At 48.0% G+C, this 57,140-nt stretch carries 55 protein-coding genes and 1 other RNA gene (2 of these 56 only partly in view); 36 read left to right on the plus strand and 20 right to left on the minus strand.

Annotated elements, in window-relative coordinates; translation table 11 throughout:
• The 7 genes from B5P39_RS00995 to B5P39_RS01025 form a co-directional block, all read left to right on the plus strand.
• On the plus strand, window positions 1-698 hold the 3' end of the coding sequence (locus B5P39_RS00995; RefSeq protein ID WP_088210392.1) for an alkaline phosphatase. 799 nt of this gene lie to the left of the window's left edge; only the last 698 of its 1,497 coding nucleotides appear in the window; its start codon lies off the left edge, out of view; its stop codon occupies window positions 696-698.
• A 42-nt stretch (window positions 699-740) separates the two neighbouring features.
• Entirely contained in the window at window positions 741-2,381 is a 1,641-nt protein-coding gene (locus tag B5P39_RS01000; RefSeq protein ID WP_088210132.1) for an alkaline phosphatase, read from the plus strand.
• A gap of 108 nt (window positions 2,382-2,489) precedes the next feature.
• Window positions 2,490-3,236 carry a hypothetical protein gene (locus tag B5P39_RS01005; RefSeq protein WP_088210133.1) on the plus strand — a complete coding sequence of 249 codons (747 nt, stop codon included), beginning with the start codon at window positions 2,490-2,492 and terminating at the stop codon, window positions 3,234-3,236.
• 153 nt (window positions 3,237-3,389) lie between these two features.
• Window positions 3,390-4,220, plus strand: coding sequence for an AraC family transcriptional regulator (locus B5P39_RS01010; protein WP_088210134.1), 831 nt, complete (start codon window positions 3,390-3,392; stop codon window positions 4,218-4,220).
• Window positions 4,221-4,332: 112 nt separating this feature from the next.
• Window positions 4,333-5,037 carry a LysE family translocator gene (locus B5P39_RS01015; RefSeq protein ID WP_088210135.1) on the plus strand — a complete coding sequence of 235 codons (705 nt, stop codon included), beginning with the start codon at window positions 4,333-4,335 and terminating at the stop codon, window positions 5,035-5,037.
• Window positions 5,038-5,170: 133 nt separating this feature from the next.
• Entirely contained in the window at window positions 5,171-5,980 is an 810-nt protein-coding gene (locus B5P39_RS01020) for a hypothetical protein (RefSeq protein WP_088210136.1), read from the plus strand.
• A gap of 93 nt (window positions 5,981-6,073) precedes the next feature.
• The gene (locus B5P39_RS01025) at window positions 6,074-6,808 is read left to right on the plus strand and encodes a DUF1566 domain-containing protein (protein ID WP_088210137.1); all 735 of its coding nucleotides are present in this window, start codon (window positions 6,074-6,076) and stop codon (window positions 6,806-6,808) included.
• 36 nt (window positions 6,809-6,844) lie between these two features.
• Here B5P39_RS01025 and B5P39_RS01030 read toward each other — a convergent pair whose 3' ends face one another.
• The gene (locus B5P39_RS01030; RefSeq protein ID WP_088210138.1) at window positions 6,845-7,387 is read right to left on the minus strand and encodes a hydrolase; all 543 of its coding nucleotides are present in this window, start codon (window positions 7,385-7,387) and stop codon (window positions 6,845-6,847) included.
• Between the two features lie 309 nt (window positions 7,388-7,696).
• Here B5P39_RS01030 and B5P39_RS01035 point away from each other — a divergent pair, with 309 nt between their 5' ends.
• The 5 genes from B5P39_RS01035 (at window position 7,697) to aroG (ending at window position 12,432) form a co-directional block, all read left to right on the plus strand.
• Complete coding sequence (locus B5P39_RS01035; protein WP_011624095.1) at window positions 7,697-8,035, plus strand: P-II family nitrogen regulator; 339 nt, start codon at window positions 7,697-7,699, stop codon at window positions 8,033-8,035.
• Window positions 8,036-8,045: 10 nt separating this feature from the next.
• The gene (locus tag B5P39_RS01040) at window positions 8,046-9,296 is read left to right on the plus strand and encodes an ammonium transporter (protein ID WP_011718316.1); all 1,251 of its coding nucleotides are present in this window, start codon (window positions 8,046-8,048) and stop codon (window positions 9,294-9,296) included.
• Between the two features lie 116 nt (window positions 9,297-9,412).
• On the plus strand, window positions 9,413-9,760 hold the full coding sequence (locus B5P39_RS01045) for a hypothetical protein (RefSeq protein WP_088210139.1): 348 nt from the start codon (window positions 9,413-9,415) through the stop codon (window positions 9,758-9,760).
• A gap of 118 nt (window positions 9,761-9,878) precedes the next feature.
• Window positions 9,879-11,066 (plus strand): tetratricopeptide repeat protein, encoded by a 1,188-nt coding sequence (locus B5P39_RS01050; protein ID WP_088210140.1) that lies wholly within the window; start codon window positions 9,879-9,881, stop codon window positions 11,064-11,066.
• A 307-nt stretch (window positions 11,067-11,373) separates the two neighbouring features.
• The gene (gene aroG / locus B5P39_RS01055) at window positions 11,374-12,432 is read left to right on the plus strand and encodes a 3-deoxy-7-phosphoheptulonate synthase AroG (RefSeq protein ID WP_088210141.1); all 1,059 of its coding nucleotides are present in this window, start codon (window positions 11,374-11,376) and stop codon (window positions 12,430-12,432) included.
• Between the two features lie 50 nt (window positions 12,433-12,482).
• Here the strand turns inward: aroG and B5P39_RS01060 are convergent, their stop codons facing one another.
• Entirely contained in the window at window positions 12,483-12,659 is a 177-nt protein-coding gene (locus B5P39_RS01060) for a hypothetical protein (RefSeq protein ID WP_011624090.1), read from the minus strand.
• 449 nt (window positions 12,660-13,108) lie between these two features.
• On the opposite strand from B5P39_RS01060, the gene B5P39_RS01065 reads away from it, so the two are divergent.
• Window positions 13,109-14,905, plus strand: coding sequence for an ABCB family ABC transporter ATP-binding protein/permease (locus tag B5P39_RS01065; protein WP_088210142.1), 1,797 nt, complete (start codon window positions 13,109-13,111; stop codon window positions 14,903-14,905).
• A gap of 82 nt (window positions 14,906-14,987) precedes the next feature.
• Window positions 14,988-15,245, plus strand: a complete 258-nt coding sequence (locus B5P39_RS01070) for a hypothetical protein (protein ID WP_088210143.1) — start codon at window positions 14,988-14,990, stop codon at window positions 15,243-15,245.
• A gap of 34 nt (window positions 15,246-15,279) precedes the next feature.
• Here the strand turns inward: B5P39_RS01070 and B5P39_RS01075 are convergent, their stop codons facing one another.
• The 3 genes from B5P39_RS01075 to B5P39_RS01085 form a co-directional block, all read right to left on the minus strand.
• Complete coding sequence (locus tag B5P39_RS01075) at window positions 15,280-15,486, minus strand: hypothetical protein (RefSeq protein WP_011718310.1); 207 nt, start codon at window positions 15,484-15,486, stop codon at window positions 15,280-15,282.
• A 144-nt stretch (window positions 15,487-15,630) separates the two neighbouring features.
• Window positions 15,631-17,121 (minus strand): FMN-binding glutamate synthase family protein, encoded by a 1,491-nt coding sequence (locus B5P39_RS01080; protein WP_088210144.1) that lies wholly within the window; start codon window positions 17,119-17,121, stop codon window positions 15,631-15,633.
• A gap of 11 nt (window positions 17,122-17,132) precedes the next feature.
• Entirely contained in the window at window positions 17,133-17,726 is a 594-nt protein-coding gene (locus B5P39_RS01085) for a histidine phosphatase family protein (protein ID WP_088210145.1), read from the minus strand.
• Window positions 17,727-17,896: 170 nt separating this feature from the next.
• Between B5P39_RS01085 and B5P39_RS01090 the strand changes: the two genes are divergently transcribed.
• The 3 genes from B5P39_RS01090 to B5P39_RS01100 all read left to right on the plus strand — a co-directional run bounded on the left by B5P39_RS01090 (window position 17,897) and on the right by B5P39_RS01100 (window position 20,050).
• The gene (locus B5P39_RS01090; protein ID WP_088210146.1) at window positions 17,897-18,505 is read left to right on the plus strand and encodes a DUF5610 domain-containing protein; all 609 of its coding nucleotides are present in this window, start codon (window positions 17,897-17,899) and stop codon (window positions 18,503-18,505) included.
• A gap of 129 nt (window positions 18,506-18,634) precedes the next feature.
• On the plus strand, window positions 18,635-19,384 hold the full coding sequence (locus B5P39_RS01095; RefSeq protein WP_088210147.1) for a ferredoxin--NADP reductase: 750 nt from the start codon (window positions 18,635-18,637) through the stop codon (window positions 19,382-19,384).
• Window positions 19,385-19,453: 69 nt separating this feature from the next.
• Window positions 19,454-20,050, plus strand: a complete 597-nt coding sequence (locus B5P39_RS01100) for a glutathione S-transferase (protein ID WP_011718305.1) — start codon at window positions 19,454-19,456, stop codon at window positions 20,048-20,050.
• 6 nt (window positions 20,051-20,056) lie between these two features.
• On the opposite strand, the gene B5P39_RS01105 is transcribed toward B5P39_RS01100, so the two are convergent.
• Window positions 20,057-20,479, minus strand: coding sequence for a hypothetical protein (locus B5P39_RS01105; protein WP_011718304.1), 423 nt, complete (start codon window positions 20,477-20,479; stop codon window positions 20,057-20,059).
• 218 nt (window positions 20,480-20,697) lie between these two features.
• Here B5P39_RS01105 and B5P39_RS01110 point away from each other — a divergent pair, with 218 nt between their 5' ends.
• The 5 genes from B5P39_RS01110 to B5P39_RS01130 all read left to right on the plus strand — a co-directional run bounded on the left by B5P39_RS01110 (window position 20,698) and on the right by B5P39_RS01130 (window position 27,463).
• Window positions 20,698-21,705, plus strand: a complete 1,008-nt coding sequence (locus B5P39_RS01110; RefSeq protein ID WP_088210148.1) for a Fe(3+) ABC transporter substrate-binding protein — start codon at window positions 20,698-20,700, stop codon at window positions 21,703-21,705.
• A 77-nt stretch (window positions 21,706-21,782) separates the two neighbouring features.
• Window positions 21,783-23,417, plus strand: a complete 1,635-nt coding sequence (locus tag B5P39_RS01115) for an ABC transporter permease (protein ID WP_088210149.1) — start codon at window positions 21,783-21,785, stop codon at window positions 23,415-23,417.
• On the plus strand, window positions 23,414-24,463 hold the full coding sequence (locus B5P39_RS01120) for an ABC transporter ATP-binding protein (protein WP_055647977.1): 1,050 nt from the start codon (window positions 23,414-23,416) through the stop codon (window positions 24,461-24,463). Before B5P39_RS01115 ends, B5P39_RS01120 begins: the two co-directional genes overlap by 4 nt.
• A 142-nt stretch (window positions 24,464-24,605) precedes the next feature.
• Window positions 24,606-26,318 (plus strand): gamma-glutamyltransferase, encoded by a 1,713-nt coding sequence (gene ggt / locus B5P39_RS01125; protein WP_055647976.1) that lies wholly within the window; start codon window positions 24,606-24,608, stop codon window positions 26,316-26,318.
• A gap of 203 nt (window positions 26,319-26,521) precedes the next feature.
• Window positions 26,522-27,463, plus strand: a complete 942-nt coding sequence (locus B5P39_RS01130; RefSeq protein ID WP_037414323.1) for a Dyp-type peroxidase — start codon at window positions 26,522-26,524, stop codon at window positions 27,461-27,463.
• Between the two features lie 64 nt (window positions 27,464-27,527).
• On the opposite strand, the gene B5P39_RS01135 is transcribed toward B5P39_RS01130, so the two are convergent.
• Window positions 27,528-28,430, minus strand: coding sequence for a LysR family transcriptional regulator (locus B5P39_RS01135; protein ID WP_088210150.1), 903 nt, complete (start codon window positions 28,428-28,430; stop codon window positions 27,528-27,530).
• 119 nt (window positions 28,431-28,549) lie between these two features.
• Here B5P39_RS01135 and B5P39_RS01140 point away from each other — a divergent pair, with 119 nt between their 5' ends.
• The gene (locus B5P39_RS01140; protein ID WP_088210151.1) at window positions 28,550-29,182 is read left to right on the plus strand and encodes an NAD(P)-dependent oxidoreductase; all 633 of its coding nucleotides are present in this window, start codon (window positions 28,550-28,552) and stop codon (window positions 29,180-29,182) included.
• A gap of 121 nt (window positions 29,183-29,303) precedes the next feature.
• Here the strand turns inward: B5P39_RS01140 and argR are convergent, their stop codons facing one another.
• The gene (argR, locus tag B5P39_RS01145; protein WP_011071072.1) at window positions 29,304-29,774 is read right to left on the minus strand and encodes a transcriptional regulator ArgR; all 471 of its coding nucleotides are present in this window, start codon (window positions 29,772-29,774) and stop codon (window positions 29,304-29,306) included.
• Between the two features lie 289 nt (window positions 29,775-30,063).
• Here argR and mdh point away from each other — a divergent pair, with 289 nt between their 5' ends.
• Window positions 30,064-30,999: a malate dehydrogenase gene (mdh, locus tag B5P39_RS01150; protein ID WP_037414331.1), complete on the plus strand. Its 936-nt coding sequence runs from the start codon at window positions 30,064-30,066 to the stop codon at window positions 30,997-30,999.
• Between the two features lie 95 nt (window positions 31,000-31,094).
• On the opposite strand, the gene B5P39_RS01155 is transcribed toward mdh, so the two are convergent.
• The gene (locus B5P39_RS01155; RefSeq protein WP_088210152.1) at window positions 31,095-31,484 is read right to left on the minus strand and encodes a thiol-disulfide oxidoreductase DCC family protein; all 390 of its coding nucleotides are present in this window, start codon (window positions 31,482-31,484) and stop codon (window positions 31,095-31,097) included.
• Between the two features lie 211 nt (window positions 31,485-31,695).
• Between B5P39_RS01155 and folM the strand changes: the two genes are divergently transcribed.
• Window positions 31,696-32,415, plus strand: a complete 720-nt coding sequence (folM, locus tag B5P39_RS01160; protein WP_055647994.1) for a dihydromonapterin reductase — start codon at window positions 31,696-31,698, stop codon at window positions 32,413-32,415.
• A gap of 140 nt (window positions 32,416-32,555) precedes the next feature.
• On the opposite strand, the gene B5P39_RS01165 is transcribed toward folM, so the two are convergent.
• The 3 genes from B5P39_RS01165 to B5P39_RS01175 all read right to left on the minus strand — a co-directional run bounded on the left by B5P39_RS01165 (window position 32,556) and on the right by B5P39_RS01175 (window position 33,848).
• On the minus strand, window positions 32,556-33,242 hold the full coding sequence (locus tag B5P39_RS01165; RefSeq protein WP_088210153.1) for a 5-formyltetrahydrofolate cyclo-ligase: 687 nt from the start codon (window positions 33,240-33,242) through the stop codon (window positions 32,556-32,558).
• 7 nt (window positions 33,243-33,249) lie between these two features.
• Window positions 33,250-33,430: non-coding RNA, 6S RNA (gene ssrS, locus B5P39_RS01170), on the minus strand.
• Between the two features lie 115 nt (window positions 33,431-33,545).
• Window positions 33,546-33,848, minus strand: coding sequence for a cell division protein ZapA (locus B5P39_RS01175; protein WP_011718292.1), 303 nt, complete (start codon window positions 33,846-33,848; stop codon window positions 33,546-33,548).
• Window positions 33,849-34,073: 225 nt separating this feature from the next.
• On the opposite strand from B5P39_RS01175, the gene B5P39_RS01180 reads away from it, so the two are divergent.
• From B5P39_RS01180 to gcvP, 6 genes are all read left to right on the plus strand, one after another.
• Window positions 34,074-34,649, plus strand: a complete 576-nt coding sequence (locus tag B5P39_RS01180) for a UPF0149 family protein (RefSeq protein WP_088210154.1) — start codon at window positions 34,074-34,076, stop codon at window positions 34,647-34,649.
• 105 nt (window positions 34,650-34,754) lie between these two features.
• Entirely contained in the window at window positions 34,755-35,978 is a 1,224-nt protein-coding gene (gene ubiH, locus B5P39_RS01185) for a 2-octaprenyl-6-methoxyphenyl hydroxylase (protein ID WP_088210155.1), read from the plus strand.
• A gap of 36 nt (window positions 35,979-36,014) precedes the next feature.
• Window positions 36,015-37,238 carry an FAD-dependent oxidoreductase gene (locus B5P39_RS01190; RefSeq protein ID WP_088210156.1) on the plus strand — a complete coding sequence of 408 codons (1,224 nt, stop codon included), beginning with the start codon at window positions 36,015-36,017 and terminating at the stop codon, window positions 37,236-37,238.
• A gap of 400 nt (window positions 37,239-37,638) precedes the next feature.
• Complete coding sequence (gcvT, locus tag B5P39_RS01195) at window positions 37,639-38,733, plus strand: glycine cleavage system aminomethyltransferase GcvT (RefSeq protein WP_088210157.1); 1,095 nt, start codon at window positions 37,639-37,641, stop codon at window positions 38,731-38,733.
• Between the two features lie 25 nt (window positions 38,734-38,758).
• Window positions 38,759-39,148 carry a glycine cleavage system protein GcvH gene (gene gcvH, locus B5P39_RS01200; RefSeq protein WP_011071083.1) on the plus strand — a complete coding sequence of 130 codons (390 nt, stop codon included), beginning with the start codon at window positions 38,759-38,761 and terminating at the stop codon, window positions 39,146-39,148.
• A gap of 122 nt (window positions 39,149-39,270) precedes the next feature.
• Window positions 39,271-42,159: an aminomethyl-transferring glycine dehydrogenase gene (gene gcvP, locus B5P39_RS01205; protein WP_088210158.1), complete on the plus strand. Its 2,889-nt coding sequence runs from the start codon at window positions 39,271-39,273 to the stop codon at window positions 42,157-42,159.
• Between the two features lie 404 nt (window positions 42,160-42,563).
• Here gcvP and B5P39_RS01210 read toward each other — a convergent pair whose 3' ends face one another.
• The 4 genes from B5P39_RS01210 to B5P39_RS01225 all read right to left on the minus strand — a co-directional run bounded on the left by B5P39_RS01210 (window position 42,564) and on the right by B5P39_RS01225 (window position 46,747).
• On the minus strand, window positions 42,564-44,171 hold the full coding sequence (locus B5P39_RS01210) for a hypothetical protein (RefSeq protein ID WP_088210159.1): 1,608 nt from the start codon (window positions 44,169-44,171) through the stop codon (window positions 42,564-42,566).
• Window positions 44,161-45,180: a hypothetical protein gene (locus tag B5P39_RS01215; RefSeq protein ID WP_088210160.1), complete on the minus strand. Its 1,020-nt coding sequence runs from the start codon at window positions 45,178-45,180 to the stop codon at window positions 44,161-44,163. The genes B5P39_RS01210 and B5P39_RS01215 overlap by 11 nt, the downstream gene beginning before the upstream one ends.
• Window positions 45,181-45,223: 43 nt before the next feature.
• Window positions 45,224-46,138, minus strand: coding sequence for a nuclease-related domain-containing protein (locus tag B5P39_RS24645; protein WP_176399833.1), 915 nt, complete (start codon window positions 46,136-46,138; stop codon window positions 45,224-45,226).
• Between the two features lie 363 nt (window positions 46,139-46,501).
• Complete coding sequence (locus tag B5P39_RS01225) at window positions 46,502-46,747, minus strand: DUF3297 family protein (protein ID WP_011624059.1); 246 nt, start codon at window positions 46,745-46,747, stop codon at window positions 46,502-46,504.
• Window positions 46,748-47,039: 292 nt separating this feature from the next.
• Here B5P39_RS01225 and B5P39_RS01230 point away from each other — a divergent pair, with 292 nt between their 5' ends.
• Entirely contained in the window at window positions 47,040-47,429 is a 390-nt protein-coding gene (locus B5P39_RS01230) for a ribosome recycling factor family protein (protein WP_088210161.1), read from the plus strand.
• Between the two features lie 180 nt (window positions 47,430-47,609).
• Here B5P39_RS01230 and B5P39_RS01235 read toward each other — a convergent pair whose 3' ends face one another.
• Window positions 47,610-49,274 (minus strand): methyl-accepting chemotaxis protein, encoded by a 1,665-nt coding sequence (locus tag B5P39_RS01235; RefSeq protein ID WP_088210162.1) that lies wholly within the window; start codon window positions 49,272-49,274, stop codon window positions 47,610-47,612.
• Between the two features lie 290 nt (window positions 49,275-49,564).
• Here B5P39_RS01235 and B5P39_RS01240 point away from each other — a divergent pair, with 290 nt between their 5' ends.
• Together B5P39_RS01240 and B5P39_RS01245 are read left to right on the plus strand one after the other, a co-directional pair.
• Complete coding sequence (locus B5P39_RS01240) at window positions 49,565-49,807, plus strand: hypothetical protein (RefSeq protein WP_088210163.1); 243 nt, start codon at window positions 49,565-49,567, stop codon at window positions 49,805-49,807.
• Window positions 49,808-50,024: 217 nt separating this feature from the next.
• Window positions 50,025-52,211 (plus strand): OsmC domain/YcaO domain-containing protein, encoded by a 2,187-nt coding sequence (locus B5P39_RS01245; protein WP_088210164.1) that lies wholly within the window; start codon window positions 50,025-50,027, stop codon window positions 52,209-52,211.
• An 84-nt stretch (window positions 52,212-52,295) separates the two neighbouring features.
• Here B5P39_RS01245 and B5P39_RS01250 read toward each other — a convergent pair whose 3' ends face one another.
• Entirely contained in the window at window positions 52,296-53,204 is a 909-nt protein-coding gene (locus tag B5P39_RS01250) for a GGDEF domain-containing protein (protein WP_011718277.1), read from the minus strand.
• A 246-nt stretch (window positions 53,205-53,450) separates the two neighbouring features.
• On the opposite strand from B5P39_RS01250, the gene B5P39_RS01255 reads away from it, so the two are divergent.
• Window positions 53,451-53,933 carry a cupin domain-containing protein gene (locus B5P39_RS01255; protein WP_088210165.1) on the plus strand — a complete coding sequence of 161 codons (483 nt, stop codon included), beginning with the start codon at window positions 53,451-53,453 and terminating at the stop codon, window positions 53,931-53,933.
• A 93-nt stretch (window positions 53,934-54,026) separates the two neighbouring features.
• On the opposite strand, the gene B5P39_RS01260 is transcribed toward B5P39_RS01255, so the two are convergent.
• Entirely contained in the window at window positions 54,027-54,941 is a 915-nt protein-coding gene (locus tag B5P39_RS01260; protein ID WP_088210166.1) for an alpha/beta hydrolase, read from the minus strand.
• A 327-nt stretch (window positions 54,942-55,268) separates the two neighbouring features.
• On the opposite strand from B5P39_RS01260, the gene B5P39_RS01265 reads away from it, so the two are divergent.
• Window positions 55,269-56,630, plus strand: a complete 1,362-nt coding sequence (locus tag B5P39_RS01265; protein WP_088210167.1) for an MATE family efflux transporter — start codon at window positions 55,269-55,271, stop codon at window positions 56,628-56,630.
• Between the two features lie 31 nt (window positions 56,631-56,661).
• Here the strand turns inward: B5P39_RS01265 and B5P39_RS01270 are convergent, their stop codons facing one another.
• Window positions 56,662-57,140, minus strand: the 3' portion of a protein-coding gene (locus B5P39_RS01270) for a DUF4274 domain-containing protein (RefSeq protein WP_088210168.1). 127 nt of this gene lie beyond the right edge of the window; 479 of the gene's 606 nt are visible here — the last part of the coding sequence; its start codon lies off the right edge, out of view; the stop codon is at window positions 56,662-56,664.

The following is a 57,140-nucleotide window of genomic DNA, read 5'->3' on the forward strand; positions in this document are numbered from 1 at the left end:
TGTGGGACAAAAAAGGCTTCGATGCTATCGATGCCGCCAATACCGATCACTTACTTGGCCTCTTTAACCCATCCCATATGGAATACGAAGCGGATCGTGCCGATGACGTTGGTGGTGAGCCATCACTTTCTGAAATGACCGCGAAATCCCTCGAGATTTTAAAGAAAAACGATAAGGGCTTCCTGCTGATCGTGGAATCGGGTCGTATCGATCATGGTCACCATGCGGGCAATGCTAGCCGCGCCTTGACCGATGCGGTTGAGTTATCTAACGCCGTGAAAGCCGCAGTGGATGCAACCAGCAGCGATGACACCCTGATCATGGTAACAGCTGACCACAGCCATGTATTTACCATTGCAGGCTACCCAAAACGCGGTAACCCGATTTTAGGTTTAGTCCACGATGTGGATGGTTCGTTAGCCCTCGCTAACGACGGCAAGCCTTACACCACGCTGGCCTACACTAACGGCCCAGGCGCTGTGGTTGGCGTGCGTGACGACTTAACCTCAGTCGATACTCAAGATAAAGACTTCATGCAACAAGCACTTATCCCAATGGAAAGTGAGACACACGCCGGTGAAGACATCAGCTTACACGCAATGGGCCCAGGTTCGAATCTGGTACAGGGCGTGATTGAGCAGAACGTGATCTTCCACATTATCAACCAAGCCCAGCAGCTTGGCGGCACTAAGTACTAGTAGGTCGGTTGCGACCTACTGTTCTCACTTTTGGAGTTAAAAATGAATAAGAAATTACTGGTACTCGCAATCTCTGCCATGCTGGGTTTAGCCGCATGCGGTAGCGATGGTGACAACGGCGCAGCAGGTACGCCGGGTTCGAATGGTTCTAACGGTTCCAATGGCAGCGACGGTAAAGACTGGACCGCAGTCAACCAATGGTATGTCGATGCACAGGCACGTGTGACTAAGGCCGATGGCCTGAGCGTTAACAACGATGTGGGCGCGGCGAAAAACGTGATCCTGTTTGTCGGCGACGGCATGGGGGTTTCGACTATCACTGCGGCGCGTATTTTAGAAGGTCAATTAAAGGGCAAGACGGGTGAAGAAAACTCTTTATCCTTCGAAACCTTGCCTTACGTCGGTTTATCTAAGACCTATAACGTCGATGGTCAAACACCAGATTCTGCGGGCACTATGTCGGCGATGATGACTGGGGTGAAAACCGATGTGGGCGTGATTTCACAGGCCGAAGGCGTAGTGCGTGCTAACTGCGCATCGACTAAAGATCAAAACTTAGTGACATCACTGGAACTGGCCGCCATGGCGGGCATGTCTACTGGTGTGGTGACTACGGCGCGTTTAACCCACGCAACGCCTGCGGCAAGCTATGCCCACGTGCCTGAGCGTGACTGGGAAGCCGACTCAAACCTGCCAGCCGAAGCCGTGACCAATGGTTGTAAAGATATCGCCGCGCAAATGCTCGACTTTAACTATGGCAATGGCTTAAACGTGATGATGGGCGGTGGTCGCCGCAGCTTTATCCCCAAAACCTTGATTGATCCAGAAGGTAAAGCGGGTAAGCGTAACGATGGTCGCGATCTGACTGCCGAATGGTTAGCTAAGTACACTAATGCTGCCTACGTTCAGGATAGAGACGGCTTCCTCAATGTGGATGTGAAGAGCACTGACCATTTATTGGGTCTGTTCAACTCATCCCATATGGAATACGACTACGACCGTACCGAAGCGGGCGTAACGGGTGAGCCATCGCTCGCAGAAATGACTGCTAAGTCGATTGATATTCTTAAGAAAAACACCAAAGGTTATGTGCTGATCGTCGAAGCGGGTCGTATCGACCATGCGCACCACGCGGGTAACGCCGCTCGTGCCCTGTACGACACAGTTGCGCTTTCAGAAGCAGTCCGTGTTGCGATGGAAAAAACCTCGGCAAACGACACTCTGTTAATGGTGACGGCTGACCACAGCCATGTGTTCACCATCGCAGGTTATCCGACCCGTGGTAACCCAATCCTAGGTCTGGTGAAGAGTAACGATGCGAACGGTATCGCCGAAGTGACTAACTCAACCGATGCTAACGGTTTACCTTACACGACAGTAGGTTATGCCAACGGTATGGGTTATGCGTCATTAGCGACGGGTGGCGATGAGCGTTATAACTTCCCAGTGGATTCAGGCCGTAAAGACTTGAACTTTGTGGATACGCAAAGTGCTGGTTTCCATCAAGAAGCGTTAGTGCCATTAAGCGATGAAACCCATGCGGGTGAAGACGTGGCGATTTTTGCCCGTGGCCCCAGCTCGGATCTGGTCCAAGGTACGGTTGAACAAAACCATATCTTCCACGTGATGAACCGTGCGGCAGACTTAGTCGCGAAAGCGGAAGCTGCAATGGCAGCGAAGTAAACCAAATGCCGATGGCGGGCTGTCCTGCCATCGGCATTTATCTAACTGTCTGTAAAGACATTAGTCAGTAATGCGAGTTATAAAATTAGCGTGTAAGTGAGAAATAACATGAATAAACTCCTCTTAGTCACTCTGGTATCGACGTTAGCCTCCCCTGTGATGGCCTTAGCCACTCCCGTTAGCGCTGCTTCTGCCAATCAGGCCAATGCACAATGCGCAACACTTGAGGCCAGCCATTTAAAAGCCCAGTACCAAGTCACCAATGCTAAGGGGCAAAGCTGGCAGATGACCCTGCTAAGAGACGGACAAGATTTTATTATTCAACGGGATAACACCACATTTGAACAATGGGCACCCAATGGCGAATATGTGCGTTATTTCCCCGTTGAAAAACGCTCAGTCACCTATCGCAAGGGCGACTTAAGGGCGCTAAATATTCAGCACGACCGCGAGCAGTTGTACCATGTAGTGTCTCCTGCATTGCCTGCTAACTTGGCAAAAACTGAGCTAAAACAATTGCCTTGTTTTGCGGCTCAAGGCTTCGAAGGTAAGGTGAATGGCATGGACAGCCAGCTCGACTGGATTGCCAGCATTGAGCTGCCACAGCAATTTAATTTAGGTGAAGTTTTAAGTTATCAGTTGCTCAAGGTTGAGCCTTACAGCCACGAAGCATTTGCTGCTTTAACCCAGAATTATCAAGACATTGATTTTGCCGATGTGGGCGACAGTGAGTCCGACCCCTTTATCGCTAAGATGATCAACCAAGGCTTTATCGAACACGGTAGCAGTGGTTTTTATAACAGCGAAGGCCATGCCATTGAGGCGCAAGGCGGCCACGGCAGTCATTCGCACTAATCCAGCATGTTGGTTTTCACAAAACGCCCGCATTCGGGCGTTTTGTATTTTTGGGCCGGGCGCTGCAATAATTTACTATTCGAGCCAAGATCTCGGCGGCTAGAATGAGTAGTATCTAAAGTTGTCTTTGCCGAGTGAGATTAAGCTTGCCCTATGAGCCGTGTGACTCCCGTTGAAAATATCAATTACTGGCGCCATCCCAGCCTCTCGGGCATTGAACTGAGTCAGGCGGAATTTACGCATTTCAGTTTTGATAAACACGTGCATCTGGATTATCACTTAGGCGTGGTGACTCAAGGGGCGCAGCAATTTATCAATAAAGGCAGTCGTTATCAGCTCGGGCAACATGGGTTATCGACCCTCAATCCCGATGAAACCCACGACGGACAAAGCCGCGACGCCGAAGGTTATCGGGTTAAGGTGATGTCGATCCCCGTGGAGTATATGAACAGCATTAGCCAAGAGATGGGGCTCAAGGCCCATTTCTTTAATGCGCCCATGGTGGATGATCCCGCGTTATATCAATACTTTATCCAGCTACATGATGTGCTTATCCAAGGTCAATGTTCTGAGCTTGCGGCCGAGTCGCACCTACTGAACTTTATGCAGCTGTTATTGACGCGCCACCCCACGGGAATGCTGAATTTAAGGCAGGATAGGGGCTTATCATGGCAACAGCTAAATCGCATCAAACAGAAAATTCACGATGAGCCGTGGCAAAACACCCAGCTCGAGGCGTTGGCCGATGAGGTTAACTTGAGTAAGTTCCAGTTTTTACGCCAATTTAAACTGGCGACTGGGATGACACCCCATGCCTACCTGAAGCGAGTGCGATTAGAGTTAGCGAAAAAGTCCTTAACCCATGGCGCCTTAGTGGTAGATGTGGCGCAGCAGTTAGGCTTTTTCGACCAGAGTCATTTAAATAAGGCGTTTAAGCAGGCCTTTTTACTCTCACCCGTCCAATTCCAGCGGCGCATGCTTTAATACCATTGGTATAATTTGTCTCGGTAAATTAGCCGCGTGCAATTTCTTACAATGCAGTTGCAGCAGGCTTGGGCATACTGGCGTTCTTATCTGTTTTTGCGGAGCCCTATTGATGGATGTATCCCTGTTAGTCACCTTAGCCGTTATTCACTGCGTAGCCTTAGTCAGCCCTGGGCCGGATTTTGCCATTATGGTGAAGATTGCTACGTCGCAGCCGCGAAACACCGCAATTGCCACGGCGGCGGGAATATCGGTGGCGATTTTAGCCCATACCATTTTGAGTTTAACTGGCGTCAGCTTAGTGATTAAAAGCTCCCATACTTTGTATCTGTTAGTGCAATTGCTGGGTGCTTCGTATTTGGCGTGGATGGGATTTGGCGCGCTTAAGGCTGCGGTGTCTTTTTTCAGTAAACCCAAAACCGTATTGAACGGCGAGGGCGCAGATCCCTCTGGATTTGAAACAACATCGGAAACCAGCTTTGATATGCCCACTGCGGGCGCGGTAAACGCCTTATCACCCAAACAGGGTTTTATGAGGGGGCTTTATACCAATTTATTGAATCCTAAAGCCTTAGTGTTTTTCTTAACCTTGTTTTCCGCCTTGATCACCCCGAGCGTGACACCCGTGACTAAATTCGCTGCCGCGTTAATGTTATTTGTGTTGTCACTGCTCTGGTTTGGCTTTCTGGCGCTGATGCTCTCTAAAGCTAAGGTGCAGCAAAAGCTGCAACGACTCACGCCTATCATCGATGGGGTGATTGGGGTGATCTTTATGTCGGTGGCGGTGGCGATAGTCTCGAGTTTGCTGTTGGCTTAAGGTGCTGCGAGCGAGGCTATGATTCGACTCACAGCACATCAGCATGGGGGGATTGTGTGTGTTTATCCCTCCTTAGCTATGGTATCCTTGCTAAGTCTTAATTTGGATGTTTTTGACTTTAAAGGAATAAATCATGTCTTGTCGCCCGTTTTATCAAGGTTTTTCAGCGGTTAATCGACTCTCGCGTTTAGGGCTTTATACGGGCTTGCTGCTAGGGAGTCTTAGCACTGCACCCCAGGCTCTGGCTGCCTTAGAGGCGGAATACGTGCCGCAGGTGCAAGCTTTGATTGATGCGGCCAAGGCGGGTGATCGTCAGGCGATTGCCGAGCAAATTTCTTATCCCCTCCAGCGGGAATATCCGCTCCCCGATGTGCAAAATCCACAGCAATTGCTGACGAGATTTCAGCAAGTCTTTGATAGCAAGTTGCTGAGTCAAATCGCCAATTCGACCACAGAGAACAACTGGGAGACTATGGGCTGGCGCGGCATTATGCTCGATCACGGCAGTGTCTGGTTGGATTTTGATGGCAAAATCTCGGGCATTAACTACCAAAGCCCAGAGGAAGCCAAGTTAAGGGATGAGCTGATCGCGCAGCAAAAAGCGATGCTACACGAGAGTGTGCGCGAGTTTGCTAGCCCAGAGCTGGCGTGGGAAACCGCGCGATTCATCATTCGTGTCGATGCTCTCGACCGTCAGCAATACCGTTATGCCGCCTGGGCAAAGGGCAAATCCATGAGCGAGAAACCTGATTTAGTCCTCAAAAAGGGGAAGTTAGTTCTCGATGGTAACGGCGGCAATCATTCCTTCCAGTTTAAAAGCGGCCCCTATCTCTATGTCTGCGATGTGATAGTGCTGAGCGCCGAAGAAAGACCCATAGGTGAGCTGTTGGTTTATAAGAACGACCAACTGCTGGTGCAGGAAGCCGTGGTTAAAGCGCTATAGCCTAATGGAGCCAATCATTTAAGGCTGATCCGGGAGGGAATTCTGGATTAGCTGTACTGTCTTTTTATCAACACTGGATTAAGGTTTGTTGTGATGATTAATCCCACTAAAATCGCCATTATCAGCAGTGCCATAGTGCTGCTGTTTTTACTGACAGAATGTCGCCCAAAAGAACACATTCCCCTGTGCGGCCACGTCGAAGGTACGCCAATCGATACCAGCTTTGATGGCGGCCTCGATAATAACGACCGTACTCTGGCATCAACCAATTGCTTAAAAATCAAAGCGCTTTACGATAAAAGTGATCGCCAGACGAAATGGTTTAGCAGTTCGCCTTCCATCGCGGTGATGAACGCCTTGGGTTATCTTAAACAAGATGATGCCAACAACAGTGGCGATAGCTATGCGATGACGTTTAACGTGCAGGAGGAGTTTGTATTTGGCCCGAGCCGAGGCGAATACGCCCTGTTCCGTCAGGACGGTAAGGGCGTCATCTTACCCGGCACCAAAGCGGCAAAGGGTAATGAGGCTAAGGTTGGCGTTGACGGTCAGTTTGACCGCTGGTGCCAAAAATTGGCTTCACTCGAGTTTGCCGATAAAGATAATTGGCGCAGGCCAACGGAGCAAGAGTTAAATACTCTCTATGGGTACGGCGAGAGTCGCGCCGCCTATCAACGTGCGCAGTGGAGCTCGACGATTGACTCTTGGTCTAGTACTGTCAATGAGACCGAATTCTTGGCTGGCATTATCTCTGTCGCCCCCAGCGGCTATAGTTCTCGCAGCTATGCTAATAGTGCCAACTATGCCGTTTGTGTTGCCGCATTTTGAATACTAAAGAGAGCTTGAACAAGCTCTCTTCTCACCTTATTTAATCAATTTAATCAGCGCCTTAAATCTATCTCCCTGAGCTTCATGTTGCAGTTCAAATAACAGTGACTCCACATTGGTGAGGGTTGCTCCCTTGGCGGTCATCATTTGAATGCCCAACTGCTTATTGTCAACACTGCGGGAAGACACCGCATCGGCGACAAGGTGCACTGAGTAGTGCTGGTCGAGCAGATCGCGGCAAGTTTGATACACGCAAACATGGGTTTCTATCCCCGCCAGCAGCACCTGTTTGCGTCGAGTTTGGGTTAATGCATTGGCAAATTCATCACAATACCAACCGCTAAAATGTTGCTTGGCAATGGACGAGCCAGTTCTTTCGAGCAAGGTTTTTAGCTCTTCGGTGGTCGAGCCAAGTTTGGCGGGTAATTGCTCGAGCCAGAGGATGGGGATTTCAAACAGCTGTGCGCCTTGGATAAGCGTACTCAACTGCTGATGAAGCTTGGCTGAGTTATCCATGATCTGAGCGAGCTTTCCCTGCACATCGACGATAACGAGTACACATTCTTCAGGTTTTAACATCGGGCGTTCCTTCTGCGCGGGTGGAATAAAGGCATCGTTTAGCGATTGCTCTGCTTGTTTTCTGCACTGTCAGTAAACCCTAATTGGGCAGCCTCACCAATAGGGCAAAGGTCGAATATGGCGTGCACTTAAATTGCTCACTAAAAGAGTGCGTCGCCCTCATGCTTGCACAAGTCTGGTGCATTTTTAATCGGTTAATTCAGGTGTATTCTTTATTATTTATTTAAAATCAATGGATTAAAATTCTGGCCTAATGATTGAATTATCTTGGCTACAAGTTAATAACAATCGCGTTTTTTGGAGGTCAGGATGAAACTAGTCAGCGCTATCATCAAGCCATTTAAATTGGATGATGTCCGTGAAGCTATCGCCGGTATTGGTATTGAGGGGATGACGGTGACCGAGGTTAAAGGTTTTGGCCGTCAAAAGGGGCACACAGAGTTGTATCGTGGCGCCGAGTATCAGGTGGATTTTTTGCCAAAAGTAAAACTAGAAATTGCCACTAAAGCAGAAAATCTCGACATGCTGATTGAGGCGATTACCAGTGCGGCTCATACGGGAAAAATTGGTGACGGAAAGATTTTCGTTATCGACTTAGAACATGCCATCCGTATTCGTACGGGTGAACTCGACACTGAAGCGCTATAGGGGGCGGAAGATGGAAGAACTAACAAAATTAGGCGTGACAGTCTCTGAACTGCGCTTTGCACTCGACACCTTTTATTTTTTGATTTCAGGCGCTTTGGTTATGTGGATGGCTGCGGGTTTTGCCATGCTCGAAGCTGGCCTAGTGCGCTCTAAAAATACCACCGAAATTTTAACTAAAAACGTGGTGTTATACGCGATTGCCTGTGTGATGTACCTATTGATTGGCTACAACATTATGTACGTCGACAATGCCGAAGGCGGTTGGTTGCCTTCACTCGGTACGCTGATTGGCTCACAAGCCGACGATGCAAACCATGCCTTGGAATCTGACTTCTTCTTCCAAGTGGTGTTTGTGGCAACGGCGATGTCGATTGTCTCTGGCGCCGTGGCGGAGCGGATGAAGTTATGGGCTTTCCTGTTCTTCTCCGTGGTGATGACAGGCATTATCTACCCAGTTGAAGGCTACTGGACTTGGGGGAAAGGTTTTATCTCTAGCTTAGGCTTTGTGGACTTTGCGGGTAGCGGTATTGTGCACATGACAGGTGCCGCTGCGGCTATCGCTGGGGTGTTACTGCTCGGTGCTCGTAAGGGGAAATATGGCCCTAACGGCCAAGTCAACCCAATCCCAGGCTCTAACCTGCCAATGGCGACCTTAGGGATGTTTATCCTGTGGATGGGCTGGTTTGGTTTCAACGGTGGCTCACAATTAATGGTTTCAGATGCGGCCAACGCTAGCTCTGTCGCTAAAGTCTTCGTAAACACTAATACCGCAGCCGCTTTTGGTGCTATCTCTGCCCTAGTTGTGTGCAAAATGATTTGGGGTAAAGCGGACTTAACCATGATCTTGAACGGCATACTGGCGGGCTTAGTGGCGATTACTGCGGATCCACTGTCGCCTTCGCTGCTGATGGCAGGGGTGATTGGTGTGGTGGCTGGTGGTTTAGTGGTGTTCTCTATCGTGGGTCTGGACAGAATCAAGATTGACGACCCTGTGGGCGCGATTTCTGTGCACGGTGTTGCGGGTTTCCTCGGTTTGATGTGTGTCCCCTTATCGAATGCCGACGCGACTATCACAGCGCAATTAACTGGCGCAGCGATTATCTTCGCATGGGTATTTAGCGCGTCGTTTGCGGTGTGGTTTGTACTCAAGATGACCATGGGCATCCGTGTTACAGAGGAAGAAGAATATAACGGTATGGATGCGTCTGACTGTGGAATCGACGCTTACCCTGAGTTTGTGACTGTCAAAAGTGCAGGCTAACAGGTGTTGATATGACTTGATGCCTCTAAGGGATAAGAGGATAGTAAAGCAGAGCCAAGTGCTCTGCTTTTTTTATGGGTCTTCGACTGCCACGCTGATACCACAAGGAGCGAATGATGCGCTTAATCTCTTATCTCACAGTGAAAATCAGACGTACCTGCTTGCTTGGGGGCATTCTGAGTGCACTCTTAGCCTTGCCCGCTTTTGCGGGGCAAGTCGTAGTGACTCGCTCGGATGAGCCTTTCGATGCCTTTGCCGTGCGCGACCAAGTGCTAAAAGATTATGAATGGCAGGAATCCTTGAGAAGACAGGAGCAAATTCAAATTCTGCAGGCCTTGCCACTCGGTTGTATTGCGCAGGTAAAGCCTTACCCTTACTTTACCTGTGGTCAGGATAACTACCGCCCCTATCGTTATCAGCAGCAGGATGTGTATATCAAGGTTGACCCTCCGGCGCAGCGTTAACCCTCAAGTTGCCGCAATCCTTTGGGGCAGGCCGTTATTTTTTGTAACCATTTTATGACGTCTTTTTGGCCAAGTGTAATAAGCTCAAATAGGAGCCTTATGGTCTGGGGGACATCTCATGATACAACTGCGCACCATCTCTAGCGGCATAATCTGCTCATTATTACTTTTACTCTTATGGGGGTGCAGCTCGACAGCCCCAAAACCTAGTGATGATGAAATCGATGCCTTATTTGCAGATTCGTTGTTTAAATCTGTCAGTAATATTCCTAGCGTCGAGGATATTTTCAGTCTTCCACCTTCTGTGGCAGCCGATGTTAGGCGAGCCTACGACCGTTACAGCTTATCGACGAAAAACCCTATCGCGGTGCATGAATGGTTAGCCAGTTATATCAATGCCAATCAGCTCGGTGGCCACAGTGATTTTCACTATCAAGATAATTTGACTCAAACCGCCAGCGAAACCTATGCCCAGCGTGCGGGGAATTGTATGTCGTTGGTCGTGATGACATCGGCCTTAGCGGATGTGTTTAAAATTGGCACTGAGTTTCAAGATATTGCGATTGAACCCGTGTGGGACAAACAGGGCGAGTTTTATCTGATCAACGGCCATGTCAATCTACGCTTGTTACCCGCCGAGAGCGTGCACACTGTGTATGTGTCGGCCCATGCAATTCTGGTCGACTTTATGCCTGAGCGCGCCCTGCGAGGCTACAACAAAGTACAAATTAATCGCCAGACCTTAACCAGCATGTTTTATAACAATATGGCCGCCGAATCCTTGGTTGAAGGGGATTTAGACCGCGCCTATGCGCTGATTAAAGCGGGCTTAAAATCTGGACACTTTATTCCTGCGCTCAACACCTTAGCCGTGATTTATCGCCACAAGGGCGATGAAAAGCGGGCCGAGCAAGTCTATCGCTATGCACTCAAATACGATGCCGATGATATGACGACGCTTTATAACTTGGCGGTGATTTTAGGTGATCAGGGCCGTTTAGAAGAGTGGGCGCAGGTCAATAAAGTGTTGGAGTTAGCACGTATTCGTAACCCTTATTACTACTACGACATGGGTGAACAGGCCTATGACGAACACCAATACAGCGAGGCGCTCGCTTGGTATCAAAGAGCCGTGGATAAAGCCGATTATCGACATGAGTTTTTCTTTGGCCTGTCACGCACCTATTGGGCGCTGGGCGATGAAAAACGTGCCAAACTCAATATGGAAAAAGCGATGGCTCTGAGCCGAGAAGCCACAGATAAACATCGCTATCAGGCAAAACTGCAGGCCATGCAGCAACATTAATCCTTTACTCAACCTCCTTTGTTTGCGTCTGATTACTGGCAAAGGAGGTTTTTTATTTCCGCTCTCAGTATCGTTTGCTTCCTACCCAAACATTCGCTTGGCTTTAGTTTGCATATCATATTGAAATATTTGAATTTGTATTTTTTAAAAATATGTTAAAACAAGACGTTATAGCTGATTTTTTGAAATGGAGACAACTTGGTTGCATTAACGGCGCAGACTGGATAAATTGAACTCAGTATTGCAGTTGAGATCCCCTATTGCAGCGATAAAAATAGCCTAAACACGAGAGTTGGAGCAGTAAATTATGTATTACCAAAATGATGACGTTCGCATTAATGAAGTCAAAGAGTTACTTCCACCGATTGCGATTCTAGAACGATTTCCTGCTTCCGAAAACGCTGCTGCAACTGTGTTTAATGCCCGCCAAAGCATCCATAACATTCTCGCCCGCCAAGATGATCGTTTGTTAGTCGTCATTGGTCCTTGCTCAATCCATGATCCTAAGGCCGCATTGGAATACGGCCAGAGACTGGTTGCGCTAAGAGAACGTTATCAAGATCAGCTCGAAGTGGTGATGCGTGTTTATTTTGAAAAGCCGCGTACTACCGTGGGTTGGAAGGGACTCATCAACGATCCTTATATGGATAATAGCTTCAAACTGAACGATGGTTTGCGTACCGCGCGTAAACTCTTGGTCGATTTGAATGACTCTGGCATGCCTACCGCGGGTGAATTCCTCGATATGATCACCCCGCAATATGTGGCGGATATGATGTGCTGGGGCGCCATCGGCGCGCGCACCACAGAATCGCAGGTACACCGCGAATTGGCTTCTGGGCTGTCTTGCCCTGTAGGCTTTAAAAATGGTACCGACGGCACTATTAAGGTGGCAATCGATGCTATTGGCGCCGCGAATGCGCCGCACCACTTCTTATCGGTAACCAAATTTGGCCATTCGGCTATTGTGTCGACCAAAGGTAATCCCGATTGCCATATCATTCTGCGTGGCGGCCGTGAGCCTAATTACAGTGCCAGCCATGTGGCGCAGATCAGCGAACAACTGAAAAAGGCCAAGCTGGTCGACAACATAATGATCGATTTCAGCCATGCCAACAGCAGTAAACAATATCAACGCCAAATGGAAGTCGCAAACGATGTGGCCGAACAATTGGCTGCGGGTAATAAGGCGATTTTCGGTGTAATGGTCGAAAGCCACTTAGTGGAAGGTCGTCAGGATCTGATTGAAGGCCAGGCGTTATGCTACGGTCAGAGTATCACGGATGCCTGTATTGGTTGGGACGATACCGAGCGTTTACTCGCAGTGTTAAATCAGAGTGTTATCGAACGTCGTCAGCGGGTTTAATCGGGTTTAAGACCAAAAATAAAGGCGCTATCCCGGCGCCTTTATTTTTATTATTTCTTGCTCATTTCGGCTAAGTATTCGTTAGCTTTGGCCAAGCTACCAAAAGCAGCAATCAGGTTATTTCTGCCTTTGTCCTGAATTTCTGGATTGCCTGATTCGATCATCATCCACACCCAAGTTTGGATCAGTGGTAATGGCGGGTATTGAACTTTAGCTGAATCCAACATAAAGCATCCTTTGATCTTGATTTATTTGAGTTATCTTTAATGTTATCGCAGAACGAGTGCGGAACTTGTTTGTACACACGGATCTGCGGCCAGATGTTTGCAAATCCTGCTGCTTGAAATCTTTAGTCCGAGGGACATTTTGGGTAAAACCGACAAAATAATCAACAGTCGAACCCTTGATGTTCTGGCCTATTTTAACGGTTACTGTTCTGATAAAGCCAAGCTTGTTTCAGAATTTTTTCACCTTAATATTCGCTTTGCGAACTCTTTGAGCGTAAGTCGTTAGCATGACATTTTTATTTCGGTAAGCCAGAGATATTTTGCCAAGCGGGCCGCTTTTTGTCTGTCAGAAAAATCTGATTGATTTTATTCAAACTTTCCCTGTTTGGTTTCGCCTTAACGTGCGCCATGCTGCTACAATTGAGCGACTTTGGCAAAGGTTTAGACATATGCGCCCAACACTGTATTTTGAAGGTCCCATCGATAAGCTCAATTGGCACGTAGTTAAGTTGCTCTGGCCTTATTTGCTCGAATACAAGGGGCGGGTGGCGCTAGCCATGTCTTGCCTTATCGTCGCTAAGCTTGCCAGCGTGGGTTTACCTTTTATTCTGAAAGACTTAGTCGATACTTTGGATGCCAATAAAACCGCGCAGGCCTTGAGTGTGCCTATCGGATTAGTTTTAGCCTACGGCGCAGTGCGGCTGTTAACAGTGATCACGGGTGAAATCCGCGACACCTTATTTGGCCGTGTCACAGAGCGGGCAATTCGCCGATTGGGCCTCGCGGTGTTCGACCACCTGCATCGACTCGATTTGGATTTTCACCTAGAGCGGCGCACGGGCGGCTTGTCGAGGGATATTGAGCGCGGCACCAGTGGCGTGAGCTTCTTGATGCGCTTTATGGTGTTTAACATAGTGCCGACCCTACTCGAAATCGCCATGGTTATTGGTATTTTCTTTTTTAATTATGGCATTGCCTTTGCCGCTATCACTTTTACCTCTGTGATGGCCTACATTTGGTTTTCGGTGGTGGCGACTGAGTGGCGCACCGAATACGTCCGCGATGCGGCTAAGGCCGACTCCCTCTCCAACACCCGCGCTATCGACAGCCTGCTCAACTATGAAACCGTGAAGTATTTTAATAATGAGAAATATGAATCGGACCGTTATGACCAAGCCTTAGACCAATGGGAAGTGGCTAAACGTAAGAATCGTTTATCACTATTTGCCCTCAACGGTGGCCAAGCGCTGATTATCGCGTTGGCGATGACGGCGATGATGGCGTTAGCCGCCTATAAAGTGACCAATAATGAGATGACCTTAGGTGACTTTGTACTGATCAATGCCTTTATGATGCAGCTCTTTATGCCGCTAAACTTTTTGGGATTTGTCTACCGTGAAATCCGCGGAGCCCTAGCCAATATTGAGCGGATGTTCAGTTTGCTCGATAAGCACCCTCGCATAGTGGATAAACCCGATGCCTTAGACTTTGAGCCTAAGCGCGGCGAGCTTAGTTTTGAGCATGTGAGTTTCAGCTACGATGACAGACCGATACTGCGCAACGTCAGCTTTAAGGTGGCGGCTGGGAAAAAGGTTGCGGTGGTTGGGGATAGCGGCGCAGGTAAATCTACGCTCATCAAATTGCTGTTCCGTTTTTACGATGTGGAGCAAGGGCGCATTTTGATTGATGGGCAAGATATTCGCCAATTAACCCAAGATGCACTGCGCCGCGCCATTGCCATAGTGCCGCAGGATACAGTGTTATTTAATGATTCCTTAGTGGAGAACATTCGTTATGGCCGTCCCGATGCGACGGATGAAGAAGTGCGCCATGCCATCAAACTCGCACATTTAGAGCATTTTATTGCGTCGCTCTCCCAAGGTTGGGATACCAAAGTGGGTGAGCGGGGATTAAAGCTCTCGGGTGGGGAGAAGCAACGCGTGGCCATTGCGCGGGCGATTTTAAAAGGCTCTCCGGTGTTAGTGTTTGATGAGGCTACATCCTCCCTCGACAGCCGTTCGGAACAGGCGATTCTGTCGGCACTGCGCGAGGTCGCCAAAGGGCATACCAGTTTAGTGGTGGCGCATCGGTTATCGACCATAGTCGACGCCGACCAAATCGTGGTCTTAAGCCAAGGGGAAATTGTCGAGCAGGGGAATCATCAGTCTTTACTGGCTCAGGATGGTCTCTACGCTAAGTTGTGGCGCATACAAAATGAGCAACAACAGCTTTCGGTAGAAGTGTAACAGCGTTGGGACAATTCAGTTTTTATTCAGGTTCGGCTCTCTATACTCGAATCCAAGCAAATAACGATAAGAGGTGCTTGGCATGGAAAATATGGCATTAAGAGTCAATATTGAAGGCAGAGAAGAGAAAGTAAGCACAGATTGGTTTGCGATTATGGCAACCCTTAAAAAGCGCGGTGTGGATTATGATTCGCTACAACGCATTCACGCAGAGTTAAACGCAGGCCTTAAAGTGACCACAAGACGTTTAACGCTGGCAAAAATGAATCAAGAACTTGAATTGGCAGGGATTATTCGTAGAACTAATGAATATAATGCGGATGTTCGTGGTCTGAATTAAGCGATGAGACAAACGAAATAGGGAATATAAGAAATTATATTCCCTTTGGTTTTCCAGCCTTCCAACCTTCACATAACAGATTGAATTTGGTGGTCGATTCGTCAATTTTAGTGAGTCGAATCACTTGGCCTTCACGAAAACACACTAATTCGCCTTCGATCTCAGTCAAGCGATTACAGCTCTTACAGCTTGTGCTGGCAGTTTTACTGTCTGGCATATGGCTTACAAAGCTTGCTTTCACAGTGTTTCCTTAACTTAATATGCAGTTGTTTAATCTCAAGCGTGTATCACGGATCTTACCCCTTTTGTGATACGCGTTCAAATTACCTTTTGCTAAATTAACTTTAGACGAAAGTCGTACAAAATGCATGCAGTGTTAAGTTAACTATTGATTGATATGGGAATAGTACTTATCCAGCGAAACCGACAAGCCACTCTCGAGCACAATCCTCACATGGGACGGCTTGAGTTGCCTTGGCTCTGTCACGCCACAGGAGTGGGCGATCAGGGCTAAATCGTGGTGTAGGTTATGATTATAATTAGCGACCCGCGTCGATTTGTCTCTAGGATCAAGACCTTGCTGGAGTTTCTTATTATGGGTCGTGATACCCGTCGGACAGGTATCCTTGTTGCATTGCAGCGCTTGAATACATCCGAGGGCAAACATATTGCCACGGGCCGAGGCGATAAAGTCCGCACCCAAGGCGAGCGCCCAAGCAACCCTCGATGGCACTATGAGTTTGCCTGAGGCGATCACTTTAATGCGTTTACGCAGCCCTCGCTGAATTAAGATATTGACTAATATGGGTAAACTCTCTTTAAGGGGCAAGCCCACATAATCCATTAAGGGTTGAGGGGCGGCGCCCGTGCCGCCGTCAGCACTGTCTAAGGTAAAAAAGTCGGGGGCAGAGGCTTCGCCACGGCGCTCAATTTCATCGCAAAAATCTTCGAGCCACTGCACGTCCCCAAGTACGGCTTTAATGCCTGTGGGTTTACCCGTGACCTCACGTACTCTGGCAATCATATCCAGAATATCGCCCACATTTTTAAACTCGATATGACCATTGGGGCTAATTGAATCATGGCCCTGCGGGATACCGCGAATTAGGGCTATCTCCTCGGTGACTTTTATCCCCGGCAAGATACCGCCCTTGCCTGGTTTGGCTCCTTGGCTCATTTTGATTTCAAACATTTTAACTTCGGGGTGTGCGGCGATTTCTTTAAGCTTGTCATCGTCTAAATGGCCGTGCTCATTACGTACACCGTATTTAGCGGTACCAATTTGAAAGACTAAGTCGCAGCCGCCTTTTAAATGGTAAGGGCTTAAGCCACCTTCTCCGGTATTTAACCAACATCCCGCCTGTGCTGCGCCGTGGGATAAGGCTGTGACGGCAGGGCGTGACAGGGCGCCGAAGCTCATGGCGGAGATGTGGCAAATGGCCTTAGTGGTGTAGGGCTCACGGCAATAGGGGCCAATGGTTTGAGGCAGAATTGGCGTGATATCTTCATCTTGTGTGGGAAAGGCGGTATTCATAAACATGATGGCGCCCGTGCTGTCTAGCGGGCGTGTCGAGCCAAAGGCGATGGTTCTGTCGACGTTTTTCGCGGCTCGATATACCCAGCTCCGTTCGGCGCGGTTAAAGGGCAATTCTTCCCTGTCCTGTGCGAAAAAGTATTGTCTAAAAAATTCGCCTTGTTTCTCAAATAAATACCTAAAGCGACCTATCACAGGGTAGTTGTGGCGCACGGCCTGTTTGGTTTGTAGCTTGTCGGCGATATACATATACACAATCGCCAGAACGACAAAGCCTACTAGGATTAAAAACAGCCCTGAGAAGAGATCCAGTCCCCATATAAACCAATTGAGTTCTTGCATCTTGTTATCCTTTATTCGTGTCCATAACGGGTGGAGATAAGGCTTGCTGGCTGTCCATCATGGATGGAGAGTAAAAACAGCTGACTGTAATCATCTTCAGCTATGGTGGGGATTTCTGGGCCGCCAAGGGCCTTGATGATCAGTGGGACGGTATTGGAATGCCCCGCGATTAAGCTGTTACCTTTCACGGCATGTACTTGTTCAACGATTTGCTGAATATGGGCTGCGAGTGGTTTTTCAGCGGCGACCACGGTAATAGGTAAATGCCGATCCGTAGACATAGGCAACAAGGTTTGCTGGGTTCTTTGATATTGGGTCGCGATCAGTTGCGAGATCTGCGTCCTTTGCAATGCGCTAACCAGCGCGAGGGCACGTGCATGACCATCATCGGAAAGGGACGGATCGCCTGCTGGTGCGTCGGCTTTTTCGGCATGCCTTACCAAAATAATCAATCGATTATCGGCAAAAGCTTGATTGATGGGGCTGAGTCCTATGCTGGTAAAGAGTAACAGGCCTAACAGTAGAGTGTGTGATAGCCGAAGCTTATTTAAGCGGATGGTTCGCAAGGAGTGAGTAACCACTGCTAGCCATTGGGGAGTTGCCATGCCGTATATCCTTATCTGATGAGCGCATGCAAGTGCGACGCTGAGGCGAATAGATTCATTATGGGTATCATTGCCTTAGATTGTGATGGTACTGCAATTGAGAAAAATACTAAAGTTGCTCAAATTTTGGTCGATAATAGAGTCACCCCAAATTGAATGGATTTTGTATCATGGAAATCAATAGCCCTGCGCAGGTACAGAACGCTTCTTCGTCCCACCGCAAGTATGCCGAAAACGTGCCTGCCAATGCCGAAAAGACGAAAAATGTGGAAGCAGCTTCTAAGCAAACTACACAACAAACCAGTAAGCAGTTAATGAATCAGGCGATTCTGTCGGCGCAGGAAGATGTGAGTTTAAAATCCGGTGATCAATCCATGGCGTTACTATATCGCGCGGCCATCGAAGCGATAAACAAAGAGTTAGCCCCTTCGATGGGCGAAAATGCCATTCAAACCGCCTATGACAATAACGTCGATACCTCCCCCGAAGCGACTGCCGATCGGATTGTGAGTTTTGCGACGCAATTCTTTAGCATTCACCAACAGCAAAATTCGAATATGAGTTTGGACGAGCAGCTCGACAGTTTTATGAACATCATAGGCGGCGCTATCGACAATGGTTTTAAGGAGGCTCGAGATATTTTGTCCGGCCTTAAAGTGTTGCAAGGGGATATCGCCGATGGTGTCGATAAAACCTATTGCTTAGTACAAGAAGGATTGCAGGCCTTTAGGGATAGCTTTAATAAGAAACCTGATGAGGCGCAAACGGCTAGCGCATAATGTCCCGTACTTAGCACTGTATGTTATTGCGATTTCCCTTGTTTTAAGCCCCTTACAATAAGGGGTTTTTGTTGCGCAGATAACAGTCTATGCTAGGGATCTATTTAACGTTTTGCTTGAGGGCGAGTTATGTGGACTAGGGGACGTGTTATCGAACGTATTGATTGGAGTGATAAATTATTTTCGCTGCGGATAGCGGCCGAACTGGCGCCCTTTATCCCAGGCCAATTTATTAAACTCAGCCAAGTGCAAGATGATAAGCGTGTCGCCAGAGCCTATTCCCTAGTGAATTCCCCTGATAAACCCTATGCTGAAATCTTGGCTGTCGCCGTAGAAGAAGGGCAGTTATCCCCGCAATTACAAAATCTTGCCATAGGGGATGAAATCGAGATTACCCCAACCGCCACAGGCTTTATGACCTTGGATGAGATCCCTAAGGGCGCACGGCAAGGTCGGCACTTATGGTTGTTAGCCACGGGGACGGCCGTGGGGCCATTCTTATCTATGCTCGATACGCCAGAGCCTTGGCAGCGTTTCGAAAAAGTCGTGCTTATCTATGGTGTCCGCGAAGCTAAAGATTTAGTTTACCTTGATAAATTAAAGGCTTATGCAGTGCAATATCCTGATCAGTTTATCCTGTGTTTAACCGTCACCCGTGAAAAGGTCGGCGATGCACTGCAATGCCGTATTCCCGATGGTCTCGTCTCGGGCGAAATTGAGCGTAAAGTGGGGTTAACTATCAATGCTGCGGATTCGCAGGTGATGATTTGTGGTAATCCGGGGATGATCAGCGGCGCGCAGGCTGCGTTGCTCGACAAGGGATTAGCTAAAAACCTACGCCGCGCACCGGGACAAATTACCGTCGAGAAATATTGGTAGTGTATTGAGTGTTTGTGATAAATAATTTTTATTAATCGTTTTAATGTCAGTCATATAGAAGGATTTTTGATGAAGTTGCTCTGCTCCCTCGCTTCACCCTATGCTCGCTGTGTTCGCACATTAATCCGTTATTTAGGGATTAAGGATATCGAAGAAGTCTTAGTCAACCCGATGGAAAACACCGCCGAGCTGCTCGATGTTAATCCGCTTGGACAGATCCCTTGCCTCATCACCAACGATGGCGTACCTATCTTCGATAGCGAAGTGATTATGCGCTATTTAGACGCCGAATTAGGTGAGCAGCAGATGTTTGGCGGCCAAGTGAATAACTGGGTATTGCAATGCCAATATTCGATGATCAAAGGCCTGATCGATAGCGCGGTAAAATTGCGCCAAGAACAAATGCGTGAAGAAGAAGGGGTCAGATCGGCCTTTTGGACATCACGTTTTGAGCAAGCGCTGCTGCGCGGTTTGATGCAAATGGAACATCAGAGTGTGATTACTCAGGCAACGATTCAGGCACCGCAATTAGCCTTAATCTGCTTATTAGATTATGTGGATTTCAGACATCCAGAGCTCGATTGGCGTAAAGTGGCTCCAGCGACCTCGCTCTGGTTTAGTGAGATGCGCGATCTCCCCGCGTTTGTGGAAACTCGCCCAGCGTAAAAGGCACTAGTGGTCTGTTGAGCGGCGGCCTCTATGGGTCTCACGGCGATTATGTTCACCAAACGCGCCGTAGAGATCCTTTGTTATGCCGTAATCGACTCTGCGATCGTTACCCGTTTGGCGTCTATCATCATAGTGTTGATAGCGGCACTGACAATTGGCCATAGTGCATTCTTCCATCGGGAGTTCAGGGGCTTCCTTTGACAGAAAACGTTTCCCTTTGAGCTCATCTACCTGATCACAACAACTGCCATCATTTTCGATGCTGACGCAATGGAAGCGCCTTTCTTGCCCTGCAAGCCGTTGATTTTTCTTTTTCGCGTTATCCATGAGTTTGACAAAATGCTTGCGCTTTTTAGGCCCCCGTTTGAGCACCATAAACGCGAGTAGCGCTATCACGACGACAAGCAGCAGTAACGCGCCTAACATAACGCCTCCTCATGTATTTTAAGCGAATTAAGGTTCAGTTTAGTTTGGTTTGAGATAATCTCCAGTTTTAAGTTTAATTTCATTAAAAACAAAAAGTTAATCAATCTATTGCCCTAGTTCATTTGATCTATTACTCTTGCGCAACTGATAACTATTATCATTAATAGTCTTGAGAATTGACTCACGCTTGCTGTCATCATTTTGAGGAGAAATCGCTAATGAAATGGGTAACTTGTGCCGCTTTACTTGGGTTAATGTCGGTTGCGCAGTCTGCACATGCGGATGAAAAATTAACGGTTTATTCCTATCGCCAAGCGTTTTTGGTTGAGCCTATTCTGAAGCGCTTCACCGATGAAACCGGCATTGCTGTGAATGTGGTATTTGCGAAAGACGGTATTGCCGAGCGGATCGCCCGTGAAGGACGCTTATCCCCTGCGGATTTAGTGTTAACTTCGGATTTCTCTCGCTTGGTCGAATTAGTCGACAAAGACCTGACTTCTCCCGTGAAAAGTGAGCAGCTCAATAGCAATATCCCCGCGCAATACCGCGATCCCGATGGACAATGGTATGCCTTAACGATGCGTGTGCGTAATCTCTATACGGCAAAAGATCGCCTCGGCCCACAAGCCATCAGCTACGAAGAACTGGCCGATCCTAAGTACAAAGGCAAGATCTGTACGCGCAGTGGTAAGCATCCTTACAACATCGCCTTAGTCGCGTCTATGATCGCCCACCACGGTGAGGCCGACACTAAGACTTGGTTGCAAGGTGTGAAAACCAACTTAGCACGCAAGCCTCAAGGTAACGATAGGGCGCAGGTGAAGGCGGTTAAAGAAGGCTTGTGTGATATCGCCATCGGCAATAGCTACTACTACGGCAATATGTTGCAAGATCCAGAGCAAAAGAGCTGGGCAGAGGCTGTGGCGATTAACTTCCCGAATCAAGCCGATCGCGGTGCCCATGTGAACGTGTCTGGTATGGTGCTGACTCGCCATGCGCCGAATAAAGACAATGCCATCAAGTTGATGGAGTTCTTGTCTGCGGATGTGGCACAAAAAGCCTATGCCGAAGTGAATATGGAATATCCTGTCAAAGCCGATGTCGCGCCTTCAACCTTGGTTGCCTCGTGGGGCGAGTTTAAATCCGACCAATTACCGATTTTCAAGCTGGCGGAATACCACCAAGCGGCGGTGAAATTGTTAGATGAAGTTCAGTTCGATCTCTAGTTGAGCGGTTATAGCGACTAGAAATAGTAAAAGTGAAAAGTGCGCCTTAAATGGCGCACTTAGGTTAAAGGATCCACATGATTTTAGGATTAGCCAGAAGCTGGTCGCTTACTGGTTATGCCATAGCCGCGCTACTGGTGTTACCCCTCTTTGCGTTAATTCTTCAGGCGGCGCAGCCCGATGAGGCCGTCTTTGGTCATCTGCTCTCCACTGTACTACCCACCTATATCTCCAACAGCCTATGGTTGATCCTGTGGGTGAGTATTGGCTCACTCTTGCTGGCACTGCCCTGCGCTTGGTTGATGGCGCGCTGTGAGTTTGTCGCTAGGCGTTATCTGCAATGGGCCTTATTGCTGCCCTTGGCCATGCCCGCCTACATAGTCGCCTACGTGTATACCGATTTACTCGATTACGCAGGCCCTGTGCAAACCTGGCTTCGCTCAGTGTTTGGTTGGAGTTCGCCGCAGGATTACTTTTTCCCCGATATCCGTACCTTAGGTGGCGCGGCGTGTGTGTTGTCGCTGGTGCTCTTTCCCTATATTTATCTGTTGGCGCGCACCGCGTTTATGGAGCAATCCCTAAGCTTGGCCCACGCTTCGAGGATTATGGGCTGCTCGCCGTGGCAGAGTTTTTGGCGTTTATCCTTACCTATGGCAAGGCCCGCTTTGGCCGTGGGCGTGGCCTTAGTGGCGATGGAGACCGCGGCGGATTTTGCCACAGTCAACTACTTTGCCGTACCCACCCTGACCACAGCCGTGTACGACACTTGGTTGGGTTATGGCAATTTGACGGCGGCGGCTAAGCTCTCGGCCATTATCCTTTTGGTCGTGTTTAGCTTGATTGGGGTAGAGCGTTTTGCTCGCCGTAAGCAGCAGTTATTCCAAAAGCAGTCCCGCATTCAAGCGAGCGATTTATATCGGCTCTCACCGATGCAAACCCTGCTTGCCCTCGGTTATTGCATCAGCTTGTTACTGCTGGCCTTTATACTACCAAGCGGGATTTTGCTCTCCTATGCAATCGATTATTTTGAGCAGAGCTGGGATCCGATTTTCTGGCAATTGAGCGTGAACAGCTTGAGTCTTGCACTTATGAGTAGCTTAGTGTGCTGCGCGATTGCGTTGATATTGATGTTTATCCGCCGCGTGAGCCCAAGGTCGAGCGATGCGCTGCCATCACGCTTGGCCTCGACTGGCTATGCCTTGCCTGGCACAGTGCTGGCGATTGGCGTGCTGGTGCCGTTAACCCTGCTCGATTTTGCGATTAACGACATCGCCGATTGGTTGGGAATGACAGGCCCAGGGCTCCTGCTTACGGGCAGTACGGCCGCACTGGTTTTTGCCTTTTGTGTGCGCTTTGTGGCTATCGCTATCGGCAGTGTTGAGACCAGCTATAAACGCATTTCGCCGTCACTGGATATGGTGAGCCTAACACTTGGGCAAAGCCCTCGACGTTTGCTCCAAAGAGTGCATTTACCGCTACTCACCAAAGGCTTATTTGCAGGGGCGTTGTTGGTATTTATCGAAAGCATGAAAGAATTACCGGCGGCATTGTTGCTGCGGCCCATAGGATTTGAGAATCTTGCGACCCATGTCTTCCAGTTTGTCTCAGACGAAAAGCTTGAACATGGTGCCTTGCCCGCTATTGTGATTGTGCTCGTGGGTTTAGTCCCACTGATTTATTTAAACCGTTCTTTGGAGCAAGATAGTCGATGACCAGTACGCTCAATCTTCATCAAGTTCATAGCGATTATCAGGGCCAACAGGTACTCAAAGGCTTAGATTTAACCCTGGCACAAGGAGAAATCCTTGCGCTGCTCGGCCCAAGTGGCTGCGGCAAAACGACTTTGCTCAGGGCGGTGGCAGGATTGCAGGCGATTAGCCAAGGTGAGATCCAAATCAATGGCAAGACGGTCAGCGGCGCAGGGCAATTTGTGCCGAGTGAGCAACGGGGCATAGGGATGATTTTCCAAGACTATGCTTTGTTCCCCCATTTGACCGTCGCCGAGAATATTCTCTTTGGTGTGGCAAAATTAACGCCAGCGCAGCGCAAGGTGCGGTTAGATGACATGCTCGCCCTGGTAAAACTTGAAGGCTTAGCCAAGCGTTATCCCCATGAGTTGTCAGGTGGTCAGCAGCAGCGGGTGTCGATTGCCCGCGCATTAGCCTATGAGCCGCAATTACTGTTACTCGACGAGCCTTTTTCGAATATCGATGCACAGGTGCGCCACAGCATGATGGCGGAGATCCGCAGCATTCTAAAGCAGCGTAATGTTAGTGCGGTTTTTGTTACCCATAGCAAAGATGAGGCCTTTGTGTTTGCCGATACCTTGGCCATTTTTAACCAAGGTGTGATAGTACAACATGGCCGAGCTGAGGACTTATATGCCGCACCAAATAGCCGCTATGTAGCTGATTTTCTGGGAAGTGGCAACTATTTACCCGCAGAGGTCGTTGATGGCCACCGTGTTGTCACTCCCATTGGTGAGCTGCGAAGCCTCACGCCCTTGTCAAAGTCTAATGCATTTAATGGCCAAGTGTTTTTGCGGCCACAGCAATTGGCGCTCAGTGCCGATGATGCGGGCGTAGGGACAATTACCGAGCGGCGCTTCCTTGGCGCATTTTGTCATTATTGGGTAAAAGTCGAGGCGGCATCCCACGCCCATTATGTCGAAGTGCGTAGCCAAATTATGCAGTTCAATGTTGGTCAGCGAGTGGGCTTAAATACTGAGCCACATTCCCTAGTGCTATTTGAGTCTTAATGCCTAGACCGCACTCGATATGCCAGTGTCTCAGCTGAAAGCATGACATTTTTGCTTACGTTTAACTTGGGTAAAAAACACCTAGATTGCTGATATTTTCAGCCTTCCTTGTTACCTTAATTCCTCCAGAGTGGGAGGAATTATGATAAAAACAATAAAATCAATTTGTACCCTAGTCACAGTGGCGACAGCAATGTCGTCATCGGGAGTGTTAGCCATGGATAGGATCACGGGTAAAGCCTTTGCGACGCGCTCAGAAGTGTATGCCACCCATGGGATGGCTGCGACCAGCCAACCGCTGGCGACACAGGTGGCGATTGATGTATTAAAACAGGGTGGCAGTGCCGTGGATGCAGCGATTGCGGCCAATGCCATGCTGGGCTTAGTCGAGCCTACTGGTGCCGGTGTTGGCGGCGATTTATTTGCCATTGTCTGGAGCGCTAAAGATAAAAAGCTCTATGGCCTTAATGCCTCCGGTCGCAGTCCCAAATCCTTAACGCTAGAGAAGCTAAAATCCCTCGGATTAGACTACTTGCCTCCTTTGGGGCCGCTACCCGTATCGGTTCCTGGTGCGGTGGATGGATGGTTCGAATTGCACAACAAGTTCGGCAAACTGCCAATGGCCGATAACTTAGCCCCAGCGATTCGTTATGCTCGCGAAGGTTTCCCTGTCTCCGAGTTGATTGCCTATTACCTTGAGGGCAGCGGTAAAAAGCTCGCTCAATTCCCCGGTTTTAAAGAAACCTATATGCCCAATGGCAAGATGCCTGCGGTAGGAGAAATCTTTAAAAATCCCGCATTAGCAAACACCTATGAGAAAATTGCTAAAGGCGGCCGCGATGCCTTCTACAAGGGTGACATTGCCAAAAGTATTGATAAATACATCAAGGCTCAAGGTGGCTATTTAAGTTATGAAGACTTAGCCAGCCATACCAGTGACTGGATTGAACCCGTATCGGTCAACTACCGTGGTTACGATGTGTGGGAGTTGCCGCCAAATGGGCAGGGGATTGCCGCGCTACAGATCTTAAAGACCATGGAACCCTTCGATGTCGCCGCCATGGGCTTTAATAGTCCCGAATATGTGCACTTATTTGTAGAGGCCAAAAAACTCGCCTTTGCCGATCGCGCGAAATTTTATGCCGATATGGCCTTTAACAAAGTGCCTGTAAAAGAGTTGATCTCGCAGCAGTATAATTACGATCGCGCCAAGTTAATTGATTTAAACAAGGCGGCTAAGAGTGTCGATGCGGGCAATCCTGCGCTGCAACATGGGGATACTGTGTACCTCACTACCGCGGATAAAGACGGCAACATGGTGTCGCTGATCCAGAGTAACTACCGCGGCATGGGCTCAGGTATGACGCCGCCGGATCTCGGCTTTGTGCTGCAAGATCGCGGGCAGATGTTCGATCTCACCGAAGGTCGATTTAACACCTATGCGCCGGGTAAGCGGCCCTTCCATACCATTATTCCCGCCTTTGTGACCAAAGACGGTAAACCTTGGCTCAGTTTTGGGGTGATGGGCGGCGCAACACAGCCGCAAATGCATGCGCAGATTATTATCAATCTGATTGATTTTAAAATGAACTTGCAAGAAGCGGGTGATGCCCCCAGAATTTTACACTCAGGTTCGACTGAGCCTACGGGGGAGATAATGAATGACGGTGGCTATGTGAGCCTTGAATCAGGCTTCCCCGTCGAAACTCGCCGTGAGCTGATGAAGAAAGGCCATGTGCTTCGCGATGTTCTCGGTGATTTCGGTGGCTATCAAGCCATTGGCTTTAATGCTGAAACTGGCGTTTACCGCGGTGCATCCGAAAGTCGAAAGGATGGTTATGCTGCAGGATATTAACGCATCACTCGTTTTGCTCTACTGAAGCGAATGCAGAAGAGACAACATTGACGAGGCGTAATGGCCTCGTCAATTTTTATATTTCAGCCTCAAAAGGCCTTTACATCACAAAGACGGACAAACTGTGCGTTACTTAATGTCATTTTCAGGTAAAGTTGCGGATAATATTGCCGAAAATGAATCGACAACAGGGTGATAACCAGATGGATATTCAAAATATGCCGCGTGAACAGTTAGGTGTGTGTGCAGAGGGAAACTTACATAGCGTCTATTTGATGTTTAATGCGAGCGACAACGATAACGTTGAATCGCAATTGCGTCCCTGTATTGCCAACGTTGCGCAGTATATTTATGAGTTGACGGATCAGTATTCCGACAGTGCATTCAATGGTTTTGTGGCCATAGGCGCCAACTATTGGGACAGTCTCTATCCCGATGCTCGCCCCGAAATGCTTAAGCCTTTCCCGGCGATGCAGGCGGGTAACCGCGAGGCGCCTGCGATCGAATACGATCTGTTTGTGCATCTTCGTTGCGATCGTTACGACATTTTGCATTTAGTCGCCAACGAAATCAGCCAAATGTTTGAAGACTTAGTCGAGCTAGTGGAAGAAGAGCGCGGCTTTAGATTTATGGATAGTCGCGACTTAACGGGCTTTGTCGATGGCACCGAAAACCCGAAAGGGCGTCATCGCCAAGAGGTCGCCTTGGTTGGGGATGAAGACCCTGAATTTAAGGGCGGCAGCTATATTCACGTACAAAAGTACGCCCACAACTTGAGTAAGTGGCATAGATTACCGCTTAAAAAGCAAGAAGATATTATCGGTCGTACCAAGCAAGACAACATCGAATACGAGTCGGAAGATAAGCCATTAACCAGCCATATCAAGCGGGTAAACCTCAAGGATGAAAACGGTAAATCCATCGAGATTTTGCGCCAGAGCATGCCTTACGGCTCGCTCAAGGAGCAAGGGTTGATGTTTATTTCAACCTGTCGTACGCCGGATCACTTCGAGAAGATGCTCCATAGCATGGTGTTTGGCGATGGTGCGGGTAATCACGATCACTTGATGCACTTCACCAGTGCGTTAACTGGCTCGTCGTTTTTCGCCCCAAGCTTAGATTTTTTGATGCAATTCGATAATTAACTCTTCGCAAATCGCGACTAAACGCACTGAGCCTTAAAGCCTCAGTGCGTTTTTGTTTGTGGGCTTAACTCGCCGCTGTCCACTTATTGATATCGAGCTGCCATTGCTGAGCGGTAAAATCGATAAAGGCGCGCACTAGCGCTTGTTGGTAGCTGCGAGATAAGTACACGGCCCAGAGGGTTTGGCCTGGCGCCGTGTATTCGGGGAGCACTTCTTGCAGTTGACCGCTGGCCAGATATTGATTAGCTAAGTCACAGGGCAAGTAGGCAATGCCATGCCCACGCAATGCGGCGCTGACCAGCACTCCCATTTCATTGGCCATCAGATTCCCCATAGGTTTAATCAGCTCACTCTGTTGCTCCTTGAGTAGCTGCCAATGTTGCTGCGAACTATGGATAAGGCAATTATGGCTGAGCAGATCGTTAGGGAGGGTTAACGGCTCGGCTTGAGCCAAGTAACTGGGCGCAGCACATAAAACGGCATCAATGCTCATCAGTTTACGGGCGATTAGATTCTCATCTGGCTGCTCGGTATAGCGCAGTGCTACGTCCACCCGCTCATCCACCAACTGGGCAAAACTGTCCGACATTAACAGCTGAATATTGACCTTAGGATGCAATTTTATAAAGCGATCGACCACATCAAACAGACTGTGCTGCCCAAGTCCGACGGGTGTGGCAATACGAATACTGCCGACTAATTCAGTGTTATGACTATGGGCGCGGCTTTCCATTGCGGCGACTTCACTGAGCACCCGCTGACAATATTGCAGGGCTTCTTCACCCTGCAAGGTCAGGCTAACGCTGCGGGTGGTGCGGTGTAGCAGGCGTAAACTGAGCCACTGCTCAATTTCTTGAATATGGCGAGAAACCTGTAAACGACTGAGATCGAGGTGTTCTGCGGCCTTAGTAAAGCTGCCACAGTTAGCCACTTCGATAAAGCTACGCATAGCGGCGATTTTATCCATATATAATTACACCAATTAGTATCTCAATCTGAAACAATCCTGCTCATTTATCGATATTTATCACGCTAAGTATCGCAAGTAAACTGGTCTCAATTTAAATCAGCAGTGAGACTTATCAAATGAAAATTGCAGTATTAGGTGCATCGGGTTGGATTGGCGGAACCATTTTAAATGAAGCCTTAAGCCGTGGTCATGACGTCGTTGCCTTAGTGCGTGACCCAAGCAAGCTTGGTGAAACGGCGGCAGAAGTGCGTAGTGTTGACCTGATTCAGCCATTAACCGCTGAAACCTTTGCAGGCGTGGATGTGTTAATTGCTTCAGTGGGCGGCCGCGCCGAGCAGAATCACGGCTTAGTGGCGAAAACAGTTAATAATCTATTAGCCGTATTGCCACAGGCTAAAGTGCCACGTTTATTGTGGGTCGGTGGGGCAGGTAGTCTAGAAGTGGCACCGGGAGTAACTTTGGTTTCAAGCCCAGATTTCCCGTCTGCCTATAAGGATGAAGCTCTGGCTCAAGGTGAAGCATTAAAGGCATTTCGCGCCGCCAACACCACTGTTAACTGGACTTTTGTCAGCCCAGCGGCAGAGATCTACCCTGGTGCAAGCGAAGGCTCTTACCGTTTAGGTGGCGATAGTTTCTTTACCGATGCAAATGGCCGTAGCCGGATTTCGGTGAGTGATTACGCCAAAGCCATGCTCGATGAAGCAGAAAAAGCGGCGCATCCCAATCAAAGGATCAGTGTGGCTTACTAAAGCTGAGGAGATTCGGCTAAATACTGTAACGTAAGTGGGACACAAGCCCTGAAATTAGGGTAATCCTGGACTGAAAAGCGTACAGTGGAAATAGAACAGGTCAGCAAGCTGACCTGTTTTTTTATTCTGCGTAGTTGAATAAAGATTTGATGGTTTCCAAGGTATCGGCGATATCTTGAATGCTAGATGGACAAATAAAGATAGTATCGTCACCCGCAATGGTTCCCAAAATCCCTTCAGGTTTACCGATGGAGTCTAACAAACGAGCAATTAATTGTGCGGCGCCTGGGCTAGTGCGGACAACAATCATCGCTTGGTTATGGTCAACATCGAGTACTAAATTCTTTAACGGGCTGCCCGCAGTGGGCACGCCTAATTCGGCAGGTAAGCAATAAACCATCTCCTGCTTAGCGTTGCGGGTGCGCACGGCACCGAACTTGCTGAGCATACGAGACACTTTAGATTGGTTTATATTAGTAAAGCCTTCTGCTTGCAAGGCGGTGACGATTTCACTCTGGGAGCCAAAGCGCTCCTCTTTTAAAATCGCCTTAAAAATTCTAACAAGGTCATCCTGATTCTTGGTCGTTTGCATAGTCTTATTCTTTATTCAAAAAAACAGGCTTATTCTGAATAGTTTTGGTTAAACTGTCAACAAATAACCACAATGACTGAATAAAAATGCAATTAACTCAATTTATGCTAATTCATTTATAAATGTATTTGTTGAACTAGAGTAAATATTCAACATTGCAACGCGCTGTTTTAGTAAATCTTTGAATCAACGACTAAGGGATAATTGAAATTAGCGTGACATTCCAGTAATGTGACGCCAACGCAAATTAGATCCATGTCACAATATCCGAGAAATAACGGAGATAACTATGAAAGTTGCTGTACTTGGTGCTGCTGGTGGTATCGGCCAGGCTCTTGCCCTACTGTTAAAAACTCAATTACCTGCGGGTTCTCAACTGTCTCTATACGATATCGCACCGGTAACTCCGGGTGTTGCGGTTGACTTGAGCCATATCCCAACTGCGGTTGAAATCAAAGGTTTTGCTGGTGAAGATCCAACGCCTGCCCTCGTGGGTGCTGACGTTGTGCTTATCTCTGCTGGCGTTGCACGTAAACCTGGTATGGATCGTTCAGATCTGTTCAATATCAACGCAGGTATCGTTCGCAACCTGATCGAGAAAGTGGCTGTTACTTGCCCTAAAGCGCTCGTGGGTATTATCACTAACCCAGTAAACACTACAGTTGCTATTGCTGCTGAAGTGCTGAAAAAAGCAGGTGTTTACGATAAGAACCGTTTATTCGGCGTGACCACTCTGGACGTTATCCGTTCTGAGACTTTCATCGCTGAATTAAAAGGCTTAAACGTTGCTGACGTTAAAATCAACGTGATCGGCGGCCACAGTGGCGTGACTATTCTGCCATTACTGTCTCAAGTTGAAGGCGTGACTTTCTCTGATGAAGAAGTGGCTTCTTTAACTAAACGTATCCAAAACGCGGGTACTGAAGTGGTTGAAGCTAAAGCCGGTGGCGGCAGCGCGACGCTGTCTATGGGTCAAGCGGCATGCCGTTTCGGTATGTCTCTGGTTCGTGGTCTGCAAGGCGAAGCTAACATCGTTGAATGTGCTTACGTTGACGGCGGCAGCGAGCACGCTGAATTCTTCGCTCAACCAGTATTGTTAGGCAAAAACGGTATCGAAAAAGTACTGCCTTACGGTGAAGTGAGCGCATTCGAAGCTAACGCCCGTGATTCTATGTTAGATACGCTGAAAGGCGATATCAAACTAGGCGTTGATTTCGTTAAGTAATTCTTCTGAATTATGAGAAAACGGAGCCGAATGGCTCCGTTTTTTTATGCTTTAAACTTTGTTCTCTAAACAGGGGTTCTTAATCTTGAGTCTCGCTACTTAGGCAGTTGGCATTGGCTGTCGCAGCGGGCTTTACCCGTCAGTAGATAGGAAATACGGTATCTGTGCTTGGCGAATCTCAGGTAGCACCAATCCGCGATAGGTTTGATAAGCGGTAAGCGTAGCGCTTGTACCCAAGGGCGAGTGCCTGTTAGCGCCCATGCTTTGCAGGTGACATCGAGTCCGAGCAGCACTTGGCCGGAGGCGGTTTCGCCATGGAGAATGGTATTGGCGTAGTCTTTATCGATATAGCTGAATCTTGAGCTGAAATTGTCAGCATTAAGATCCACCAGTTCAATTCTGTCGTGGGGATCGCGCGCTTTGAGTTGGTGCATTTCGGCGCTACATAATGGGCAATTGCCATCGAAAAAAATCCGCAGTTCCATTAGGTCTACCTCTTACTGTGTGTCCCTGAGTATACGCAGTTGTCAGGCATTTAGATCGACATGTTTACGGTTTTAATTGTTATACACTCTTGGCTAGAGGCATTAAGCTATTGCGATGAGTGACGTGATTGTGTGATTACGTGATTGTGCGATTAACAATCTGCCAAATGCGTTTGCTTTTAATCAGTGCTTGGCAAATAACAGGATGGATATGACAGCTCCCATTATTATCACTGGCGTGGGTAAACGTATTGGTTACGCCCTCGCGAAACACTTGCTCGCCCAAGGGCACAAGGTGATTGGCACCTATCGCAGCCATTATCCCAGCATCGATGAGTTGCAGTCTTTGGGCGCGACCTTAATCCAATGCGACTTTTACGATAATGCGCAGCTCCAAACCCTGATTGAGCAATTGAGCCAATACCCCAAAATCCGCGCTATTATCCATAATGCCTCTGACTGGTTGCCAGACAACAGCCCAAGCCTTGCCCCCCATGAGGTGATGCAGCGCATGATGCAGGTGCATGTGAGCGTACCCTATCAAATAAACCTAGCCTTAGCCTCGCAATTACGTGCGGGAGCCGAGGGTGAGATTGGCGCCAGCGATATTATCCATTTCACTGACTATGTGGCCGAAAAGGGCAGTGCCAAGCACATGGCTTATGCGGCCAGTAAAGCGGCGCTAGAGAATTTAACCTTATCTTTTGCGGCTAAATTAGCGCCCGAGGTCAAAGTGAATGCGATCGCTCCGGCGATGATCCTTTTTAATCCAAGTGATGATGAAGCCTATCGGCAAAAGACCTTGGCTAAGGCTATCTTGCCAAAAGAAGCTGGAAATCAGGAGATTATTGCCTTAGTGGATTATCTGTTGGCGAGCCGCTATGTCACGGGGCGCAGCCATCATGTCGATGGTGGGCGGCATTTAAGGTAAAGAAAAATCTAGAACGGCCTGCGGCCTCTAGAACGCCATTGCATGGCTCTAGAATCTAGATTCAATCAAGAAGAAGTCGTTATGGTGCGATGCTCTGCTTTTTCTAGCAGCGAAGCGCTCTAGCTTCTAGCTCCTACTTTTCAAAACTCCCATACTCGACTTGGGGTGATGATAGCGGGTAAGGGCACATCCCAATGTTCGCATGGCAGACTCGGTACTTGCTGGCAATCATGGGCATAACCCATCGGCAGTGGTCTGCCTTTGCTGTGCCAATTAGCTAGCGTTCTGTCGTAATAGCCGCCGCCCATGCCCATGCGATTACCTTTGATATCAAAGGCAACCAGCGGGGTGATCACCACATCCAGTCGCTCAATTGGCATAACGCTACGCACATCCAACTTAGGCTCTAAAATACCAAATTGATTCGGCTGCATTGGCGAGTCGGCGTGGTAATGCAAAAACAATAATTGCCCTGCATTAAAGGGGTGGAGCCGTGGCAGATAGGTGTGAATTCCCTGTTGCCAAAGCGCTTCGATAAGCGGAGCAGTTGCTAGTTCGCCATCGTGGGTGAGATACAGCGCGACATGCTGGGCATTCAGAGCACTGAGCTTTTCGAGCATTCGCTGACATGCGGCAAGGCTTGCCTCGGTTTGCACCTCTGTCGAAAGCGAGCGGCGCGCTAAACGTATTTGTTTGCGTAACTCGGCGCGGCTTAGCGTTGGACTTAGATTTGGGCTTAGCGACTGGGTATCAATTGCAGACTGATTGCCGTGTGGCCCCTTGACTGTTGGGGCCGAAGTGTTCGAGACAGGTGAAGTGATAGACATAAATAAGATGCTCCCCAGAATGCCGCTACCGGTGTAGCCCTTGAACCGTAGGTTCAAGGCGGGTAAATGATTACCTCCTAAGGCTTCTCGGTACGAGCCGAGCATGCTCAATGTCAGTAAAGCATTCACCCTGAGATCAAAATTATCGGCACAGGGACATTACCAGTTGGCCTGCACCCCAGGGAGCAAAAACGGTATTGAATCGCTAAAATCTTGGCTTAAAAAGTATAGGCCAGTTTAGCCATTCACTGTGCAACTCTTATCAGATTGATGGTGCGTGGCACCGAGTGGCACAGTCTAAATCTATTTAGTTGAACGCTCAACTAAGGCGTTTTCCAAGGTTGACTGCAACAGGCTGATGCGGTCATCCATTTGTTTCATATAGTGCTTATTCTTTTGCTTTTCTTGGTACAACTCGTGGCCAATATTCAGCGCCGCCATAATGGCAATTTCTTCGCGGCTTAAGCTATTCGTGCGATTTTTTAGGGTGGTGAGTTGCTGCTCAACCCCTTGCGCCACAACACGTAGGGCATCTTCCTGACCTTTCGGGCAGGCGATAGAGTAGGTGCGCCCTAGCAGGGTGATTTCAACTGCACTGTTACTCATTCGAAGATGATCCTTTCGTTGGCATCGATAGGGCGGACTATATAGGGCTGATATTAAAAGTGCAAGGTAAGCCGCTGATGGATTGCACATTCGCCGTTTTGTTTGCTGCTTGTGTGAGCAGTTGCCGGAATTTTTATCTTCAACCCTAAGAATGCCGGATCAGAGTTGGTTCAAGTCTTTAACTCTGCTAGCATTGCTGCTGGAAAATTCTGATTGGAATCTGATATGGCGACCCCTCCTTCGTTACGCATCGACAGCTTAAAAATCGCCCTCGATGCGGCTGAAATTGGTCAGCATCCCGTGGAAGTACACGGTGCCCTTGTGGGTTTAATCTGCGGTGGTGTAGATCAAACCGGTGATTTGTGGATTAAACCTTTATTTGACCTGATGAACGATGGTCAGCCTTTACCGGCGCCTCTGCATCAATTGGTGAGTGAGCTATTCCAAGACTCAGTCGCCCGTTTAGGTGATTTTGAGTTTGGTTTTATGCCATTGCTTCCCGAAGAAGAAGAGCCGTTAAGTCAACGGGTTGAAGCCTTATCCCTGTGGACGCAAAGCTTTTTAACCGGCATTGCGATTATCCAGCCTAAGCTGAATAAAGCCTCGGCCGAAGTGCGTGAAGTGATTAAAGATCTGGCCGAGATCGCCCAAGTTGAATTTGATGTCACCGAAGATGAAGAGTCGGAAACGGCTTATATCGAGTTACTGGAATTTGTGCGTATCGCCGCCATTATGTGCTATTCCGAGTTTGGCCCTGAGCCAAGCCACGGTGAAGGCGACGATCCTGCGGTGATCCACTAATCGCTAAAGAGAGGGGCGGAATCATTCTGCCTTTTATTGTTTTTCAAATCTAACATCCTGATGGCGAAACGCTTTTAGCCATGCCATAGCTTGAATGAGAACCCCATGACGGTAGCAGAGCACATGGATAATTCAGTTCAAAATGTCGATATTGCCATTGTTGGTGGCGCCATGGCGGGGGCGACCCTCGCGCTGGCCTTGGCGCGTTTGTCTGGCACTGAAAAACCTTTATCTATTGCCTTAATCGAGGCGCACCTTCCCGATAACACCCATCCCGGCTTTGACGCTCGCTCCATCGCCATTGCCCATGGTTCCATCTTCGAGTTATCCCGTTTAGGTTTATGGCCGAAACTGGCGCATTTAGGCACGGCGATTAAGGATATCCACGTATCCGACCGTGGCCATTTTGGCATGACGGAACTCAACGCCAGTCAGTTTCACTTAGATGCGCTGGGGCAAGTCGTCGAGCTTGAAAGAGTCGGCCAAGTGCTGTTTAGCGAGCTGCACAAAACTCAGGTTAAGCTCTTTTGCCCTGCAAAACTGTCAGAGTTAATCCCCGATATCGACAGCCACATGTTGGTGCTGGATTCCGGCGAGCGGATTTGCGCCAAGCTGGTGGTCGCCGCCGATGGCTTGCAGTCTAAGGTGCGCAGCAGTTTTAATCTGCCCATTACCCAAGTGGCGTTTGAGCAAACCGCGATTATCGCCAATCTACAAACCGATAAGCCGCATCAGCATTGGGCCTACGAACGATTTACCGAGACTGGCCCACTGGCGTTATTGCCGATGGCAGATAGCCAAGGTCAGCCGCGTTTGTCCCTCGTCTGGGCACTCGACGATAACCGCGCGCAAGCGATGCTCAATGCCCCCAAAGCCGAATTTTTAACGGCGCTGCAGCAAGCCTTTGGCTACCGCGCCGGCCAGTTTGTCGATGTCAGCGAGCGCCATGCTTATCCATTAAATCTGTCCTACATGCCAAGGCCAATCCACCATAGATGTGTGTTTATCGGTAATGCGGCTCAGACACTGCACCCGATAGCGGGGCAAGGGTTTAACTTAGGGCTTAGGGATGTCGTCAGTCTGCTCGACGTGCTGCAACGCGCGCTGGCGCAGGGTGAGGATATCGGCGGTGTCGCCGTTACCCATGGCTATTTGCAGGCCCGTGAGGCGGATAGAAACAGCACTATTCGCAATATTGAATTTTTAGTCCGTGGCTTCTCTAACCAATATTGGCCCTTGGCCCTTGGGCGTAATCTGGGATTGCGTCTGTTATCTTGGTTCCCGCCACTGAAAACCCCCGTCGCGCAGAAGGCGATGGGCTGGAAATAATCATTACTGGTATCGCAACGCGAAAAGGATGTACCCATGTTAAGTTCACAAGCCTATGACATTGCCATTGTGGGTGGCGGCATGGTGGGACTCGCCACCGCGATAGGATTGGCGCAGGCCAACTTGAATGTCGTCGTGATCGATGCCCAAAGCACCCAAGCCGTGAGCGGTGAGCCAAGGCTTAGGGTTAGCGCCATCAATAAGGCGAGCCAACGTTTGCTCGAGCACCTCGGCGCTTGGCACTATTTAGATGTCAGCCGCGCGACGCCCTATCAAAAAATGGCGGTATGGGATAAAGACGGCTTTGGTAAAATCGCCTTCGATGCCAGCAGCATCAGTGAACCTAGCCTTGGCGCCATTATCGAAAATGATGCCATCAGCTACGCCCTCGCCAAGCGTGCCAGTGAATTTGACAATATCACCCATATCGAAAACCAACGCATAGAGCGTATCGCCTTTGGTGAGCGCGAAGCTTGGTTGACCTTAGCCAATGGTGCCGATGCCGAAATCGAAAGTGTCAGCGCCGCACTCGTGATTGCCGCCGATGGTGCCAATTCTTGGGTGCGCGAACAATGTAAGATCCCGTTAACCTTCTGGGATTATGGCCATCATGCGATCGTGGCGACCATTCGCAGCGAAATGCCGCACCTTGCCACCGCCCGCCAAGTCTTTTTGCAGGACGGTCCGCTGGCCTTCTTGCCGTTATATGAAGACAACCTCTGCTCCATCGTTTGGTCAGTGCCGCCTGAGCGCGCCACTGAATTACTGGCAATGGATAAAGTGCAATTTGAGCGCAATCTCACCGCCGCCTTCGATGGTCGCCTCGGCATTTGTAAGCTTGAGAGTGAACGCCAAGCCTTCCCACTGCGGATGCGCTATGCCCGCCATTTTGCCCGCCACCGTTTAGTGCTCGCGGGGGATGCAGCCCACACTATTCATCCATTAGCTGGCCAAGGGGTAAACCTAGGCTTCCTCGATGCTGCCAGCATTATCGAAGTCATCGGTGAGCTACACGATGCGGGTAAAGATATCGGCGATTATGCCCAGCTGCGCGCCCTTGAGCGTTGGCGCAAGGCCGATGCGATGGAGATGATTGCGGCGATGGAAGGCTTTAAGCGCCTATTCGAGGGGAGCAATCCCCTTAAAAAAGCCATTCGCGATCTGGGACTCAACCTGGTTGATAATGTCGCTGGGCTGAAAACAGTGTTCATGCAACAGGCCATGGGCAATAAGTCCTCACTCCCCAAGTTATGTCGCTAGCCTCGGTTGCGCTAATGTAATCATAATTGCTGATAATATCAGCGATTTGATTGCAGGCTGCGCAAATCTCGCTTTCATATGTAAAAAAATTACATGTTAAAGATGAGAAAATCTAATGACACTGGCTTCGGATTAGAAAAATCTCCTGTATACAAATTTGTGACGCAAGGTATAATTTCGCCGCATTTTAGACCCTAGTACTTATACCAATCACGATAAATATCTGATTAATTCAGAGCGAAATCAGGCGTTGCAGTGACAGACGCATTGATACAGAAAGAATCACCTTTCAAATTGATGCATCGTGGAAGTGAAATGCCGATTAGCCAGATATTTAGCCGGATTTGTATCACCCTACGCTAGGCAGAGACCTGAAAAAGGCCGCAAAAAAGGGATAACAATGGCTAATAAAACTGTTCTGTTTAACAAGCACTTAGAATCAAACGCTAAGATGGTCGACTTCCACGGTTGGGATATGCCCCTCAACTATGGTTCACAAATCGAAGAACACCACGCCGTGCGTCAAGACGCAGGTATGTTCGACGTGTCCCACATGACTGTGGTTGATGTGACCGGAACCGACGCTTGTGCATTCCTCCGTAAGTTGCTGGCAAACGATGTGGCCAAACTTAAAGTTCCTGGTAAAGCCTTATACGGCGGTATGTTAGATGACAATGCCGGCATCATCGACGACCTGATCACTTACTACCTGACCGACACTTTCTACCGTGTTGTCGTCAACAGCGCGACCCGCGAAAAAGACTTAGCGTGGATCGCCAAACAATCCCAAGGTTTTGATGTCACTGTGACTGAGCGTCCTGAGCTGGCGATGATCGCCGTTCAAGGTCCTAACGCTAAGGCCAAAGCCGCCGCCGTATTCAGTAGCGAGCAAAATGCCGCCATCGAAGGCATGAAACCTTTCTTCGGTAAGCAAACCGGTTCTCTGTTTATTGCCACCACAGGTTACACAGGTGAAGTGGGTTACGAGATCATCGTGCCAGAAACTGAAGCCGAAGCCCTGTGGCAAGCTCTGTTAGATCAAGGCGTTAAACCATGTGGTTTAGGCGCTCGCGATACATTACGTCTCGAAGCCGGTATGAACCTGTACGGCTTAGATATGGACGAAACCATCAACCCGCTGGCCGCCAACATGGGCTGGACTATCGCATGGGAGCCAACTGACCGTGACTTTATCGGTCGTAAGGCGCTTGAAGCCCTGCGCGATGCGGGTACCGACAAATTAGTCGGTCTGGTGATGGAAGAAAAAGGCGTGTTACGCCATGATATGCCAGTATTTTTCACCGATGCAGCGGGTGTTGAGCAGCAAGGCGTGATCACTAGCGGTACTTTCTCGCCAACATTGGGCTATTCTATTGCGATGGCGCGTGTTCCTAACTCGATTGGGGATACGGCGGAAGTCGAAATGCGTAAAAAGCGCGTGGCTGTTAGAGTAGTAGCGCCAAACTTTGTGCGCAACGGTAAACAAGCATTTTAAAAAAACGGAACAAGGAACAAGAACAATGAGCAATATTCCGACAGAACTGAAATACGCCTCTTCACACGAATGGATCCGCAAGGAAGAAGACGGTAGCTACACTGTGGGTATCACTGAGCATGCTCAAGAGCTGTTAGGTGACATGGTTTTCGTTGAGCTGCCAGAAGTGGGCGACACTGTGACTGCAGGCGACGACTGTGCAGTGGCAGAATCAGTGAAAGCGGCTTCTGACATCTACGCGCCAATCTCTGGTGAAGTGATTGCCGTCAACGAAGCACTGGAAGATTCTCCAGAGCTCGTAAACAGCGACGCTTACGGCGAAGGCTGGTTCTTCCGCGTTATGCCTTCTGATGAATCAGAAGTTGACGCTCTGCTCGATGCAGAAGGTTACCAAGCTGTCATCGACGAGGAATAATCGTCGACGCTAACGAAGCCCCAAGGGGCTTCGTTTGTTTTAGCGCAAGTTTGACATAACAATAGCCCGTTTATCAGTACCCTACAGTCCTGAGCTACGGCAAATCTGGAACAAGGTTTATCATGACCAAGCAAACCCTCACTCAGTTAGAACAGCACGATTTATTCTTACGTCGCCATATCGGCCCGGATAGCAGCCAACAACAAGAAATGTTGAACTACGTTGGTGCTGAGTCTCTGGACGATCTGACTGCGCAAATCGTGCCTGAGTCGATCCGTTTAAGCCAAGAGTTGAGCATTGGTGATTCCTGCGGCGAAGCCGAAGGCATTGCTTACATTCGTGGTTTAGCCAAACAAAACCAAGTCTTCAAAAGCTACATTGGTATGGGTTACTACGGTACCCAAGTGCCTAATGTGATTTTACGTAACGTCTTCGAAAATCCAGGTTGGTACACGGCGTACACGCCATATCAGCCAGAGATCGCTCAAGGCCGTTTAGAAGCCATTCTAAACTTCCAACAAGTGTCTATGGATTTAACTGGTTTAGATTTAGCCTCAGCTTCACTGCTGGACGAAGCGACTGCTGCTGCCGAAGCGATGGCGCTGGCTAAGCGTGTGTCTAAAGCCAAAAAAGCCAACATCTTCTTCGTTGCCGATGACGTATTCCCACAAACCTTAGACGTGGTGAAGACTCGCGCTGAGTGTTTTGGTTTTGAAGTAGTGGTAGGTCCTGCCCATGAAGCGGTAAACCACGAACTGTTTGGTGCCCTGTTCCAGTATTCAAACCGTTTCGGTCAAATCACTGACTTCACAGACTTATTCGCCGAATTACGTGCGAAAAACGTCATTGTGACTGTCGCTGCCGACATCATGGCCTTAGTGTTACTCAAGTCACCGGGTGCCATGGGCGCCGACGTGGTCTTCGGTAGCGCGCAGCGCTTCGGTGTGCCGATGGGCTTTGGTGGTCCACACGCGGCCTTCTTCGTGGCCCGTGACGAGCACAAACGCTCTATGCCTGGTCGTATCATCGGTGTGTCAAAGGACACCCGTGGTAACCGCGCACTGCGTATGGCGATGCAAACTCGCGAGCAACATATCCGCCGCGAAAAAGCCAACTCAAACATTTGTACCGCGCAAATTCTGTTAGCGAACATGGCGTCTTTCTACGCCGTATTCCACGGCCCACAGGGCCTGAAAACCATCGCATCACGCATCAACCGCTTCACCGATATCTTAGCCGCTGGCTTACAAGCTAAAGGCGTGAGCTTAGTGAACAACACTTGGTTCGATACCATCAGCATCAAAGGCTTAGATGTTGCAGCAGTCAATGCTCGCGCGCTGGCCGCTGAAATGAACCTGCGTTTCGATGCTGACGGCATCGTCGGCGTGAGCTTAGATGAAACCACTATCCGCACCGATATCGAAGCCCTGTTCGATGTGATTTTAGGTGCTGGCCATGGCTTAGACGTTGCCGCATTAGATGCGCAAATCGTGGCGCAAGGTAGCCAATCGATTCCAGCTTCTTTAGTGCGTCAAGATGCGATTTTAAGCCACCCAACCTTCAATCGCTACCAAAGCGAAACCGAGATGATGCGTTATATCAAGCGTCTCGAAAGTAAAGACTTAGCACTGAACTACTCAATGATTTCATTGGGTTCGTGCACCATGAAGTTAAACGCTGCGGTTGAAATGCTCCCAGTCAGCTGGCCAGAATTTGCTAACATGCACCCATTCTGCCCACTGGATCAAGCCAAGGGTTACACTCAACTGATTGAAGAACTGTCTTCATGGTTAGTGAATGTCACAGGTTACGATGCCGTGTGTATCCAACCTAACTCTGGTGCACAGGGTGAATACGCGGGTCTGCTGGCGATTCGTAAGTATCACGAGTCTCGCGGCGAAGCCCACAGAAACATCTGCTTAATCCCACAATCTGCCCACGGTACTAACCCAGCATCGGCGCAATTAGCCGGTATGCAAGTGGTTGTGACTGCCTGTGACAAGCAAGGTAACGTGGATTTAGAAGATCTGAAGGCCAAAGCGGCTGAAGTGGCAGAAAACCTGTCATGTATCATGATCACTTACCCATCGACCCACGGTGTGTACGAAGAATCTATCCGCGAAATCTGCAACATTGTGCACCAGCACGGTGGTCAAGTGTACTTGGACGGCGCCAACATGAACGCCCAAGTTGGCTTAACCTCACCAGGCTTTATCGGTGCCGACGTATCGCACCTTAACCTGCACAAAACCTTCGCCATTCCACACGGCGGCGGTGGTCCAGGTATGGGCCCAATCGGCGTGAAAGCCCACTTAGCGCCGTTCGTAGCGGGTCACGTGGTTGTTAAACCAGGCCGCGAAAGCGATAACAACGGTGCAGTATCGGCAGCGCCATACGGCAGTGCTGGCATTCTGCCAATCAGCTGGATGTACATTAAGCTGCTCGGTTCAAACGGCCTGAAAAAGTCGACTCAAACTGCGCTGTTAAACGCTAACTACGTGATGAAGAAGCTGTCTGAACACTACCCAGTACTGTTCCGTGGCCGTAACGATCGCGTCGCGCACGAATGTATTATCGACCTGCGTCCCATCAAAGAAGCCTCTGGCGTGACCGAAATGGATATCGCTAAGCGTTTGAACGACTACGGTTTCCACGCGCCAACCATGAGCTTCCCTGTTGCGGGTACGCTGATGATTGAGCCAACCGAATCTGAGTCTAAGGTTGAACTGGACCGCTTTATCGACGCTATGGTGTCAATCCGCGCCGAAATTGCTAAGGTTGAAGCAGGCGAGTGGCCAGCGGACAATAACCCGCTGCACAACGCACCACACACTATGGCCGATATTATGGACCCAGCGTTCGATTCACGCCCATACAGCCGTGAAGTGGCCGTGTTCCCAAGTGCCGCAGTGCGTACTAACAAGTTCTGGCCAACCGTGAACCGTATTGATGACGTGTACGGCGACCGTAATTTGTTCTGTGCATGTGTGCCGATGTCAGACTACGAATAAGGGCTGAATAGTACGTTATTCAGGTCTAACGTTTGATGAAAAGCGAACCCTTAGCGGTTCGCTTTTTTATTGCCTGCAATTTGGGTTTTAGTTGTGTTTAAGATAAGTGAGTTTCTGTCGAATGGTGTGCTGCGAATGGGCTATTTTGTGGCTTCTCGCTACGATATTTCCTAATTGCCTGCCGCAGGCTCTCGCACTGTTACACCAGTGACTCGCCGTAAATACTTCCCTGTAGGCTCTGCTAAAACATCCATGTTTTAGAAGGTCACTGGTGCAACAATGCTGTATCTGGCGTAACCATTGAGTGAAGAGTTATTTCTGCCCTATTTTTCGTTTAATTATTAATGACTTAGGAGATGGTTTGATTCATGGCTGCCAATATTCTTTGTTATCAATCTTGTAAACTACAAGATTGTTACGCCAAATTTATTACAAATTGAAATAAATTCACTTTGAAAATGTTCAGTTAAAATTCGACCATTTTTATGAGAACTATAGTCCAAAGCGGTTATTGAACCATATGTTTCATATTTTTCACTGTTGTATTCTTCTTTTTTCAGGGTTGCAGTAACTATGACCTGCTTTTCAAGACTATCTAACACTTCAATCATTTTAATTTCTTTTGAAGTAGATAACTCTCGGTCTCTGAAAGAGTCAATGATTATTGGAAATTTGTGTTTGAAAATCACATGTAAAGCATAGAGTTTTGCAAAGTAGAACTCTTGTTCCTCGCTGCCTGAATAGTTAACAGCTTTTTTTGTAAATAAGTCAGTAAATGTTTGAATACCACTTTCATCAATAATCTTATATATATCATTCATTACTTTTATGATATTGCTGATTAGTAGGTTTTGTTGATTTGATAATCCTTCTTGCTTTATCGTCACGTTCTTTAGTTTTTGGCTTAGCGCTTCTATATCTCTTTGTTTAGCGAAAAGCTCCTTATCAAGACTACCTGCATTATCTAATTCATCTTTGAATAAGATAATATCTCTTAGTTCAGGAGATACTTTAGATATTTCACTGTTTAAATCTGACTGTAGTTCCGATATTTCAAAGTCAATACGAGAAATGACCTCTAGTTTTAAATGTATATTTTTTTCAACTGAGCTAAGTATCGACTCTCGAACTTCTTTATTACTCACATCAAAACTAATATCTTTTGATTTGTATATTATGTTGTTACTGCCGCAATTTTCACATGAGACTTGCCCCATATTAATTGCGCGATTAAGAGAATTAAGTTCAGCCTTTAAGTTTAAGTGGTTGTTTAATCTAGTCCTCTCTGCGTAACGTCTCTTACGTAGCTTAACTAAGTTGTCATTAATTTTTCTAAGACGAACTTCTTGCTCTTTATAGGCGTTGAAGCTTGCTGACGATTTTACATTTTCTAGTACAGCTTTATTTATGTTAAATCGATCAATTTCATTTGAAAGTTTTTTTTCTAATACTCTAAGCTGTTTTAACTCTTCCTTGATATGTTGTATTTGTTCATTAGATAGCTCTGTTCCAGATATATCATTTAAAGCATAAAGCATTTCAACGAAATCAGACTTGTTGTAGTAACCACTATTAAAAATATTCGACGTATCACGTTTGTCTTGTCCGACAAAGAAGAGCTGTAAAAAAAGGCTTAAATCAATTATTTTTGGTAAGCCACGATGCACAATTTCTGGTAGTTTAAAAATGTTTTTATCAAAAAAATATTTAAATTCTGATGCAGACTCTAAAATATTTATTTCGCCATCTATTATTACTGAGAATGAGTTGTTCCTTCTCAGTATCATGAAGTTTTTGTTATTAAAGGTAAATTGTAAGAAGAAATAGTTTTTTGAATAATCGAACCCTGCTGGAAATATTGGGTCATTTCCAAGAGCATACATAATTCCTTGTAAAACTAATGTTTTACCTTTGTTGTTGTCGTCACTGAAAATAATATTTACTAGATCGCCGAAGCGATCTTCTATAAAGGCTGTGTCTTTATCACCAAAAGCAAATTTTTTAATTTTCATTGATTAAGCCATCCCTTATTATGGCAACTAGAAATCTAGCGGAATTAATATCTAAGTGTTCTGTTTTGTCAATTAATTTCTGATCTAAATCATCGATAATTTTACTTACTTTTTTTCTAGGGTCTTTAGATAAAGATTTAAAAATAGCGGCAAAAAGGCGCCAGAAAGCATTTTGATTATTCTTATCAAAGAACGCTTTGCTTAACGCTGCATTTTGTTCGAATATATGATCTTCAATATCGTCGTCATTAATGCTTCTTGTGAAGGATACATAACTACTAGGGAGCCTGTTTTTATTAGAAAAAATATCACCACCGACTAGCCGATTTAAAACGAATAATTGCAAGTCCACATTGGTTAAATGTCTGTTGAAATTTAATACATCATTTGGTCTATATATTTTTGAATGTTCAATTTCTGAATTTTTTAGTGAGGTTTGCTTATCTCTGATCTCCCTAAATATTGCGCTGTAAAAATTATCGTCATTTAATTTTGATGACTTAAATTTCATAATTCCTTTAATGTAGAAGTGCTCTGTTGTTCGATCTTCTACAAATATTACCTTTCTGAAGAAATCTTTTAGATTAACTCCTTCATTTAAATTTGCAGATATTTTTAATCCTTCGAATATTTTTTTCTTTTCAATATCTTTAAAATTTTCAATGCCATAGTTTGTTAGTGAAGCGTCATTAACGTAGCGCTCGTTAAGTTGCGGCATAAAAAATATAAACTCTTGAAAAAAATCACTAAATTCAGATGTGAAGTTTTTATATAAAGTGAATAAATATTGACCAATTTTTCTAGGGGTCAAATTTTTCTCACCTTTTGCTTGAATGTCCCAAATGTTCTCATTATCACACATGCCAGATACATCATTGAAACAGTCAATACTTAAAATCGCTATATCTTTGTATCTACTGCCCTGTGCTGCTAAATATAAAAGTGACTTTGTTTCAAAGGTTGAGGCTTTAAGATTATTGCGCTCTGTATTTGTGAATATATAGGCCATTATTAAACCATTAATAATATGTTGCATGATAAGCAGTTGTATATCACTTTCCCACCTCGCTTTTACTCAGGCATCTTTGGGCGACTTGGTAGATGATGGTGTCTACTTGTTGGTGGGTAAGATCTTGGGTTTTCAGTTTCGGGATCGTTCCGACTAATTGTTTGTGGTTCAGGATCGGGAACGGTGGTTTCGATTGGCTTGTGACATACCAGCCGGGGAATACTAGGGCTGGGGTGGCGGCGACGGGGGACCCTGTGGCTTTGGTTAACCATTGGCTGACCCACTTGGCCTGACGTTCGGCCTGTTCTATGGGTTTGGTTTCTGTCCACGAGGGGAAGTTTAAGCGTCCGTCTTTGTAAAATACTTGATAGCCTTTTTTGTCAGAGCCTCCGCCATTGCCATTGGTTTGGCGAAGGTCTTTATTGCGCTTATGGCGACCTTTGGTTTCAATCGCGAATACACCATTTTTGCCGATAACAAGGTGGTCGATATTAAAGCCGTCGGCTTGTACATCGTGGAACACTTGATAACCCAAGGCTTGTAAGCCGATTAGTTCATTGGCAGTGGCGATTTCAGCCGTATGCCCTAGGCGTAATTTGGTGAGTTTGGAAAAGTTTTTCCAAGTTTTAAAGCTGCAATAGCTTAAGCCCATTAACGCAGAAATACTTAACATCCAAGGGAATTTGCCTGCTGCGATATGTGCTTGAATGCTGTTGAGTGCAAAGGGGAAGCAAAAAATCATGGCTCCCATCATCATGTAACCCATTAAATCTAATTGCAGATCTTGGATTTGCTTTTGTAAGCCATAGGCGGGAATGCGGATTAGCTGCTCACGGTCAACGGGTAGGGTTAGCGTTGCATCGCGGTATCGAAGAAACACATGCAACACTCCAGCTCCGACAAATAGGCTGGATAGAATAATTACAACGGATAATAGATTGCTGCCGAAATCTGCCATTTACATCCTTGAAATAGAAAGGTTTATCGTTAATTCCATAACGCACACATGATAAATGTGCTTGATACCTTGGTGGCAGAGGAGGCTGTTAAGAGTGAGGCTGCATGGTACAGATTGGCTGCTTTGTCCTTAAATAGCGTGCTCGATAGTGGCGTTCGAGTGTGGCTCTGCATTTCCCTTAGTGGTCACACTTTAACCCGCGCTATGCGGTTTAATCAATGCGTTTTATCACAAAAGCTTATTTTAAATAATAACTTGTGAATACTTGGGGAGAGGTATTGGGGGAGGCTTTGGTGTTACGTAGGGCAAATAAAAACGGCCAATCGAATTGGCCGTTGTTATTATCCATTAAGCCGTGGGTGCTTAACGGTAAAATGCTTCTACTGTGCCTTTGATGGTTAACAGCAGAGGTTGACCGCGACGGTCTAAGGATTTGCTTGGTACTTTAACCCAGCCTTCGCTGATGCAGTATTCTTCGACATCGAAACGTTCTTTACCGTTCACGCGGATACCCACATCGTATTGGAAGACTTCAGCTACATGGTGGCGGCTGCGTGGGTTAACCGAAAGACGATCCGGTAATGCGGGTTGTGAAGTTGTGTCAGTCATGGTCGTTATCTGTAGTGAACAAAAAGTGCGTTATTGTAGGCAATCCCGCCGCCTTGCTCAAGGACTGTTGTTGTCAGTCTGTGACACCTGAGCCGCTATCTTGGGCGCGCGGCACTGAGCGTGAGTTGTTGCATAAGCCTGTATCGTCTTTTGTTCGCACGCGGCGCAGGGTAAACTCTGGCGGCGTTGGCTTAAGGCATCGCGCATAAGGCGTTACGCTTAGCGCTTACAACTTATAGCTGCGCTCCGTTATTCACCCATATTCGACCCAAGGCCCAATAGTTAACTTGCCATGCATGATGATATTAGTATTCCCTTGCCATCCCTTATCCATCGCATCGGCCGCGAGGCGGTTAAGCGGGCGCAGGCGATTGCTGTGCAAAAGGGCTGCGAGCTTAAGCGGATTCGCCGTTCCCGTAATTGGAGCATCACAGGGCAGGCTATCGCGATTCAAAGCTGTTGCGCCGAGTTAAAAGCACAGAGTGATATTACCGAATTTGCCTTTATGATCAAAAAGATCGACAGCGGCTTATTACAACATGCCGATAAGCTGGAACCACTCAGCGCAAAACTGGTTCGCCTAATTAACCAAAACCCCGCTATTACCTTGGGCGAGTTAATGCAGCAAACCCAGTGCACGATGAGCGAGGCGCGCCTTGCCCGCTTCGAGGCCGAACTCTAATACCGAGCTTTGATGCCGAACTCTAATGCCGAGCTTTGATGCCGAATTCTGGGCTTAGGCGGGGTCATTAGCAGGCAGCACCCAAGAAAAAGGCCTCAATTGCTTGAGGCCTTAGGTGGTTAACGATAGCGATTTATACCGAATCGACTTACGCCGACCGCCAATATCACGCCATAGGCGTTAAATCTTAAATTGACCGACGAGTTTGCCGAGGTTAAGTCCTTCCTGCGACACGGTTTGGCTCACGCTCGCCGCCTCTTCGCTGGAGTGCAGCAGCTCATTCACAATCTCTTGAATGGCGAACACGTTGCGGTTGATTTCTTCGGTCACTGAGCTTTGCTCGGTCGCCGCCGTGGCAATTTGGGTACTCATATCATTGATGGCGGTCACCGCCGAGGTCACTGAGCCTAAGCTTTCGGAGATGGCGCGGGACGAATCCACCGAGCGTATACAACTCTGCTGACTCTCTTCCATGGTTTTAACCGCTAAGCTCACCAGCTTGTGCAGCTCAGATAGCATCTCGTTGATTTCTAATGTGCTTGATTGAGTGCGGCTGGCTAAGTTACGCACCTCATCGGCCACCACTGCAAAGCCGCGACCCTGTTCACCGGCGCGGGCGGCTTCAATCGCGGCGTTTAATGCCAGCAGGTTGGTTTGCTCGGCAATGCCGCCGATCACCGAGAGCACACTATTAATTTTTTGCGATTGTTCACTCAAGGATTGAATGTTGCTGGCGGCATTATTGATTTGCGCCATCAGTGCCGAAATCTCCTCTAACGAGGCATCGACGCAGCGCTGGGCATTGGCCACATCACCCGTGGCGGCATGGGTCGCTTCGGCGACTTGGGTGGTATTTTGCGCCACTTCACTCGCGGTGGCGGACATCTCTGTAATGGCGGTAACCACTTGATCTGTCTCATTGTTATGGCTGATAAGCTGGCGCGACATCACCTTGGTTTGGTCATGAATCGCATTGGCCGCGGTTTTGACCTTAGCGGTGGCATGGGCCACATCGCCGATAATGGTTTGCAGTTTATCGACAAACAGGTTGAAGGAGCGGCCGAGTTGAGCAATTTCATCGTCGCCCTTCACCGCGAGGCGCTTGGTTAAATCGCCTTCGCCTTTGGCGATATCGTTTAAGTTATCGGCCATATTTTTAATCGGTGTGACCATGCGATGAGCTGTCAAAAGGATTACTGCGGCGGTAATTGCCGCCAGTATCAGCGCAATTAATAACACCCCAAGGGATTTACTCATCATTTGTTCATATGCGGCAGCGCGGTAGTCCTCAACCACTGCATCGATATCATCAACATAGACCCCTGTGCCGAGCATCCAATCTGTACCAGGGATCATCATGGAGTAGCCGATTTTTTCGATTTGCTCGTTGGTATTTGGCTTTTGGAAATAAAACGAGAAGTTACCGTCACCGTTTTTGGCGGCATTGAGTAGGCCTACAATGATCTTGGTGCCGCGGGGATCGGTCATATCGATTTTATTCTGCCCCTCGAGGTTGGGCATGACCGCATGGAATAGGTTTTTACCTTGTGAATCATAAATAAAGAAGTAGCCCGAACTACCAAAGCGGATATCACGCAGGGCTTGGTTAACATTGCCCTGTTCTTTCAACGATAGCTGGTATTGCACTATGCCTGCGGCGATTTGGGTGGCTTCTTTGATTTGGGTTTTACGCTCACTAATTAATTTTTCTCTAAATGCGGTGACCTCATCGGCAAGTGCCGACTGTTCTACATGGTAAGAAAGCGTCATCAGTACAATGAGAGTTAGGATTAAGGGGAACAGTGCAAGTAGGAGCAATTTGTTACGTAAACTGAAATTAGACATGCTTAACAACTCCGAAATAAGCCTCTTTAATTGCAGGGAAGTATAACGAATCCCCAATACTCTTAAGTGCTTAAGTTAACAAAAATCTAATGTAACCGACAAAAAACCTTAATGATATTTGACTTAAGGATGAGGACGGCTCGCAGTACTTCGTTGATCTTAATCAAAGCCTAAATAAGCCAATGCGCTCATTATATTAGTTAATCTTTATACATAGGCGGTGCTTGTTTGTTTGAGCTTAAACAAGACGACTCTAGCTTAATCAAGATGCGCACACTAAAGGCAGGACTGTGACTAATCAAAGGCTGATAACGCTGTTAAAAATCTGCATTGGCCTTGGGCTATGCCTGATTACGCTTGGGATTTATCTGCATAACTTTAATGAGTCCGTCGAAGCCATAGGCGTTAAGGGAATTATTATCAGCGCCGTTTGCGTTGCCGTTGGCATGGCGTTATCCCTGCCGACAAAGATGTATCTCACCTTTTTACTGGTTAAGCGCGAGGCGGATAAGCAAAGCAGTGTTGAGCATTAACCCTTGGCTAAACCACAGTGAATGCCGCAATAAATCCTACTCTGCAGCTTGCTGCCTATGGCGTAAAAACCCCGCTGGTGTTTTTTTAACATAATTAACCCAAGACTAATGGGCGAAAAACACCGATAATTCCCCCCAGACGATAGCGCCCAAGGGCAATGCTGTGCGGTAACGAATGTGATTATCGCGTTTGAGCATATTGAGTGGAAAAATTCTAATGGAAATCAAAGTTAATTTTCTCGACAACCTGAGACTCGAAGCCAAGTTCGACGATTTTACGGTCACGGCCGATCAGCCCATCCGTTATAAGGGCGACGGCTCGGCGCCGAGTCCCTTCGACTACTTCTTAGCTTCTTCGGCGCTGTGTGCGGCCTATTTTGTGAAGGTATATTGTAAATCCCGCGATATTCCGACGGACAATATCCGCCTGTCGCAAAACAATATTGTCGACCCAGAAGATCGCTATAACCAGATTTTCCAGATCAATGTCGAATTGCCCTATGATATTTCGGATAAAGATCGCGAAGGTATTTTGCGCTCCATCGACCGCTGCACAGTAAAAAAAGTGGTGCAGACTGGCCCAGAGTTTAGAATCGAAACCGTTGAAAACCTCGATGCCGACGCCAATGCCATGTTGATGGGTCAGCCAGGCGACGACAGCAGCACCTATATTTTGGGTAAAGACTTGCCGCTGGAGCAGACCATTGCCAATATGACCAGCATTTTGGCTGAGCTGGGGATGAAGATTGAGATCTCCTCATGGCGTAACATTGTGCCCAATGTGTGGTCACTGCATATCCGTGACGCCGCATCGCCCATGTGTTTTACCAATGGCAAAGGCGCAACCAAAGAGAGCGCGTTGTGCTCGGCCCTCGGTGAGTTTATCGAGCGTTTAAACAATAACTTCTTCTATAACGACCAGTTCTTTGGGGTTGAGATCGCGAATAGCGAGTTTGTCCATTACCCGAATGAGAAATGGTTTGCCCTCGAGGAAGACGACGCCCTGCCTGCGGGCCTGTTAGACGACTACTGCCTAGAGATTTATAACCCCGATGAGGAGCTATGTGGCTCGCATCTTATCGACACTAACTCGGGCAATAGCGCCCGTGGCATTTGTGCGATTCCTTACAAGCGTAAATCCGATGGCGAGACTGTGTACTTCCCATCGAACCTGATTGAAAACCTGTTCTTAAGCAATGGCATGAGCGCGGGTAACAATATCAAAGAAGCCGAGGTTCAGTGTCTGTCTGAGATCTTCGAGCGCGCAGTAAAACGCCAAATTATCGAGCAGGAAATCGTTCTGCCAGACGTGCCAATGTCGGTGTTAGAAAAATACCCAAGCATTCTTGCGGGCATTAAGGGCTTAGAAGAACAGGGCTTCCCTGTGGTAGTGAAAGACGCCTCCTTAGGTGGCCAGTTCCCTGTGATGTGCGTGACGCTGATGAATCCGAAAACCGGCGGCGTATTCGCCTCCTTCGGTGCCCACCCAAGCTTTGAAGTGGCATTGGAGCGCAGCCTGACCGAATTGCTCCAAGGTCGCAGCTTCGAAGGCTTAAACGATGTGCCAAAACCGACCTTTAATAGCATGGCGGTGAGCGAGCCTGAAAACTTTGTCGAGCACTTTATCGACTCAACGGGTGTGATCTCCTGGCGCTTCTTTAGCAGCAAGCATGACTATGAGTTCTGCGAATGGGATTTCTCTGGCACTAACCAAGAAGAAGCTGACCGCTTATTCGGCATTTTAGAAGAGCAGGGTAAAGAGGTGTATGTCGCCGAGTTTACCGAATTAGGCGCATCTGCTTGCCGTATTTTAGTACCTGATTACTCTGAAGTTTATCCAGTTGAAGACCTGATTTGGGATAACACCAACAAGGCGCTGGATTACCGTGAAGATATTCTGAATCTGCATTCCTTAAGTACTAAGCAATTGGTCAACCTAGTCAATCGCTTAGAGGAAAGTCAGCTGGATAACTACACCGATATTCGCACTCTGATTGGTATTGTGTTTGATGAAAACACCGTTTGGGGTAAGTTGACGATTATCGAACTTAAGATCCTGATTTATCTGGCACTCGGCGCGCATGAAGAGGCGCTGGAATTAGTCGGTGAGTTCCTGCAATTTAACGACAACACCGTGAAGCGTAATCTGTTCTTCCAAGCCATGAGCGCGGTACTGGAAGTGACGCTGGATGAAGACCTTGAACTCGAAGATTTTAGCCATAACTTTACCCGCATGTTTGGCGCGGAAGTGATGGAACAAGTGGTCGGCAGCGTTACTGGCAAAATCCGTTTCAGTGGTTTAACTAAGACCAGCATGCAGCTCGAAGGAATTGAGCCACATTTACGCTTAATCGAAAGCTATAAGAAACTGCACGCCGCCCGCAAGGCCAAAGCGGCGCAATAATCGCAACGCGAAGCGTGTGATGTATATAAAAAAAGCGAACCTAGGTTCGCTTTTTTATTGGTGATTTGTCGGGGCGATGCGGCATCAAGCACTATTGGCGATAACGCGGTTTTTGCCATCCCGCTTGGCTTGATAGAGCGCGGCATCGGCGCGTTTTAGGGTGTCTTCATAGGATTTATCGCCCGCTTCTATGCTGGCGACACCTATGCTGACGGTGGCAAATAATCCCTTTACAGAGAGTTGCTGCAATGCCTTGAAGCAGCAGTCACAGAGGTATTCGGCAAACACTATGGCTTGGTCATGGTCAACTCCGGGCAGGGCAATCACAAACTCATCGCCACCAAAACGGTAGGCGCTGTCGGTTTTGCGAAATTGTTGTTGGCAGGTGTCGGCGACTGCCATGATAACGCGATCGCCCGCTTGGTGACCCAGTTGATCGTTGATCCGTTTTAGGTGGTCCAGATCTAAGACTAAGATCGAGGCCGGAATACGGTGGCGGCTAAAGGTGTCGAAGAGTAGTTGTAAATCACGGTCTAAGCGGCGGCGGTTATAGAGCCCTGTCAATTGGTCGGTATCGCTTAACTGCCGCAGTTGTAATTCCAGTTTATGGCGCTTGGAAATATTACTGGCGACCCAGAGGACGACGGGTTCGTTATTCACCAGAAAATCTAACGCCTGAATGCGCCCCTCAAACCAGATGGGTTGCGATGGTCCTTCATCGGGTAAGCCTTTGACATCCTTATTACTGAGCTCATATTCCTCAATCAATAATTTACGGCTATCTAAGGCTTGCTGAATAATACCGAGGTAGTAAGTGGTTTTTTCGTCGTTGAGTACATCGCTCAGGTAAAGGCCGACTAATCCACTGCCATCGTGGTAATAACGTGCATCTTTACCGCCAAACACCGCAACATAGCGGCCGCTTTGGGACAGGATAAACGCCGGATCGGGTAGCGCGTCCAGCACTAAAGCCATTTGCTCAATACTGACCATCAAACAAGCTCCCCACAAAGGTTATCTGACTTAATCAAGACTTTGACGCTTGCTAAGAATGTCATCATTCGCCATTCAGTCTATGGTAAGAATTTAGCTTTTTTTATGGCGAAAACAAACCTTAACCACATGGTATTCGTGTTTATGTTCGACTGGCAGGTGAGAAGCAAGCAGGGCACGAGAGGATTAATTAAATTGGACTTAGGGTGTAGACTCTAGCCCGTATCAATTTAATGAGGGATGAGTATGCGCACGGTTGATGATTTTATTCAGTATTTAGAACTTGAGCAGCATGTTGAGGGCGGTTATTACCGTTCATCTTATCGATCAGAATCGACTTTTGATCCGAGTCGTCAGCTGTGGAGCAGTATTTATTTCTTACTGCGAACCGGCGAAGTGTCGCATTTTCATCGACTCACGGCGGATGAGATGTGGTATTTCCATGCGGGTCAATCGCTGACGATTTACATGATTTCCCCCGAGGGCGAGCTAACCACTGCGCAGTTAGGGCTGGATTTAGCCGCGGGTGAAAGGCCACAGTTTTTAGTGCCTAAGGGCTGTATTTTTGGTTCGGCGATGAATCAAGATGGATTCTCGCTGGTGGGCTGTATGGTATCACCTGGCTTTACCTTCGATGACTTTGAGTTGTTTAGCCAAGAAGCCCTGTTGACCATGTATCCGCAGCATAAAGAAATCATCTACAAATTAAGTCGGCCAGAGGTGAAATAGCGCAGTAGATCATTGCGTTATCATGCAATAGGTTATTCGTTGAATGGATTCAATTGCCGCATGCCCCGCATTAAGGCATGCGGCTTACTGAGGTTAAGAGCGAATAATGTGGGTTATCTGCACCATGGCATCCCGCGCCGATTGGCTGACGCCAGCGAGTTGGAAGAAGCCGTGGATCACCCCTAAATAGCGGCGGCAATGGGCATTGACGCCCGCATCTAATAGGTTACGGAACAGCTGTTCGCCCTCATCTAACAGGGGATCGAACTCGGCGGTAATAATGTGGGTTTCGGGTAAACCGGCTAAATCTTGGCTGCGTAGTGGGCTGGCTTCGACATCGGTTCTGGGATGCCAGTCGAGGTACATATCAAAGCCCGTGAGCAGCGTGTCGCGGGTGATGATGTACTTATCGCCATTGTCGATATAGCTCTGGCTTTTGGCGGTCGCATCCAACATCGGATAGATAAGCACTTGTTTTTTAGGCAACCATTCCCCCTTTGCCTTTAACCGTAGGCAAGTGACTAAGGCTAAATGGCCGCCGGCACTGTCGCCCATCAGAGTGATATTAGTGTTGTCACCGCCCCATTGCTGGCAATGTTGCTGTACGAGATTGGCCGCATTGAAGGCATCGTCATGGGCTGCGGGGTACACATGCTCAGGGGCGAGACGATAGCTGACCGCCACCACTAATGCACCGGAATCATTGGCAATTTTACGCAGTTGCTGATTATGAGTGGCGATGCCGCCACTGACAAAGCAGCCGCCGTGATAGTAAATGACCACGGGTAAGTTGTTGTCCGCTGAGGGCTTAAATAGGGTTAACTCTATGCCCTCAAGGGATAGGGTTTTGACCTCACACACAGCCTCCGGCTCACCTGCCAATACTGTGCTGGCGATGTAGCCTTGGCGGCGCTCCTCAAGGCTTTGCTCGCGTACCGAAGGGCAACCTGCGGCGATAAACTCGCTCACTAATTGTTTAATTCCGTCTTCTAAATAGAGTTGGCTCATGTGCAGTTTCCCTGAATATATTCGGCGAGCGCTTATCGCCCTTTGTGGTCGGCAAAGTGTATCGGCTCAATATCAAAAAGGGTAGTGTATATTGGGTGATATGGTATTAATCCCTGCTATTTCAGTCGATTAAAGATTGTTAATTGAGACGTTGCTGATGTTTTTCGACTTCAATGAATTGAGCTCCACCCAATGAATACGGTTGCAGGGGCTGGTATTAGGCTTGATGAAGGATTGAGCACAATCTAAAAATGTAAGAAAATTACCGTTCGCCAACCATGGCGTGTTATTGCTTTTTCACTTGTCTTCCCGCGGTAAGGATTGGACGTGGCCACACCAGCTAAAACCCTGCAACAACGCATGGGCATTGTTGCCCTCACTTGGCCGATTTTTATCGAAACATTGCTGCAATCCTTACTCGGGATCAGCGATATTTTTATGCTGAGCCATTATTCCGATAATGCGGTTGCGGCGGTCGGACTCACCACCCAATTGATGTTTTTTATGATGGTGATGTCCATGATGGTGAGCACGGGCGCCAGCATTCTGATCAGCCAAAATAATGGTGCGGGGCAGACGCAGCAAGCGACCGATATTGGCGTGGCCAGCGTGGCCTTAAGTTTAGGTTTAGCCGTGATTATGGGTACCTCGATGTTTTTCGGTGCCCACGGCATTATCGGTTTATTTGAGTTAGAGCCTAAGGTTGCGGGCTATGGTTACGATTATCTGCTGATCTGTGGCAGTTTGAGTATCGGGCTGGTAATGAACATCGCCTTTGCCGCCATCTTACGCAGCTACGGTTTTACTCGATCCGCCATGTTAGTCACCTCTAGCACGGGGTTGATGAATGTGCTCGGTAACTATATTGCCCTCTATTCTCCCTTTGGTTTGCCAGTTTATGGGGTAACTGGTGTGGCGATTTCAACTGTCACCAGCCAGATGATTGGTGCCTTGATTATGCTGGCGGTGATCCGCAGTAAGCATATTCCGCTGCCAATGCAACGACTTAAATTATTGCCGCGCAGCACCTATTGGAGCGTGATGCGCATTGGCTTGCTTAATGCGGGCGAAATGCTGTCTTACAACGTGGCGCAGATGACCATCATCTATTTTATTAGTCAGATGGGCACGCTCTCTTTAACGGCTTATACCTATGGCTTGAATATCAGCCGCTTTATTTACTGTTTTGCGGTGGCGCTCGGGCAGGCGGCGCAAATTCAAACCGGTTACTACGTCGGTAAACAATGGTTCGATGAGATTACTGTACGGGTGCAGAAGTATTGCCTTGTGGGCTTTATTGCCTCCCTCGCCATAGTGTTAGCCTTTTATTGGCAGCGCTTTACCATTGTGGGCTGGCTGAGTGAAAACCCTGAAGTGATTCAACTTACTGCACTTCTGCTATTGGGCTCTATCGCGCTGGAAACTGGCCGAGTCTTTAATCTGGTGATTATTTCGGCATTAAAAGGCGCGGGGGATGTGGCGTTTCCGGTGCGGGTTGGCCTGTTTAGCATGTGGGGAATTGGCGTGTTATTGGCTTGGTTCTTTGGGCTGCATTTAGGTTATGGCGTGCTGGCCGCTTGGCTCGCGGTTGCGGCCGATGAATGGGTGCGAGGTTTGATTATGGTGCATCGTTGGCGCTCGGGTCGCTGGCAGCGTTTTACCCGTATTCCGCCAGCAACGCCTGTTTAATCACGTTAATAGCTTAAAGACAGCTCGGGGCTTATTGTTGGCCCCATTTACCCAATTTCAGCAGTTCATTTTTAAATTGCAGATACCTTGGATGCCCTTCATCGGTTTCGATTTCCATTGTGCTGTAAGGGGCAAAAAGCGCACCAGGAATTTGATATCCATTGGTGAGGACATCATCCAATGAGGGCATAAAACATTCTTTAATCGGGTCAAAATGGATTTTATAACTGGTATAGCCGCGCGCAACAAAGCGTTCGGTGATGGTTTTGAATAGCTGTCCAAAAGGCGTGTCGAGCCTCTCCGGTGTGGAGTAATAAAAGCCTTGTCCGTACCAGTAGAGCAATAAGGCGGTACCCGCATCACAGAGTGGATGTTCGATAATCGCTCTGACCATATCGGGATCATGGTCATCCCAATTTAAGTTTCCCGCGACAAAATGCAATTCCTCCATACTTTGTAAGTCACTGATGCAGATGATTTGTGTCGCCGCTTTGCCAAAGTAGGTGCTGT

The sequence above is a fragment of the Shewanella sp. Shew256 genome, assembly GCF_002196695.1.
Classification (GTDB): Bacteria; Pseudomonadota; Gammaproteobacteria; order Enterobacterales; family Shewanellaceae; genus Shewanella; species Shewanella mangrovisoli.

Coding starts and splice junctions, on each gene's coding strand:
- B5P39_RS01245 (WP_088210164.1), top strand. CDS start 50,025: ATGGAAATCAAAGTTAATTTTCTCGACAACCTGAGACTCGAAGCCAAG.
- B5P39_RS01050 (WP_088210140.1), top strand. CDS start 9,879: ATGATACAACTGCGCACCATCTCTAGCGGCATAATCTGCTCATTATTA.
- B5P39_RS01015 (WP_088210135.1), top strand. CDS start 4,333: ATGGATGTATCCCTGTTAGTCACCTTAGCCGTTATTCACTGCGTAGCC.
- B5P39_RS01115 (WP_088210149.1), top strand. CDS start 21,783: ATGATTTTAGGATTAGCCAGAAGCTGGTCGCTTACTGGTTATGCCATA.
- gcvH (WP_011071083.1), top strand. CDS start 38,759: ATGAGCAATATTCCGACAGAACTGAAATACGCCTCTTCACACGAATGG.
- B5P39_RS01180 (WP_088210154.1), top strand. CDS start 34,074: ATGGCGACCCCTCCTTCGTTACGCATCGACAGCTTAAAAATCGCCCTC.
- gcvP (WP_088210158.1), top strand. CDS start 39,271: ATGACCAAGCAAACCCTCACTCAGTTAGAACAGCACGATTTATTCTTA.
- B5P39_RS01255 (WP_088210165.1), top strand. CDS start 53,451: ATGCGCACGGTTGATGATTTTATTCAGTATTTAGAACTTGAGCAGCAT.
- B5P39_RS01045 (WP_088210139.1), top strand. CDS start 9,413: ATGCGCTTAATCTCTTATCTCACAGTGAAAATCAGACGTACCTGCTTG.
- B5P39_RS01140 (WP_088210151.1), top strand. CDS start 28,550: ATGAAAATTGCAGTATTAGGTGCATCGGGTTGGATTGGCGGAACCATT.
- B5P39_RS01235 (WP_088210162.1), bottom strand. CDS start 49,274: ATGTCTAATTTCAGTTTACGTAACAAATTGCTCCTACTTGCACTGTTC.
- B5P39_RS01120 (WP_055647977.1), top strand. CDS start 23,414: ATGACCAGTACGCTCAATCTTCATCAAGTTCATAGCGATTATCAGGGC.
- gcvT (WP_088210157.1), top strand. CDS start 37,639: ATGGCTAATAAAACTGTTCTGTTTAACAAGCACTTAGAATCAAACGCT.
- B5P39_RS01105 (WP_011718304.1), bottom strand. CDS start 20,479: ATGTTAGGCGCGTTACTGCTGCTTGTCGTCGTGATAGCGCTACTCGCG.
- B5P39_RS01095 (WP_088210147.1), top strand. CDS start 18,635: ATGTGGACTAGGGGACGTGTTATCGAACGTATTGATTGGAGTGATAAA.
- B5P39_RS01090 (WP_088210146.1), top strand. CDS start 17,897: ATGGAAATCAATAGCCCTGCGCAGGTACAGAACGCTTCTTCGTCCCAC.
- aroG (WP_088210141.1), top strand. CDS start 11,374: ATGTATTACCAAAATGATGACGTTCGCATTAATGAAGTCAAAGAGTTA.
- B5P39_RS01230 (WP_088210161.1), top strand. CDS start 47,040: ATGCATGATGATATTAGTATTCCCTTGCCATCCCTTATCCATCGCATC.
- B5P39_RS01135 (WP_088210150.1), bottom strand. CDS start 28,430: ATGGATAAAATCGCCGCTATGCGTAGCTTTATCGAAGTGGCTAACTGT.
- B5P39_RS01030 (WP_088210138.1), bottom strand. CDS start 7,387: ATGTTAAAACCTGAAGAATGTGTACTCGTTATCGTCGATGTGCAGGGA.
- B5P39_RS01025 (WP_088210137.1), top strand. CDS start 6,074: ATGATTAATCCCACTAAAATCGCCATTATCAGCAGTGCCATAGTGCTG.
- B5P39_RS01100 (WP_011718305.1), top strand. CDS start 19,454: ATGAAGTTGCTCTGCTCCCTCGCTTCACCCTATGCTCGCTGTGTTCGC.
- B5P39_RS01130 (WP_037414323.1), top strand. CDS start 26,522: ATGGATATTCAAAATATGCCGCGTGAACAGTTAGGTGTGTGTGCAGAG.
- B5P39_RS01260 (WP_088210166.1), bottom strand. CDS start 54,941: ATGAGCCAACTCTATTTAGAAGACGGAATTAAACAATTAGTGAGCGAG.
- ggt (WP_055647976.1), top strand. CDS start 24,606: ATGATAAAAACAATAAAATCAATTTGTACCCTAGTCACAGTGGCGACA.
- argR (WP_011071072.1), bottom strand. CDS start 29,774: ATGCAAACGACCAAGAATCAGGATGACCTTGTTAGAATTTTTAAGGCG.
- B5P39_RS01190 (WP_088210156.1), top strand. CDS start 36,015: ATGTTAAGTTCACAAGCCTATGACATTGCCATTGTGGGTGGCGGCATG.
- B5P39_RS01175 (WP_011718292.1), bottom strand. CDS start 33,848: ATGAGTAACAGTGCAGTTGAAATCACCCTGCTAGGGCGCACCTACTCT.
- B5P39_RS01215 (WP_088210160.1), bottom strand. CDS start 45,180: ATGGCCTATATATTCACAAATACAGAGCGCAATAATCTTAAAGCCTCA.
- B5P39_RS01210 (WP_088210159.1), bottom strand. CDS start 44,171: ATGAAAATTAAAAAATTTGCTTTTGGTGATAAAGACACAGCCTTTATA.
- folM (WP_055647994.1), top strand. CDS start 31,696: ATGACAGCTCCCATTATTATCACTGGCGTGGGTAAACGTATTGGTTAC.
- B5P39_RS01085 (WP_088210145.1), bottom strand. CDS start 17,726: ATGGCAACTCCCCAATGGCTAGCAGTGGTTACTCACTCCTTGCGAACC.
- B5P39_RS01155 (WP_088210152.1), bottom strand. CDS start 31,484: ATGGAACTGCGGATTTTTTTCGATGGCAATTGCCCATTATGTAGCGCC.
- B5P39_RS01225 (WP_011624059.1), bottom strand. CDS start 46,747: ATGACTGACACAACTTCACAACCCGCATTACCGGATCGTCTTTCGGTT.
- B5P39_RS01070 (WP_088210143.1), top strand. CDS start 14,988: ATGGAAAATATGGCATTAAGAGTCAATATTGAAGGCAGAGAAGAGAAA.
- B5P39_RS01165 (WP_088210153.1), bottom strand. CDS start 33,242: ATGTCTATCACTTCACCTGTCTCGAACACTTCGGCCCCAACAGTCAAG.
- B5P39_RS01000 (WP_088210132.1), top strand. CDS start 741: ATGAATAAGAAATTACTGGTACTCGCAATCTCTGCCATGCTGGGTTTA.
- B5P39_RS01060 (WP_011624090.1), bottom strand. CDS start 12,659: ATGTTGGATTCAGCTAAAGTTCAATACCCGCCATTACCACTGATCCAA.
- B5P39_RS01035 (WP_011624095.1), top strand. CDS start 7,697: ATGAAACTAGTCAGCGCTATCATCAAGCCATTTAAATTGGATGATGTC.
- B5P39_RS01250 (WP_011718277.1), bottom strand. CDS start 53,204: ATGGTCAGTATTGAGCAAATGGCTTTAGTGCTGGACGCGCTACCCGAT.
- B5P39_RS01020 (WP_088210136.1), top strand. CDS start 5,171: ATGTCTTGTCGCCCGTTTTATCAAGGTTTTTCAGCGGTTAATCGACTC.
- B5P39_RS01010 (WP_088210134.1), top strand. CDS start 3,390: ATGAGCCGTGTGACTCCCGTTGAAAATATCAATTACTGGCGCCATCCC.
- mdh (WP_037414331.1), top strand. CDS start 30,064: ATGAAAGTTGCTGTACTTGGTGCTGCTGGTGGTATCGGCCAGGCTCTT.
- B5P39_RS01005 (WP_088210133.1), top strand. CDS start 2,490: ATGAATAAACTCCTCTTAGTCACTCTGGTATCGACGTTAGCCTCCCCT.
- ubiH (WP_088210155.1), top strand. CDS start 34,755: ATGACGGTAGCAGAGCACATGGATAATTCAGTTCAAAATGTCGATATT.
- B5P39_RS01040 (WP_011718316.1), top strand. CDS start 8,046: ATGGAAGAACTAACAAAATTAGGCGTGACAGTCTCTGAACTGCGCTTT.
- B5P39_RS01080 (WP_088210144.1), bottom strand. CDS start 17,121: ATGCAAGAACTCAATTGGTTTATATGGGGACTGGATCTCTTCTCAGGG.
- B5P39_RS01110 (WP_088210148.1), top strand. CDS start 20,698: ATGAAATGGGTAACTTGTGCCGCTTTACTTGGGTTAATGTCGGTTGCG.
- B5P39_RS01065 (WP_088210142.1), top strand. CDS start 13,109: ATGCGCCCAACACTGTATTTTGAAGGTCCCATCGATAAGCTCAATTGG.
- B5P39_RS24645 (WP_176399833.1), bottom strand. CDS start 46,138: ATGGCAGATTTCGGCAGCAATCTATTATCCGTTGTAATTATTCTATCC.